The following is a 57148-nucleotide window of genomic DNA, read 5'->3' as shown; positions in this document are numbered from 1 at the left end:
GGAGTTTACAGGGGCTAAACAAGCGATCGCAGACATCAACGCCAAAGGCGGCGTGAAGGGCGACAAACTGGTTGGTGTCGAATATGACGACGCATGTGATCCGAAACAAGCGGTCGCCGTTGCCAACAAAGTGATCAACGACGGTATCCGTTACGTGATTGGCCACCTGTGTTCATCCTCAACACAGCCGGCTTCAGACATCTACGAAGACGAAGGCGTTCTGATGATTACGCCAGCCGCGACCAACGCAGACCTGACCACCCGCGGTTACAAAATGGTGATGCGTACCACCGGTCTGGACTCCGATCAGGGCCCGACCGCCGCAAATTACATCCTCAACACCATCAAACCAAAACGTATTGCGGTTGTGCATGACAAACAACAATACGGCGAAGGCCTGGCCCGTTCCGTACAGGACGCGCTGAAAAAAGGCGGCGGCAACGTCGTACTGTTTGAAGGTATCACCGCAGGCGACAAAGATTTCTCAACGCTGGTTGCACGTCTGAAGAAAGACAACGTGGACTTCGTCTATTTCGGCGGTTACTACCCGGAAATGGGCCAGATCCTGCGTCAGTCCAAACAGGCTGGTCTGAATGCGAAATTCATGGGGCCGGAAGGCGTGGGCAACTCCTCACTGTCTAACATTGCCGGTGATGCGTCCGAAGGTATGTTCGTGACCCTGCCAAAACGTTATGACCAGGTTCCGGCTAACCAGCCAATCGTTGATTCCCTGAAAGCGAAGAAACTGGATCCAACCGGTCCGTTCGTCTGGACCACCTACGCTGCATTGCAGGCGCTGACCACCGGTATGGAACGTAGCGGCAGCATGGAACCGGCAGACATTGCTAAAAACCTGAAATCAGCTTCCGTGGACACCGTAATGGGCCCGCTGAGCTGGGATGAGAAGGGCGATCTGAAAGGATTCGAATTCGGTATCTTCGAGTGGCATAAAGACGGTACGTCTACCCCTATCAAATAAAAACCGCAACAAAGTGGTCCTCCGCTCCCTCCCCTGCGAAGGGGAGGGTTGGGGTGGGGTATTAATGGCAACTCAATCGTTTGCATAACCCCCTCCCGGCCTCCCCCTTCGCAGGGGGAGGAGTAGCACAAGTCATCAAACCCTTGATTAATAAGGATAGGGTATGTCAGAGCAGTTCCTCTATTTCATTCAGCAGATGTTCAACGGTGTGACGTTGGGCAGCACTTATGCGCTGATCGCCATTGGTTACACCATGGTTTACGGCATTATCGGCATGATCAACTTCGCCCACGGCGAGGTGTATATGATCGGCAGTTATGTCTCCTTTATCGTGATTGCCGCCCTGATGATGATGGGTATCGATGCCAGCTGGTTGCTGATCGGTGCCGGATTTATCGCGGCGATTGTGATTTCCAGTGCGTACGGCTGGAGTATTGAACGCGTGGCGTATAAGCCTGTGCGTAACTCCAAACGTCTTATTGCACTGATTTCTGCCATCGGGATGTCAATTTTTCTTCAAAACTACGTCAGCCTCACGCAAGGCTCACGCGATCTGGCGTTACCAAGCCTGGTCACCGGCCAGTGGAAACTCGGCGAAGCGAACGGCTTTGCGGCGACCATCAGCACCATGCAACTGATTATCTGGGTCGTGACCTTTATCGCGATGCTGGCGCTCACGCTGTTCATCCGTTATTCCCGCATGGGGCGCGCGTGCCGTGCCTGCGCCGAAGACCTCAAAATGGCCAGCCTGCTGGGGATCAGTACTGACCGCGTGATCTCCCTGACTTTCGTGATCGGCGCATTAATGGCGGCGGTGGCGGGCGTTCTGCTCGGGCAATTCTATGGCGTGATTAACCCGTACATCGGCTTTATGGCCGGGATGAAAGCCTTTACCGCCGCGGTTCTGGGTGGCATCGGCAGCATTCCGGGCGCGATGATCGGCGGCCTGATTCTGGGCGTGGCCGAAGCGCTGACGTCGGCGTATCTGAGCACGGAATACAAAGATGTGGTGTCCTTTGCACTGCTGATTGTGGTCTTGCTGGTGCTGCCAACCGGTATTCTGGGTCGTCCGGAGGTGGAAAAAGTATGAAGCGCCTGAATCTGTTAAACGCGCTGGTTTCCGCTTTCGTTCTGCTGGTTCTGGCTGCGTTCATTATGGGGCTGCAACTGAGCCTGGATGGCACCAAACTGGTGGTGAACGGCGCGGGCGAAGTTCGCTGGATGTGGATTGCGATTGGCTGTGCGATTGTTTTCGTGTTTCAGCTGTTCCGTCCGCTGGTGAGCAGTGGCCTGAAAAAAGTCTCCGGGCCGGGCTGGGTGTTGCCCAGTTTTGACGGCTCAACGCCGAAACAAAAATTGCTGGCGCTGGTGCTGATTATTGCCGCCATCGCTTGGCCGTTTATCGTCTCGCGCGGCACGGTGGATATCGCCACGCTGACGCTCATCTACATCATGCTGGGTCTTGGCCTGAACGTGGTGGTCGGATTGTCGGGTTTGTTAGTGCTGGGTTACGGCGGTTTTTACGCTATCGGCGCTTACACCTATGCGCTGCTCAACCACTATTACGGCATCGGTTTTTGGGAAGCGTTACCGCTGGCGGGGCTGGTTTCTGCGGCGTTTGGTTTCCTGCTCGGGTTCCCTGTTCTGCGGTTGCGGGGCGACTATCTGGCGATTGTGACCCTCGGGTTTGGCGAAATCGTCCGTATTTTGTTGCTCAACAATACCGAACTGACCGGCGGGCCGAACGGCATCAGCCAGATCCCCAAACCGACGCTGTTCGGGCTGGAATTCAGCCGGACACCGCGCGACGGCGGCTGGGATACCTTCAGCAACTTCTTCAATGTGACCTACGATCCGAGCGACAGGATTATTTTCCTGTACATGGTGGCGCTGCTGCTGGTGCTGGTGACGCTTTTCATCATCAACCGCCTGCTGCGTATGCCGCTGGGCCGCGCGTGGGAAGCGCTGCGTGAAGACGAAATTGCCTGCCGTTCACTGGGGCTGAATCCGACCCGCATCAAACTGACCGCGTTCACCATCAGCGCCGCGTTTGCCGGTTTTGCCGGTACGCTGTTCGCCGCGCGTCAGGGGTTTGTCAGCCCGGAATCCTTCACCTTTGCGGAATCCGCTTTCGTGCTGGCCATCGTGGTGCTCGGGGGAATGGGCTCGCAGTTTGCGGTTATTCTGGCGGCCATTTTACTGGTGGTTTCCCGCGAACTCATGCGTGACCTCAACGAATACAGCATGTTGCTGCTCGGTGCCTTAATGGTGCTGATGATGATCTGGCGTCCGCAGGGCTTGCTGCCGATGAAACGTCCGCAGCTGAAACTCAAATTGTCTAAAAAACAAATCGCCGATCAGGGGGAACAGGCATGAGCACGCAACCTCTGTTAGCCGTTGAAGGTTTGATGATGCGTTTTGGCGGCCTGCTGGCGGTCAACAACGTGGCGCTGAACCTCAATCAGGGCGAAATTGTTTCCCTTATCGGCCCGAACGGGGCCGGTAAAACCACGGTATTTAACTGCCTGACCGGTTTCTACAAGCCGAGCGGCGGCACCATCAAGCTGCGCGATCAGCATCTTGAAGGCCTGCCGGGGCAGAAAATTGCCCGTATGGGCGTGGTGCGAACCTTCCAGCACGTCCGCTTGTTCCGCGAAATGACGGTGATTGAAAACCTGCTGGTCGCGCAACATCAGCATCTGAAAAGTGGCGTTCTGGCCGGTCTGCTTAAAACGCCGGGATTCCGTCGTGCAGAAGCCGAAGCGCTGGATCGCGCCGCCGACTGGCTCGAACGCGTGGGCTTACTCGAACTGGCGAACCGTCAGGCCGGTAATCTGGCGTACGGCCAGCAACGCCGTCTGGAAATCGTCCGCTGTATGGTGACGCGGCCGGAAATCCTGATGCTCGATGAACCCGCGGCCGGTCTGAATCCGCGTGAAACCGAAGAGCTGAACCAGCTGATTGCCGAACTGCGTAACCAGCACAACGTCTCGGTCCTGCTGATTGAACATGACATGAAACTGGTGATGGGCATTTCCGACCGTATCTACGTGGTGAATCAGGGTACGCCGCTGGCGCAGGGCACACCGGCTGAAATTCGTAATAATCCTGACGTGATCCGTGCCTATTTAGGCGAAGGTTAATGGGCGAAGGCTAAGAGGCAGAACAAGATGTTGTCATTTAATCAGGTATCCGCCCATTACGGCAAAATCCAGGCGCTGCATGAAGTCAGCCTGAGCATTAACAAAGGGGAAATCGTCACGCTGATCGGCGCGAACGGCGCGGGGAAAACCACGCTGCTCGGCAGTTTATGTGGCGAACCGCGGGCGTCGCACGGCGCGATTATTTTCGAAGGCCAGGACATCACCCAATGGCAGACCGCCAAAATCATGCGTGGCGATATCGCGATTGTGCCGGAAGGCCGTCGCGTATTTTCGCGGATGACGGTGGAAGAGAATCTGGCGATGGGCGGTTTCTTTGCGACGCGCGATCAGTATCAGTCACGTCTGGAACGCGTGTATACGCTGTTCCCGCGTCTGAAGGAGCGCCGTCTGCAACGCTCCGGCACCATGTCCGGCGGCGAGCAACAGATGCTGGCGATTGGCCGTGCGCTGATGAGCCAGCCGCGTTTACTGCTGCTCGACGAGCCGTCGCTCGGTCTGGCGCCGATCATCATCCAGCAGATTTTTGACACTATCCAGCAACTGCGCGAAGAAGGGATGACCATCTTCCTGGTCGAGCAAAACGCCAATCAGGCGCTGAAACTCGCCGATCGCGGTTATGTGCTGGAGAACGGTCATGTGGTGCTGGAAGACACCGGCGCGGCATTACTGGCGAACGAAGCGGTGCGTGCGGCCTATCTCGGCGCATAAATCCGCTTTGGATTTCGAAAATCTGTGATAAATCTAGTAAACCGCACGGCAAGCGCTTTGCGGTTTTTATTTTGCCTATAAATTAACATCTCTCACATTCTAATAACTTTGCACATCTTCAGGAAGATTTCATGAACACAGAAGGTTTACTCGCCGCCCGTATGGTCAGGCTTAAAAGTTCAGCCATCCGGGAGCTGCTGAAACACAGCAAAATGGAAGGCGTTATTTCACTGGCGGGTGGTATTCCTTCTTCGGCGCTGTTTGATTTTGACGGTCTGCGTCAGGCGACGCAGCAGGCGATCACGGAACAGCCGGAGCACGCATTCCAGTATGGCCTGACCGAAGGCAGTTATACGCTGCGTGAGCGTATTGCTGAGCTTTGTCAGGAACGCGGCGTGGTGGCAAAACCCGATGATATCGTGGTGACCGCCGGTTCCCAGCAGGCGCTGGATCTGGTGATGCGCGCGGTAGTGAATCCGGACGATATTTTTGTGGTAGAGCGCCCGACCTATCTGGCCGCACTGCAAACGCTGGAACTGGCCGAGGCGAATATCCTTTCCGTCGGCACCGACGGCGACGGCATGATTGTCGATGAGCTGGCCGAACTGCTGAAAACCCGCAAAATTAAAGGCGTGTATCTGGTGCCGACGTTCGGCAACCCGAGCGGCGTGACCCTGAGCCGCGCGCGTCGTGAACAGCTGGTTCAGCTGGCGGCGAAACATGAATTCCTGATTGTGGAAGATGATCCGTACGGTGAACTGCGTTTCACCGACGAACGCCAGCCAACGCTGTTTGAGCTCTCGAAAGCGCTGTTTGGCCATGCCGACAACATCATTTACACCTCAACGTTCTCCAAAATCCTGGCACCGGGCCTGCGTCTGGGCTGGGTGATTATGCCTGACTGGCTGTTGCACAAAGTCGCCATCATCAAGCAGGCAGCCGATTTGCACGCCAGCGCGCTGTCACAGTCGATTGCAGAATGCTATCTCGGTCTGGGGCGTTTGCCTGCGCAAATCGAAACGATCCGTGCCGCGTACAAAAAGAAATGTCAGATTCTGGCGGAGCTGCTGGAACGCGAACTGGGCGACGTGCTGACGTTTGAATACCCGAAAGGCGGCATGTTCCTGTGGGCGCGTTTCCGCGAGCCGCGTAACTGCGCTGAGTGGATGAAAAAGACGCTGGAGCAGGGCGTGGTGTTTGTGCCGGGCGAGTTCTTCTATGCCGATAATCCGGATCACTCGACCTTCCGTTTGTCGTTCGCCACCGCGACCGAAGAGCAGATGCACGAGGCCGTTGCCCGCCTGAAACGCGCGCTGTAAAACCCCCGGATTTCCCTTCTTTATAAGGCGCATCGCTCACCCGATGCGCCTTCTTTTTTGCCATCTGTTCGTCACCTGCACTTCATGCTGCTGTAACGTTAATGTCATTTAACTGTTATTTATCTGTAATTTAGCCGTGTCATGTTACCTCCGCATAAAAACGTTTCTCAATACCCCATTTATCTCTGCCCCTTTTACACCAGCAGAATTCAGGAGACAGGCATGTTCATCAATCTCAAAAAAACGGTCATCGGCACCGCGCTGACGCTGGCTTTCAGCGCCAACGCTTTTGCTGTAACAGAAATTCCTTTCTGGCATTCCATGGACGGCGAATTAGGTAAAGAAGTGAACTCGCTGGCCGACCGTTTTAACCAGACGCACCCCGATGTCAAAATCGTGCCTGTCTACAAAGGTAAATACGACGAAAGCCTGGCTGCCGGTATTGCGGCATACCGCACCGGTAATGCGCCTGCTATTTTGCAGGTTTACGAAGTGGGCACCGCGACCATGATGGCGAGCAAAGCCATCAAACCGGTCTACGAAGTGTTCAGCGATGCCGGCATTAAAGAAGACGTTTCCCAGTTTGTGCCGACCGTCTCCGGCTACTACTCCGATTCCAAAGGCCGCCTGTTATCGCAGCCTTTCAACAGCTCCACGCCGGTGTTGTATTACAACAAAGATGCCTTTAAGAAAGCCGGCCTGAACCCGGATCAGCCGCCAAAAACCTGGCAGGACATGGCGGTTTACACCCAGAAACTGCGCGAAGCGGGCATGAAATGTGGCTATGCCAGCGGCTGGCAGGGTTGGATCCAGATTGAAAACTTCAGCGCCTGGCACAGCCTGCCGATCGCGACCAAAAATAACGGTTTCGATGGCACTGATGCGGTTCTGGAATTCAACAAACCAGAGCAAATCAAACACATCCAGATGCTCGAAGACATGAACAAAAAAGGTGATTTCACCTATTTTGGTCGCAAAGACGAATCCACCGCCAAGTTCTATAACGGCGATTGCGCGATGACCACCGCCTCTTCCGGTTCTCTGGCCGATATCCGTCAGTATTCCAAATTCAACTACGGCGTAGGCATGATGCCTTACGACGCAGACATCAAAGGCGCGCCACAAAATGCCATCATCGGCGGTGCAAGCCTGTGGGTGATGAACGGTAAAGACAAAGACACCTACAAAGGCGTTGCCGAATTCCTGCAATTCCTGACCACGCCGGAAATCGCTGCTGAATGGCACCAGAAAACCGGTTATCTGCCGGTGACAACGGCCGCGTATGAGCTGACCAAAAAAGAAGGCTTCTACGAGAAGAACCCGGGTTCTGACGTTGCCACCCGCCAGATGCTGAACAAACCGCCATTGCCGTTCACCAAAGGTCTGCGTCTGGGCAACATGCCACAGATTCGTACCATCGTGGACGAAGAACTGGAAAGCGTCTGGAGCGGCAAGAAGACAGCTAAAGAAGCGTTAGATACAGCGGTACAGCGCGGGAATTTATTACTGCGTCGCTTCGAAGCCTCTACCAAGTAATTTTCTTGCTCCTCCCCCTGCGAAGGGGGAGGTCGGGAGGGGGTTTAGCAAACGACTGAGTTGTCATTAATACCCCACCCCAACCCTCCCCTTGCAAAGGGGGAGGGAGCAAAACAGCCTCCCCCTTTGCAAGGGGAGGAGCTAAACCCGTCACCGTATCAACGAGTAAACCATTATGAGTTCACACCGTCCCGGTTTTGGTTGCAGCTGGCTGCCTTACGCACTGGTATTGCCGCAACTGCTGATCACCGCGATATTCTTCCTGTGGCCTGCGGGGCAGGCGCTGTGGTATTCGGTGCAGACACTGGATCCGTTCGGGCTTTCCAGCACTTTTGCGGGCATGACGAACTTCACGCAGCTGTTTCAGGATCCGTACTATCTCGACTCCTTCTACACCACGCTGAAATTCAGCTTTATGGTGGCCTTTTTCGGGCTGGTGCTGTCGCTGTTTTTCGCCGCGCTGGTCGATCACGTTATTCGCGGCAGCCGGATTTATCAGACGCTGATGATCCTGCCGTACGCCGTTGCACCCGCCGTGGCTGCCGTATTATGGATGTTCCTGTTCAGCCCCGGCCTTGGCCTGATTTCGCATTTCCTCGGTTCTATCGGTTACAACTGGAACCACGCGCAAAACAGCGGTCAGGCGATGTTCCTGGTCGTGCTCGCGTCGGTCTGGAAGCAAATCAGCTACAACTTCCTGTTCTTTCTGGCGGCGTTGCAGTCGATCCCGAAATCGCTGGTGGAAGCGGCCGCCATCGACGGCGCAGGCCCGGTGCGACGTTTCTTCAATCTGGTGTTACCGCTGATTTCGCCGGTCAGTTTCTTCCTGCTGGTGGTGAATCTGGTGTACGCCTTCTTTGATACCTTCCCGGTGATTGACGCCGCGACAGGCGGTGGCCCGGTTCAGGCAACAACGACCCTGATTTACAAAGTCTACCGCGAAGGTTTCTCCGGTCTGGACTTATCCAGTTCCGCCGCGCAGTCCGTCATTCTGATGATGCTGGTGATCGGCCTGACGTTCATTCAGTTCCGCTTTGTCGAGCGTAAGGTGCGTTACCAATGATTGAAAACCGCAGAGGGCTGGATATTTTCAGCCACCTCATGTTGCTGCTCGGCGTGCTGGTGATTTTGTTCCCGCTGTACGTCGCGTTTGTGGCGGCGTCGCTGGATAACAAACAAATTTTCGACGTGCCGATGACGCTGATCCCCGGCGGCCATTTGTGGGAAAACATCAGCACCATCTGGACGCAGGGCGCAGGCAACAACAGCCCGGCGTTTGGCCGCCTGCTGATCAACAGCTTTATTATGGCGATGGTGATTACTGTTGGGAAAATATCGGTCTCGATGCTTTCGGCTTACGCGATTGTCTATTTCCGTTTCCCGCTGCGTAACCTGTTCTTCTGGCTGATTTTCATGACGCTGATGCTGCCGGTGGAAGTGCGTATCTTCCCGACCGTTCAGGTGATCGCCAATCTGCATATGCTCGACAGCTACACCGGCCTGACGTTGCCGCTGATGGCGTCGGCAACGGCGACGTTTCTGTTCCGCCAGTTCTTCATGACCCTGCCGGATGAGCTGCTCGAAGCGGCGCGTATCGATGGCGCGGGCGCGATGCGCTTCTTCTGGGACATCGTGCTGCCGCTGTCCAAAACCAACCTGGCCGCGCTGTTCGTCATCACCTTTATCTATGGCTGGAACCAATATCTGTGGCCGATTCTGATCACCAGCGATGCCTCGATGGGCACGGCGGTGGCGGGGATTAAAAGCATGATCTCCTCAGGCGACGGCTCGACCCAATGGAATCAGGTGATGGCAGCCATGATCCTGACCTTATTGCCACCGCTGGCGGTGGTGCTCCTGATGCAGCGCTGGTTTGTGCGCGGTCTGGTAGACAGTGAGAAGTAAACCGAAATGGCAAATTTGAAATTACAGGCAGTGACCAAGTCTTACGACGGCAAAAACCAGATTATCCAGAGCATTGATCTGGACGTGGCCGACGGCGAATTCATCGTGATGGTCGGGCCTTCCGGCTGCGGGAAATCCACGCTGCTGCGCATGGTGGCGGGGCTTGAGCGCACGACGTCCGGCGATATCTACATTAACGACCAGCGCGTCACCGATCTGGAACCGAAAGATCGCGGCATTGCGATGGTGTTCCAGAACTACGCGCTGTATCCGCACATGAGCGTGTTCGACAACATGGCGTACGGCCTGAAAATTCGCGGTTTCGGCAAGGCGCAGATCCACGCGCGTGTGGAAGAAGCGGCGCGAATTCTCGAACTCGGCCCGTTGCTGAAACGCAAACCGCGCGAGCTTTCCGGCGGCCAGCGTCAGCGCGTCGCGATGGGGCGCGCCATTGTGCGGGAACCGGCAGTTTTCCTGTTCGATGAACCGCTTTCTAACCTCGATGCCAAACTGCGCGTGCAGATGCGCCTCGAATTACAGGATTTGCACCGCCGTCTGCGCACCACCAGTTTGTACGTCACGCACGATCAGGTTGAGGCGATGACGCTGGCAGAACGCGTTATCGTGATGAACAAAGGTATCGCCGAGCAGATTGGCACGCCGTCGGAAGTTTATCGCCGTCCGGCCAGCCTGTTTGTCGCCAGTTTTATCGGCTCTCCGGCCATGAACTTACTGCCCGGCCAGCTGACCACCGACGGCACGTCGCTGGTGATGGAAGGCGGTTTTGAGCTTCCGCTGCCGGTTCCGCGCCCGGAATGGGGCGGCCGCGAACTGACGGTCGGTATTCGTCCTGAACATATTCAGCTGACGGACGACACGCAAAACGGCATTCCGATGGTGCTTAATACGCTGGAATTGCTGGGCGCAGATAATCTGGCGCACGGCAAACTGGCGGGCAGCGGCGTTGTGGTGCGCTTATCGCATGAAGTATTTCCCACCGCAGGTTCGCTGTTGCGCTTGGTTTTCCCGGCGAAAGCGTTACACTTTTTCGATACCAACAGCGGATTACGGATGGAATGAACATGAAAGCCTGGCCTTATCCTCGCATTGTGGCGCACCGCGGCGGCGGTGCTCTGGCACCGGAAAACACGCTGGCGGCTATCGACGTGGGCGCGAAATACGGTCATACGATGATCGAATTTGACGCCAAGCTGGCGCAGGGTGGGGAAATTTTCTTACTGCACGACGATACGCTGAACCGCACCAGTAATGGCTGGGGCGTGGCAGGGGAATTGCCGTGGGAAAAACTCGAACGTCTCGACGCCGGTGACTGGTATGGCGCAGAGTTCAAAGGAGAAAAACTCCCGCTGCTGTCGCAGGTCGCCGAACGTTGTGCGCGCCATAACATGATGGCAAATATTGAAATTAAACCGACGACCGGGCTGGATGAAAAAACCGGAACCGACATCGCGCTGGCTGCCCGTGAATTGTGGAAAAACCAGGCCGTGCCGCCGCTGCTTTCTTCCTTTGAATTCGATGCACTGGTCGCCGCCAAAAAAGCCGCCCCGGAGCTTCCGCGCGGTCTCCTGATCGACTCATGGCATGAAAACTGGAAAGCCCTGACCGACGAACTCGAATGCGCGTCGCTGCATCTCAATCACAAACTGCTCAATGAAGAGCGCGTAAAAGCGATCAAAGCCGCCGGGCTGCATATTCTGGTGTATACCGTGAATAACCCGGACCGTGCCCGCGAGTTACTGCGCTGGGGCGTGGATTGCATCTGTACGGATAAGATTGATGTGATCGGGCCGGATTTTGAGTAAAGATTTTAAGTAAGCTGATGCTGCTAACAATTAAGGCGCGATAATCGCGCCTTAATTGTTTTCCGAAACAGAATAATCAGTGTTTCAGCAGACGCGGCAACTGGTTATCCAGCTCCAGCAGACAGGAATCCATATATTTCCCGGTAGTTTTGGTGACCAGCGCATAGTTGTTTGCACGCCAGTCGGCCAGAGGTGCTGCCACTACCGGCGGCGTACATTCCGCTATTACCCAGGCGGAGAACATATTCGCGTCTTCCGGTTTTTTGTAGAACTTAACGGTATAACGTAATTCGTAATCTGAATTGGCCGATGAAAGGTCTTTATAAACCAGCAGCCATTGTGCTGCGACAATATTCAGATTGTTTTTATACTGATAGCCGTTACCATTTTTTTCTAACCAGCGGGCAATAAGCGGCTTGGCTCTTGGTGTCAGATAAGCTGATGTCGGTTCCGGCAGGGCATCAATTTTAGTCCCTTTCAGATTTTCCTTACTGAACGTGTTTACCGCGATACCACCTGAAAGCACTGATGTCAGTACGTTAAGCCCGACGCCTGCGGCAGTATAAGCGGGCGTTACTTCACGCAAAACGACGTCAGGCGCGCGGTTATTATTTAAATCAGCCGAGGCGAAACCAGAATATAACCCGATGCTGCTGCCATTGGCGGCAGTGATTTTTTCTGTTTTAGGGGTGGAACAGGCGGATAATAATAAACTGGCAGTAACGACGGCAATCCCTGTTGAAGCTTTCATCTGATAATTTCCCTTTTTATTTTATAAATCACTGTCAAAGAATTTTAAATTGATATTTCGCTTATTGAGAATAAGACACAAGGATACATAACCCTGCGTTTTAGTGGCAGAGCTTATTTTTCCTTATCGGCCAGATAAACTAAAAACCTTAATAATAATTTTGATCAGAAGGGGATAATAAATTTCAGATCGTGATAGACGCAAAGTGAAATAATTTATTGAGGTAATGAAATTTGTGGGAATATTTTCTGAGTGGAAAGAGAGGCACCGCGTGCCTCTGCCGGTATTAAAAATTAAGGCGTCTGATTTAACTTCTGATTCAGCGTCTGGTTATTTTGCTGGATCTGCAACCGCTGCTGGTTGCTCTGAATCTGGGATTTCAGTTTGAGTTGCTGCTGTTGCTGGCTGCTGCGCAAATCCTGTTCCTGCTGACGCTTTTGCATCTGCTGATTAACCTGCTGTTGTTGCTGCATCCGTTGTTGTGACGGATTGGTCAGCAGCGGATCGTTAGGATTAGGCACCTTCTCGGCTGCGCTGGCGGCCTGTACGGCGAACAACAGCGGCAGGGCGGCGATGATTCCATGCATGAATTTCATTTGGTTATTCTCCATTTCCGGTCATTCCTTAAGTGTATGCCATCACACCAACGGGTGTGAGATTTCACGGCACGAATCCCTCAAAGCGTGGGGATGCTCTCGTTTGCTCTATAATTGACCATATGTAAACCACCTTCACGCGCCGCGGTTATCCGCATTCCGCTACAATCGTGCATCTCTTACATTTTAGGGCTCAACTGCCGTGCCTTTACTTATTATCACCACTATTTTGTGGGCCTTTTCGTTCAGCCTGATCGGGGTTTATCTGGCCGGACAGGTCGACAGCGTCTTTGCCGTGCTGGTCCGTTTGGGGCTGGCGGCACTGGTATTCCTGCCGTTCCTGCGCTGGAAAGGCCATCAGCTCACCACCATTTTGCTGTATATGGCGGTCGGCGCGATGCAGCTTGGCATCATGTATCTCATCAGCTTTGAAGCGTATCTGTACCTGTCGGTGCCGGAGTTCCTGCTGTTTACGGTGATGACGCCGCTGTACGTGACGCTGATTTATGACCTGATCAGCGGGCGCAAAATCCGCATTGGCTACGCGCTGAGCGCGCTGCTGGCGGTGGCCGGTGCGGCGATTATCCGTTACGACCACATCAGCGAACATTTCATCATCGGCCTGTTGCTGGTGCAGGCGGCGAACATCTGCTTTGCCATCGGTCAGGTAGGATATAAACGCCTGATGGAAACCCGCCCGATGCCGCAACACACGGCGTTTTCGTGGTTCTATATCGGTGCGCTGATGTGCGCCGTCGTGGCCTGGTTCCTGTGGGGAAATCCGCAAAAACTGCCGACCACGGATCTGCAATGGGGCATTCTGGTGTGGCTGGGGATTGGCGCGTCGGGGATCGGGTATTTCATGTGGAACTACGGGGCCACGCAGGTGGACGCCGGAACGCTGGGGATTATGAACAACTTCCACGTCCCGGCCGGGCTGCTGGTCAATCTGGCGATCTGGCAACAGCAGCCTCACTGGCCGAGTTTTATTATCGGCGCTGCGGTGATTATGTCCTCACTGTGGGTACACCGGCGTTGGGTCGTGCCGCGTCGCGAACAAACGGCAGATGATCGCACGCGTGCTGCCGCGCCGAACGAATAAACGCTTCGGTGACGGGCTGACGCTGCTCGCCGTCGCGCACGGCGGCGAACAGACGGCTCCATAAACCTTCGCCCAGGGTCTTAGTCACGACGAGGCCCTGGCGCTCAAAACTCTCCACGACCCAGTGAGGCAACGCCGCAATTCCCATTCTTGCCGACACCATCTGAATCAACAACAACGTGTTATCGACGCTTTTCAGCGACGGGCTGACGCCTGCCGGTTGCAGAAAATGCCGCCAGATATCCAGACGCTGACGCTGTACCGGATAAATCATCAGGGTTTCCGTACTCAGATCTTCCGGCGTAATCACGGTTTTAGCCGCCAGCGGATGATCCGGTGCCAGCACCAGACGGACTTCGTAATCGAACATCGGGGAATAGTGCAAACCGCTGCGCGGCAGAATATCGGAGGTCAGCACAATATCCAGCTCGCCCTGTTGCAGCGCCGGTTGCGGGTCAAACGTCACGCCGGATTTGAAATCCATCACCACATGCGGCCAGCTCTGGTGGAAGTTATCCAGCGCGGGCGTCAGCCACTGAATACAGCTGTGGCATTCAATCGCGATGCGCAGTGAAGTCTGGTGCGGCTCATTGCACGCCTGCAACGCCTGCTGGATTTGCGGCAGCACCTGTTCTGCCAGATTCAGCATGATTTCGCCCTGTGGCGTAAACCGCAGCGGCTGGCTTTTCCGCACGAACAACCTGAAACCCAGCCGTTGCTCAAGGTCGCTGAACTGGTGCGACAGGGCCGATTGTGTCTGATGAAGCTGCGAGGCGGCGGCGGCCAGTGACCCGGTGTTGCGCAGTGCTTGCAACGTTCGCAGGTGTTTCAGTTCGATCATGAGAGTCCTTCACTGTGACATGAATAATTTGCGCTTGTGGAATATACAGTACCTGCGGATTATGGATGTGTAAACATCTGGACGGCTAAACAGGAATTAAAAAGATGACGATACTGAATCACACTCTGGGTTTTCCACGCGTTGGTCTGCGTCGTGAACTTAAAAAAGCACAAGAAAGCTACTGGGCAGGTCACTCCACTCAGGAAGAACTGCTGGCAACCGGACGTGAACTGCGCGCCCGTCACTGGAAACAACAAGCTGAAGCAGGCGTGGATCAGGTACCGGTGGGCGATTTCGCCTGGTACGATCACGTACTGACCACCAGCCTCCTGCTGGGCAATGTGCCAGCACGTCACCAGAATGCCGACGGTTCTGTCGATCTCGATACCTTATTCCGTCTTGGCCGTGGCCGCGCACCGACCGGTAAACCGGCTGCCGCTGCGGAGATGACCAAATGGTTTAACACCAACTATCACTACATGGTGCCGGAGTTTGTGAAAGGCCAGAAATTCAAACTGACCTGGACACAGCTGCTGGAAGAAGTGGATGAAGCACTGGCGCTCGGCCACAAAGTGAAACCTGTCCTGCTCGGGCCGCTGACTTACCTCTGGCTCGGCAAAGTGAAAGGCGAGCAATTTGACCGCCTTTCACTGCTCAACGACATTCTGCCTGTTTACCAGCAGGTGCTGGCTGAACTGGCCAAACGCGATATCGAATGGGTGCAGATTGATGAACCTGCGCTGGTTCTGGAATTACCTCAGGAATGGCTGGATGCGTACAAACCGGCTTACACCGCGCTGCAACAAAGCAAAATCAAACTGCTGCTGACGACTTATTTCGACAGCGTCGGCCACAACCTCGACACGATCCGCCAGTTGCCGGTTCAGGGACTGCACATTGATGCTGTTGCCGGTCGCGACGACCTGCAAACCGTCATTAACGCGCTGCCAAAAGACTGGCTGATTTCTCTGGGCGTGATTAATGGCCGTAACGTCTGGCGTGCGGATCTGAGCACCTGGTTTGACCGCCTCAAGCCGCTGATTGAGGGCCGCAATGTCTGGATCGGCAGCTCATGTTCACTGCTGCACAGCCCGATCGACTTAAGCGTTGAAAGCCGTCTGGATGAAGAAGTGAAAAGCTGGTTCGCCTTTGCCCTGCAAAAATGTGCCGAGCTGTCACTGCTGACCTCGGCACTGAACAACCCGACCGCAGAAGCACAGCAAAAACTGGCGGAATACAGCGCGCCAATCCGCGCCCGCCGCGAATCTGCACGCGTTCATAACGCAGCCGTCGGCAAACGTGTTGCTGCGATTACGGCGGCGGACATTGAACGTCCAAACGTTTACACGAAGCGTGCCGTTGCGCAGCGTGCCCGCTTTAATCTGCCTGCATGGCCGACGACCACAATCGGTTCATTCCCGCAAACCACCGAAATTCGTGGTCTGCGTCTGGACTTTAAACAGGGCCGTCTGGACAACAACAAATATCGTACCGGCATCAGCGAGCACATCCGCCAGGCGATTAAAGAACAGGAACGCCTGGATATCGACGTACTGGTTCACGGCGAAGCTGAACGTAACGACATGGTGGAATATTTCGGTGAGCATCTGGACGGTTTTGTGTTCACGCAAAACGGCTGGGTACAGAGCTACGGTTCCCGCTGCGTCAAACCGCCGGTTATCATCGGCGACGTCAGCCGTCCGGAAGCTATCACCGTTGAGTGGGCGAAATACGCACAGTCGCTGACCGAAAAACCGGTGAAAGGCATGCTGACTGGCCCGCTGACCATTCTCTGCTGGTCGTTCCCGCGTGAAGATGTCAGCCGTGAAACCATCGCGAAGCAAATCGGGCTGGCGCTGCGCGACGAAGTGGAAGACCTGGAAAAAGCCGGTATTGGCATCATCCAGATTGACGAGCCGGCACTCCGCGAAGGTCTGCCGCTGCGCCGCTCAGAATGGAATGCTTACCTGCGCTGGGCTGTCGATGCTTTCAAACTGAACGCCGCGATTGCCAGCGATGACACGCAGATCCACACCCACATGTGTTACTGCGAATTCAACGACATCATGGATTCCATTGCCGCGCTGGATGCCGACGTGATCACCATCGAAACCTCACGTTCCGATATGGATCTGCTGGAGTCATTCAAAGACTTCGAGTATCCGAACGAAATCGGGCCGGGCGTTTACGACATTCACTCACCGAACGTGCCAAGTGTGGAATGGATTGAAGACCTGCTGCGCAAAGCGGCGGACCGTATCCCGGCAGAACGCCTGTGGGTAAACCCGGACTGTGGCCTGAAAACCCGTGGCTGGCCGGAAACCCGCGAATCGCTGGAAAACATGGTGAAAGCCGCCAAACGTCTGCGCGCAGAGAACCTCTGATTACGTTGTGTTGTTGCTGAAACGTTTTGGGGCACTCAGGTGCCCCTTTTTTTTATTTCCCTCACTGAAATATGGGGTATTGCTTTTGTCTGTTGGTCTGATGTCATAGGCTGAATGACGTCTCCCTTTCTTAATTATTGCGTCAATACTCGTTAAGCAGAGGAATTTTCCTCTGGTCCGACACACACGCAATTTCTAAGTTATGGGAGTCATTATAATGAACATACTCATTGTTGATCCGTTGCCGCTGTTTATACAGGGATTGACGGCTGGTCTTAAAAATACAATGCCGGACATCTCTGTTAATGGCGTCAATCAATGTGAAAATATTTGGGAGATACTTTCGGCGACCCCTATTTCCGTAATACTGATTGACGGAGGAATGGAGAATAGTTCACAGCTCATCTTGCTGGATGATATTGCTGCCCGATATCCCCATATCCGTATCATCGTGATGTTAATGAAGGTAAGAAAAGACTCGCTACGGCGCTTCCTCGAGCATCATGCTGTTGCAGTCGTTTCAAAAGAGGCGTCAATGGAGACTATTTTCCAGGTAATAAAAACGGCATGCTGCGGAATGGTCTGTATTCCGCACAGTGAAAGTGTGTGGGATATGGATAGCGAACAGGCATTATTAACGAGATTAAGCGATCGTCAGCGGGAAGTGTTAAGGCTTATTGCAGCCGGAGAATCAAATAAACAAATTAGTCGTCTTCTTAATATTAGTGCCGGAACAGTAAAATCCCATCTTGAATCTATTTATCGTCGCCTTAATGTGAAAAACAGAACACAGGCTGCGATGATGATGTCATCCGACGAGTAATTTTTTTGAAAAAACCGTTTCAATAAGTAAATAGAATCCGCCATCAGGCGTTTATTTTTCACCAGGGATTATTCATCTTCAGTGTGGCTGAAAAGGATCAGACGTTACTGCCGCAACGTCTGATAAGTTAATCAGGATTTAGTTTTGGTGGTTGTTCTCTTCCTGCCTGCTGGCGCCACAGCGGGAACCGATGTTTTCCTCACCCGCGTTTTCCTCGATTTATCGGCCTTCGCTGCCCGGTCTTGTTCCAAAGGCGTACCCAGCTTTCGCTTATCGCGCAGAACCAGCCAAAAATAGTGGGTGGCGACCATCGAAATCCCCATATCCTTTAAAGCCCAAAACGGAATTTCATTGGCATAAAGCTGCGTGCCATAAAGCAGGTAAGGCAAATTCAGTGCGCCTTGTGCGGCAAAACCCAGCGCGGCAGTAATCAGGCCAACGCGGTACCAAACTGACATCAGCAGGATACGTTCATTGAGTGCGCAGAAGAAAATCATCACAGCTGTCATCATATCGAGGAGGGTTAGCAGGAAAAATCCCGGCCATTCTAAATGACTCATCCTATTCTCCTCGTGATGGTTTGCTGGTGGTGGTTCTTCTGCGCGTCGATTTTGTTGTCGAAATTGCTGGCGGAGATCCTTTGGCGCGAAGCCCGCGAGCCACTCGCTTCAGCTCTCCTGCGACTTCGAGAATATCGCTGTCTTCCCGGCGGTTGAAAAAATTTGCCAGCCAGGCAATCACTCCGACACTGATCACACCCAGTCCATAGCCTAATCCCATGGCATTATCAGCCTGATCAAAGTTCATCCCCAGCCAGCGCGATACCAGACCGCCGAGGGTAAATGTGGCCGCGACACTGATGCTGCAAATGATAAGTCCGGCGGAAAAACGTCCGTGCTGATGCAATTTTTTTGGCTGCCAGAAGAAAGAAATACTCAGTCCGCCAAACAAACCGGAAAAGGCAGCCAGGATCTGGCTGATAAGAAAACTTTGTGAGGATTCAAGCATGACGGCTGCCATAGTGAACTCCTTAGAAAGACAGTGCCACCGGAGTGGCACTGAAGAAGAATGAAGCGCGGTTCAGAAACAGATTACAATTCCTGAGAAGTCATACTGCACGCCGTTGAGTGTCACCCGGTTCCCGACTGGCTGGTTTACGGCCCCGTGGAAATTTGATGCAGGGTCGTAGGCGTAAAAACCTTGTGCGTTCCGCCCGAGCGCAATCCAGTGATTGCCATCGAGCACCAGCGCCAGGTAATAACCTGCGGCCTGAACCAGAGCCTGAAGGTTGGCGGTGCTGCTTATAACCGCTGCTGTGCTACCAATCCGCGTGGTTTCCGGCCCAATTAAAGGATGCATGGCGACGGGCATTAACGGTTTATTCACCATAACCTGCACCTGATCGTTAAACCCACGAGCGATACCGACACGAACGAGACTTGAAGGTAACGAGCGCGGTGCCGGCGGGGCAAAAATTAGCGGATAGCCGGGAGGAAGAGGATTCTGTCTTGCAATAATATCGTTATATACCGTGGCACCGGTGGGTGTATTGACGGGCAGTCCCTGATTACGGGCATTGACTAATGCCGCCAGAGAAAATGCGCCACAAGAATCGCTGCCTGCCGGTTGCTGAAGCGTAAAAGTTTCAAACATGGTGATACCTCTCAACGAATATAAATGAGTAATGGACCTTCAGGTGTGATATTTATCGTTCAATGCTGTTTAAATACAGGCTTTAATAATAACTCTGGATGTGTTTTCGTTGGTGCTTAAATAACGCTCCTGTCTTTGAGGTGAATAAATAAGACGTTTTGCACTGCGTAATCCACGGACGGATTCCAGATCCGCGCTGTACCATTTTTCGCCACTTTTCTGCTCCGGGATCTGAACACTGTCTCCGCCAATCTCTTTCTTATTGAGTACCCAGACTTTCCAAAGAGAATCCTGCGAATTTCCGCTCCAGCCCTGTTTTTTGGCATAGTCCGTGGTGACATATTGCACGGGCAAAACGTCATCCTTATTTAATGTCCGTAATAATTTTACCAGGCTGGCTTCATCATTGATGGTCTTGTTATTATCCGTTTCCAGTTGCTGATTGGCATCATGAACAGCGATATCACACTTTATTTTATCGACGGCATTCGCCGTTGATGTCAGTAAAGCCAAAAAAGATAAAAAAACCAGTTGCGGGAATAATCCCGATAAATAACTTCGGCGAATTGTCATAATGTTTATTTCCTGTATTCATGAATGTTCGGGAATATAAAATGAAAGGCGGTGAACACGTTATTCCGGCTGGCTGATGAATAACGCGCGCTCTGCCGTACGACGCCGGATTAATCCGGCAACCTGTTTCCCACCCGCTTTATCCCAACGCAGGAATTCATTAGCCGCATCCTGATACTGACGCGCATTCAGCACTCTCAGTAATGTTGAGCTTTTCAAATTGCCGATGCCAAGATTGAAGGTGAAAGAGACCAGCGCATCAAACTGATTCTGCGTGAGCGGAACAATGACGTACTGATTCACTGCTTTCTCACTGATACCCAGATCCTGACGCAAAAGCGCGTCAGCCTGCGCTTCCGGGATTGCAGCAGAAAAAGATTCATCCGGCAGGATAAGATGCCCATAACCGATGGTCCATTTACCGACAACATCCTGATATTTTTCCAGACGCAGTCCCTCGAAAGTTTTGATCAGCGCAACCCCTTTTGCGCCGGTAGATAAACGTGGCTCACTCATCAGCAGATACCTCTGTCGTGTTAGGTTTCGGGATAACCCGGTTGGTGTATTCATCAATCAGGCGCATGACACTTTCGGGTGGTTCGAGCACGGTAAACTGCATCTCGATATCCACATGACGGCTGTCACGGCCTTCCTGATTTTTGCTGGCAGGCGAGAGACTTACGTGAAAACGACTGACGTTTTCTTCGCCACCTTCAATGGGCAACTGTTCAACGCCATCGGTACGGATGGTCAGATGAACCTTCATTTTTTCCAGCATCAGCCCACGCGGCGTGGAGAGTGCGACTAAAGGCAGCTCGAAATGATGCTTGTCGTCAATCTGCATAATCATCGTGCGCGGTACGACTGAACCGTCATCAAGATGTTCAAAATACGGATCCAGCGCCTGCATATATTGATGTGCAATCAGCTGGTTGGCTGCGCTAGCCGCTTGTTGCATACCGCGGGTAACTTCTTCAAGCGATACCGGCATCAGCCCTCCCGGTGACGGTGGAGGCGGCGTGCCTGAATTCCCCGGAGGAGGAACCGCTCCGCCCGACGATGTTTCGCCAGTAGTTTTCCCGCCCCGTAGCCAGCTTTTTAAAGACATAACCTGCTCCTGATTAAAAAGGCCCCGCGCTGGCGGCCTTCGGATTAGACGTTGTCAGACACCGGCATGATCAGGCTGGTGCTTTTTCCGGGGTTTTATCCGCGGATGTTGCTGTTGGTGTGAAAGCATCCAGCTCTTTTTTGTTCGCTTCGGCTGGCAGAACGGCAGGTTTAGTCGCGGCATCCGTCAGGAAGTCGATCACGCGCATCAGTGCTTCCGGCGGTTGCTGGCGTTTGATCTGCGTGTGGATGCTGTATTTGGCGCGGGTATCGGATTTACGGGTTTGTTCGGCTTTATGTGAAACACGCCCGGAGACTTTTACTTTGACCGGCCCCCAGCCCAAAGTGGCTTCGAAAGAGCCTTCGGCGTCATCGCTGCTGGAGCTGGATTCGCTTTGAGTCACTTCAAGTTCGAAGTCAATCGTACCTTCTTCAATACAAATAATCGGATGGGTGATGGCCGCCAGCAGAGGAATGCGCATGGTCTTTTTGACCACCCCCTGGATGACGCCAGCCTGATCGACAACCGTTTCGTCGTAGTCAAACTGAACGGCCTCTGCCTTGCCATCTTTAATACAAACCGAAAGCAGGAAGTCGGCATAAGCTTTACTGGCCTGAACCTGCGCTTTGATCATGGCCTGCAACGGCCCGCCAATCATGTTTTCCAGTGGCAGGGCATTGATGACGGAACCAATAAATTGTGAATCCATAATGTTTACTCCTGTTGGATAAGTGCGATACGAGGTGCGGACCCGCAGACAAAGAGTAGGGCGACGTGTGCCATGAAAATATCCGTTGGCTGGCTGGAAACGGGAGATAAATGGCCGGTAGGGGGATCTGCCATCCGCCTCATTCGCACTTTGTTACGTCTCTTTCAGCCCCCGTAATACGGCGGCTGTAGTGCTATCCGGGTGAAGTAATGCAGCTGATATCCACGAAGGGCGCGGTTCTCCGCTAGGCTTAAAGCCTGTTTCACGGATTTATTCCTTCATCTGAACAGGGAGAGAACATGAACCGATTTACAGATAAAGTGGTTGTCGTGACCGGCGCGGGTTCTGGCATGGGCGCGGCATCGGCGCGACGTTTTTCTTCGGAAGGCGCGATTGTCGTGCTGGTGGGGAGAACAAAAGAGAAACTGGAGAAAGTCGCCAAAACGCTGAGCAGCACGCAGTATTACATTCATCTGGCGGACGTTTCTTCCGCGCAGGATGTCGAGCGGATGGCGGCGGTGATCGAAGACAAATTCGGGCGTGTTGATGTGCTAGTTAACGGCGCTGGCGTGGTTGTACAAGGTAAAGCGACCGAAGCGAGTCTGGATGACTGGCAGAAAATTATCGCCATTGATCTGAGCGGCGTCTTTTACTGCACGCGTTTCTTCATGCCTGCGTTGATCAAAAGTAAGGGAAATATCGTCAACATTTCCTCGGTTTCCGGTACCGGCGGCGACTGGGGAATGAGTTTCTATAATGCGGCAAAAGGCGGCGTGACGAACTTTACCCGCTCGATTGCGATGGACCACGGTAAAGACGGCGTGCGTGTTAACGCGGTGTGCCCGTCACTGACCTTTACGGAGATGGCGGCCGGAATTAAAGACAACAAGCCGTTGCTGGCTAAATTTGCCGAACGAATTCCACTGGGACGGGGTGCGGAACCGGAAGAAATCGCAGATGTGATTGCCTTTCTTGCCAGCCACGACGCCCGTTTCGTGACCGGCGTAAACCTGCCGGTTGATGGCGGTTTGTCGGCGTCCAACGGACAGCCTCCGCAGGCATAAGCTGATATTTCCGGCCCGCTGCTTCACCGGCAGGCCGGATTTCCCGGTACTCCTCCCAAATTTGTGACTTCCTTTTCTGTCTGCGCCGCAGGTTAGTTATGATGACGTGATTCCGCTGACAGGTAACCTGAACATGACGCACCCTCTTTTTTCCGTTTTATCTCCGGTACTTGAGCAACCCGAAGGCGTCCGGCAGGTCTTTTTTGCCGGTGCCCAGCATCCGGTGCCGGAGCTGGCGTATCAGGTAGGTTTTCCGCGTCTGGAGCTCATCCTTGAAGGGGATCAGAGGATGGAATGGGAAAATGAGCAGGGCGTGAGTCAGGTTGTCCGGATGCAGGCGGGAGATGCGTTATTCGTGCCCGCAAAAGGCTGGAACAGTCCGCAGTGGCAAACGCCGGTTCGCACGCTGAGCCTGTTATTTGGCAAACAGCAGCTGGGTTTCAGCCTGCTCGGCTGGGACGGCAAGCAGTTTGATTCACGTGAAAAAGGCAATACCGGCAGGCGCGGGCCGCGCGTGGGCGCTTTTATGTTGCAGGCGCTCAATGAACTGGCTTGGCACCGGGCGGATCAGCGGACGGCGCGGTTCCTGGTAAAAGGATTACTGAGCCACGCGCTGGATTTATTCGGTTCATCGGCGCATACCGCATCACGCAGTCAGGCGCTTTTCGGCGCGATACGCCAGCATATCGAAGAGCATTACCGCGAACCGCTCACGCGGGATTCCGTCGCCAAGGCGTTTTATATTTCACCGAATTATCTGTCACATCTGTTTCAGAAAAGCGGCGGGATTGGGCTGAACGAATATCTGAACTATGTGCGGCTGGAGCAGGCAAAAAATCTGCTGAAAGGGTATGACATGAAAGTGAAAGAAGTCGCCCATGCCTGCGGATATATCGACAGCAACTATTTTTGCCGCCAGTTTAAGAAAAGCACCGAACGTTCCCCTTCCGAATATCGCCGCCAGTATCGCAGCCAGTTTAAGAGTCTGGAGCCGTAAACGCGCTGATGGCCAATATTATGCGAGAACGATGTGCGTACCCTGCGGAGATGCGGCGATCTTTTTCACTGCAGCCATGACTTTTTCCGGCGTGCGCAAAAAAGTGTGAATGCCTGTCTGTACGCAGCGGCTGTGAGTAAAGCGGTCACTGTTTTCCAGCTGGATCTCCGTAATAAGCAAAACGATATCCGCCTGAGCAATATCGCTATCCGAAAGCACGTTCTCGACACCCAGCGCGCCCTGCGTCTCCACTTTCACCTGCCATTTTTCCTGCAAGCACAGCTTTTCCAGGCGTTCTGCCGCCATATACGTGTGTGCGACACCGCTGATGCAGGCGGTGACTCCGACCAGTTTTAATGACATTTACCGCTCCCCATAGCTGGAAATTTTACCCGCCCATCGTCACGGTATACCCATCGCTTTCAGCCATTGCGCGCAATGGCGCAAGTGCGATGGCATCCGGCACCGGTGTTTTGTGCATCGAATAGGTTTTTCCTAATAACGGATATTTTGCTTCTCCGTATTTGTGGAAGGGTAACAGATGGATTTCATTTAAGTTGAAGGGTTTAAGGAAATCCAGGATCTGACGCAGGTTTTCCTGTGTCAGCGTATAGCCGGGGATCAGGGGAACGCGCGGAAGCACTTTCACATCGCGTTGGGTCAGTGCCTTAAAATTCTCAAGCACCCGGTGCTGATTCATGTTGAGCAGGGTGCGGGCCCGCGTGGCGTCCATGATTTTGAAATCAAATAAAACCTGATCGCAGTGATCAACCACCGAAAGCAAATGATCCCGAGGGACATCGCCTGCGGTTTCGATGGCCGTGTGGATCCCGAGGCCCTGTAATTCCTTCAACAACTCGCGGGCAAAAACCGGTTGCATCAGCACTTCGCCACCGGAAAGCGTGATGCCACCGCCGGATGAGCGGAAAAAAACTTCATCCTTGAGCAGCCGGGACATCAGCGCTGGCAGCGTAATGTCTTCGCCTACATATTCCAGTGCGCCGCTCGGGCACTCCTGCGGGTCTTGCAAGCAGGTCCGGCAGTTCAGGCATTTCGCCTGACGTTTGATGGTCTGGATCCGGGGCGACATGGATTCCGGGTTGGCGCACCACGGGCAGCGGTGCGGGCAACCTTTAAAGAAAACCATCGTGCGGATCCCCTGACCGTCATTGAGAGAAAAACGCTGAATATTAAAGATGCGTCCCGTCAGGGATTTTTCAGCAGTTTCACAAGCTCCGTTGACCGTGGGGATCCGCAGGTCAGAGCTGGTGCGCGGTGCGGCCGATAATGTCATCCTGAATCTCCTTTGACAGTTCGACAAAGAACGCGCTGTATCCGGCGACCCTGACCACTAATCCGGCGAAATCCTGCGGACGCCTTTGCGCTTCGCGAAGCTGTTCTGCATTCACCACGTTGAACTGAACATGCTGTAATTTCAGACGGGTGAAAGCACCGAGAAAATCAGCCAGCTTATTCAGACCCTGTAAACCTTCCAGCGTTGATGGCGTAAATTTCACGTTCAGCAGCGTGCCGTTTGAAAGCAGCGTGTTGTCGAGCTTGCTGACGGATTTCAGTACCGCGGTTGGCCCCTGATGATCTTGCCCGAGCATAGGCGACAGGCCGCCGTCGGCCAGTTGCTCGCCCGCAAAGCGCCCGTCCGGCGTCGCACCGACGACCGCGCCGAGCGGGACGTGAGCGGAAACGGTATAGGACCCCGGCGTAAACTGGCCACCGCGCGGGTTGCGGTACTGTTCGACTTCTTTGCAATAAAACCGCAGCAAGTCGGCGCTGATCAGGTCAACTTCATCGACGTCGTTGCCGTACTTCTCGAAGCGGTTGATCAGGCGGGCGCGGATCGCGCGGCCTTCTTCGCTGGCGAAATTCTCTTTCAGCGAGGCAAGCAGTTCATCAAAGCTCAGGCGTTGCTGATCAAACACCAGCCCTTTCAGCGCATGCAGTGAGTCACTGAGGTTTGCGATGCCTATGCCCTGAACGCCGGAAAAGTTATAGCGCGCGCCACCGGCAGTAATGTCTTTCCCGCTTTTCAGACAACCTTCAATGAAAGACGACAGCAACGGAACCGGTGCCCAGTCGCGGTGGCCGATATCGCAGATATTGCTGCCCTGCGCCATCAGTTTCACGTAGTGGCTGATTTTCTGGCGGATCTGTTCCACCAGCTCAGCATAGGTAATCGCAGAATTTCCTTCGTTCTCATGCAGCGTTAACTCCATGACTTTCAGCAGGTTGAACATCGCAATGTCATGCAACCCGTACGTTTTCCCTGGGATAGATAATTCGACGCAGCCGACGACCGCATAATCCCTGGCATCTTCGAGGCTCACGCCGCGGTTCAGGAAGGCCGGAACCACCACTTCATCGTTGAAGATTTGCGGAATGCCGGTGCCGAGACGGATAGTTTTGGCTGTTTTCAGCAGGAAAGGGCGGTCGATCAGCTCGTTCACCCGCACGCCGAGATTGGGCTGCGGCAGGCAGATGCTCTGATAGGCGTCCAGACACAGGAATGACAACACGTTGACCGCGCTGCGCCCCGTCTCGGTTAAACCGCCGAGTAAAATCGTATAACCCGTTGGGAAACCGGCGAAATATCGGGCACTCGACGTCGAACGTAACAGCACGATGTCATTGCATTTCACCCACAGGCTTTCCAGCAACTCTTTCAAAAACGCCGGCTGTTCGCCGTGTGAAAGAGAATGCTGATAGAACGGCAGCATGTACTGATCGAAGCGTCCGAGCGACAGCGAACTGGCGTTGGATTCGTACTGCAAAATAATATTCATGTACCAGAACAGCTGACAGGCCTGATAGAAATCCTGTGGTTTCTTACCGGAAATATGCGCGGAGATGGCGGCAATGCGTTCCAGTTCCTGCTTTCTCCCGACGTCTTCGCACGCACCGGCCATCTGCGTCGCCAGCGCGGCATAGCGCAGAATATGGCGCTGAGAGGCCTGTAAGAGAATCAGTGCCGCCTGATAAAACGTATTTTCCGGCTCCTGTTCAACGTGCTGTTGTAACTCAGACACCAGATCATCCAGCCCCGTATTCAGCAGACGCGGGTAATCAATAATGATATGCCCCTGGCCTTTGTCGGTCTGGTTGATGCTGAAAATCTGCGTTTGGGTCGCTGCCTTAACGTCTTCCGGCATTTGCTGATTAATGAAATCTTTCATTGAGCGGGATTCCCAGTAAGGGAAAAGCTGCTCGCGGTAAACCTGTTTATCCTGTTCTGAAATGTTGAAACGATCCTGAGGACGGCTGGCGAAAGCATCCAGTTCTTTCAGCAACCAGTAAGGATCCATTTCTGGTGAGACGATTCCCGCCCGCGGTTTTACCGTGCGATTACCGGCGATCAGTTCGTCTTCACGCAGGGTAATTTCAACGTTGTCCAGAATGTAAGCCGTCGCTTTAGCGCGACGCAGCAGCGTGCATTCGCCTTCGGTGCTGCGATGGCTTTCGGTATACAGCAGGGCACGTTCCAGCGAAATTTCACGCGGGCTGGCGAAGAGTGCGGCTTTCAGACGTTCGATGCGGGAAGTCATCTTATTCTCCTTGTGATTAATCCGTGGCCGCCGTGCTGGCGAGGTGTGCCGCGATTTTTTCCATAATGGCGTCAGCGCGTTTTACGGCGTCACTGATTGCCACGCGAACCACAACTTTGCCTTTAAAGCGTTCTTCAAATTTGATGCCGATGTCTTTGGTAAGGATCACCATGTCGGCGGCGGCGACATCCTCCACGGTCAGTTCATTTTCCAGTCCAATAGAACCCTGAGTTTCGACTTTGCATGCCCAGCCTTTGGCTTTGGCCGCGCGTTCAATCGCTTCGGCAGCCATATAGGTGTGAGCGACGCCGGACGGGCAGGCAGTGACAGCAATAATTTTGGTCATGATTTTCACCTTTGGTTTTACGTCTGAGGTCAGTTAATTTCGAAGTCCAGATCCAGGTCTGATTCCTGATGCTTTTTAGCCGACTGCTTTTTGGCAGCCAGATACTTCAGTACGTTGACGCACACGGCGGTCACCACCATGCCGACCAGCAGGGCCGCGATATAACCGAGTTTTCCCTCTACGACGGGCAGCACAATCAGCCCGCCCCAGCCGGCATAGCATTCGGCGCCCAGCAGCGCAGCGGTCACCGCCGCACAGGCGGAGCCCACCATAATGGAAGGAATAACGCGCAGCGGGTCGGCGGCGGCGAAAGGGATCGCGCCTTCAGTGACGCCGACGCATCCCATCAGCAGGGCGGCTTTTCCGGCTTCGCGTTCTTCAGTGGAATAGTATTTGCGGCCAATCAGTGTGGCGAAACCCAGCCCCAGCGGAGGTGTGGCGATCGCGACGGCGGCAATTGCGACGACGGTATAAACGCCCTGTGCCACGCAAATCAGCATAAAGGCGTAGGCGACTTTATTGACCGGCCCGCCCATATCGAAAGCCAGCATCAGCCCCATAATGATGGCGAGCACGACAATGCTGCCCTGCTGCATACCTTGCAACCAGTGGGTCAGCGAGGAAGTCAGCAGCCCGACCGGTTCCCCCAGCCCCCACATCATGATGCCCGCCGTCAGCAAGGTGCCGATAATCGGGATCACAAAGATCGGCATCACGGAACGCAGGATCTTCGGCACCGGGATCTTCTTCAGATAGAAAACGATGATCCCCCCGAGAAGACCGGCGATGATCGCGCCGAAGAAGCCCGCACCAAAAGAAGCGCCGACCCAGGCACCGATGGCTGAAGGCGCGAGCGCAGAGCGGTCGGAAATGGAATAACCGATGTAAGCCGCCAGGAAAGGCACCATCAGCGTCAGACCGGCCACACCAATATCAAACAGTTTTTTCAGATTCGGATCGGTCGCTGCGTCAGGCACGGCACCTTTGCCGTAAAGCATGACGGAGACCGCCAGCAGAATGCCGCCCGCAACCACAAAAGGGATCATATGGGATACGCCGGTCATCAGGTGCTGACGGGTATTTTTCAGAATATTGAGCAATTCTTTCATGGTGGGCTCCGGTGTCGGGCGAAAATAACGGAACGTCCTTTTCAGCAAAACCTCGGAAGCTGAAAGGATATTGATGACCACAATAGGCCGCCGTCATGGGCGCTAATAGTGGACAAATTTGTGTTTTACTGGACTTTTGTAAGCTCAGTTCAAAAATGCGAGCAGGTTCAAATAACCCGAGTCGGAGGGAGGTTTTTACGTCAGAACGCAGTGTGAGCTGCCTCGCAAAAAGCGACGGACATTACATTTGTCCAGTGTTTGTCATTTTTGTCTGGTAGCAAGTTGGCCCGCCAGACTCCTATCCTGCAATGAGCCGGTTTATCCGCCGGAATTTGGGATGAGGATTCAGAAATGACCAAGAAGTTGAGCTTCACCTGCGTACTGGTAAATGGTGTTCATGCCCGTCCGGCCAGCCATATTGAAACGCTGTGCAATGGATTTGATTCTTCTTTTCACTGGCACAATGCCCGTTCTGACCGTAAAGCCGATGGCAAAAGTGTTCTGTCGCTGATTGGCGCGGATATTTTGCTGGGTGATGAATGCCACGTCACCGTGGAAGGAGAAGATGAAGAAGCCGCCTTTGCCGCGCTGGCGCATTTTATTGAACACCAGTTTCCGCTGTGTGATGAAGCCCTGCCTGAACATGATGATCAGGCGGAGCGGGAACCTCTTCCTGAATCTCTGGCACATCTTTCCCCGCTGGTCTTTCGCGCCCGTTCGGTCAGTGAAGGCTGTGCGCTGGGGAAACTGGTCAGCCTTGCCCGCGTGAATCTGGCGACGCTGGCGGATTTACCCGAGACGCAAGGCACGGATAAAGAACAGAGTTTACTTTCTCACGGGCTGACAGGGCTGGAGAAGTCTATCGAACTTCAGCTGATGGCAGGGAATGGCACGGTGACCGCCGTGCTGGAGGCGCACCGTTCTTTGCTGCGTGATAACAGCCTGCGTGACGCGCTGCATAAGCATGTCATGGAAGGAAAAAGTTGCGCGCAAAGCATCGTGGAAACGGCTCAGCATTTCAGCGAACAGCTGGCGCAATCTTCCAGTGCCTATCTGCGTGAACGCGAACTGGACATTCGTGATGTCAGCTTCCAGCTGTTGCAGCAAATCTATGGCGAGGATTGTTTTGCGTCCCAGCAAAAACTGAGTGAAGCGAGCATTTGTCTGGCGGATGAACTGACGCCAAGCCAGTTTCTCGAACTTGATAAACAACACCTTAAAGGATTACTGCTCGGTAGCGGTGGCAGCACATCGCACACGGTGATCCTCGCGCGGTCTTTCAATATTCCCACGCTGGTTGGGGTCGATCCGCAGCCATTACAGGCATATCTGCGGCAGGATGTGCAGGTTGACGGCGATCTCGGGCTGGTGGCTTGTGCGCTCAGTGAGCCGGTAAGGCGCTATTACCGTCAGGAAGAACATGTCCGTCAGACATTGCGGCAGCAGCAGAGTGCCTATCTTGATAAACCGGGTCACACCGCCGACGGCGTGCGCCTGGAGGTCGCGGCGAATATCGCGCATTCGGTCGAAGCCGATGCGGCGTTCAGTAACGGTGCCGAAGCGGTAGGGCTGTTCCGGACGGAAATGCTTTATATGGATCGCGCGAGTGCGCCTTCTGAGGATGAGCTGTACAACATTTATTGTCAGGCAACGGAAGCGGCAAAAGGCAAAACCATTATTATCCGCACGATGGATATTGGCGGCGATAAACCGGTTAATTACCTGAATATTCCGGCTGAAAACAACCCTTTCCTGGGCTACCGCGCTGTCCGTATTTATCAGGAGTTCCTGCCTTTATTCCTCACGCAGTTGCGCTCTATTTTGCGTGCTTCCGCACACGGTCCGCTGAAAATCATGATCCCGATGATTTCCTCAATGGAAGAAATTTTATGGGTGAAAGACCGGCTGGCGGAGGCCAAACAGTCTCTGCGCAATGAACAGATTCCGTTTGATGAAAAAATCCCGTTCGGGATCATGCTGGAAGTCCCGTCGGTGATGTTCATCATCGATCAGTGCTGCGAAGAGATTGATTTCTTTAGCATTGGCAGCAATGACCTGACGCAATACCTGCTCGCCGTCGACCGCGATAACGCCAAAGTTACCCGCCATTACAACAGCCTGAATCCGGCATTCCTGCGTGGCCTTGACCACGTTGTACGCGAGGTGCATCGCCACGGGAAATGGATTGGCTTATGCGGCGAACTGGGCGCAAAAGGTTCCGTACTGCCGCTGCTGGTCGGCCTGGGGCTCGATGAAATCAGCATGAGTGCGCCGTCGGTGCCGGTGACGAAAGCGCGGCTGGCAAAACTCGACAGCCGGGAATGCCGTCAGTTGCTCAACCGTGCCATGCAGTGCCGCACGTCGCTTGAGGTTGAACATTTGCTGGCGCAGTTCCGTATGGCCGTGAACGATGCACCGCTGATCACCACAGAATGCGTGGCGCTCAATGCGGACTGGCGCAGCAAAGAGGAAGTGATTAAAGGCATGGTCGATAACCTGATGCTGGCCGGACGTTGTCGCTATCCGCGAAAACTGGCAGCAGACGTTTGGGCGCGGGAAGCCGTATTTTCGACCGGACTGGGTTTCGGTTTTGCTATCCCGCATACCAAATCAGAACATATCGAACAATCGACAATCAGCGTCGCGAAGTTGCCTGAACCGGTGCAGTGGGGCGATGAAGAAGCGCAGTTTGTCATTATGCTAACCCTCAATAAGCACGCGGCAGGTGACCAGCATATGCGGATTTTCTCAAAGCTGGCGCGCCGGATTATGCATGACAGTTTCCGGGATGCGCTGATGAATTCCACCACGGCAGCGCAGATTGAAACGCTACTGAAACAAGATCTTGAACTCTGACAGGAGAAGGTATGGAACTGTATCTGGATACCGCTGACATCAGCGCAGTAAAACGTTTATCCCGCATTTTGCCGTTACAGGGCGTGACTACAAACCCAAGCATTGTGGCAAAAGCCCGGACGTCATTATGGGAAGTCCTGCCCGAGCTGCGTGATGCTTTAGGCGGTGAAGGAAAACTGTTTGCGCAGGTGCTGGCAAATCAGGCAGAACAAATGGTTGAAGAAGCCGAATTGCTTCATGCACGCGTTCCGGGGCTGGTGGTAAAAGTTCCGGTCACGGCAGAAGGGCTGGCAGCTATCAAAATCCTGCGAACCCGAAAAATTCCGACGCTGGGAACCGCCGTGTATGGCGCAGGTCAGGGGCTGTTTTCGGCGCTGGCAGGAGCGGAATATGTTGCGCCGTACGTGAACCGTCTCGATGCGCAGGGCGGGGACGGGATTGAGATGGTGACGCAATTGCAGAAATTGCTGACTTTGCATGCGCCGCACGCCAAAGTGCTGGCCGCCAGCTTCAAAACGCCGCGTCAGGCGCTTGATTGTCTGCTGGCCGGATGCCAGTCCATAACAATTTCGGTGGACGTCGCCGAGCAGTTTGTCAGCGCACCGGCGGTTCAGGCGGCGGTAGTTAAATTCGAAGAAGACTGGCAGGGCGCATTCGGCCAGTTGTCGCTGCGTTAAATATGGCTGCGACTCTGCATCTGCAAGTAATCTAAATCTGCAAGTAAAAAGCCCGGCAGGAAAACCTGCCGGGCTTCTGATATTTGATGCCTTAATTACGCAGTTATTGCGATGACTTCACGCCATACTGTGCAAAGAAATCCAGCATACGCTGCCAGCCATCGTGAGCGGCTTCGGCGTTATAGCTCGGCCGATAATCGGCATGAAAAGCATGTCCGGCTTCAGGGTAAACGACGATTTCCGCGTTAGCATTGGCCGCGCGAATGGCCTGCCGCATGGTTTCGACTGTATCCAGCGGAATGCCGGTGTCCTGACCGCCGTACAAACCTAACACCGGCGCATCAAGCGCAGCCGCACGGTCAACCGGGTTGGTCGGGCTGGTCAGCGTTTTGTTGCCGACCAGTTTTCCGTACCACGCCACGCCCGCTTTCAGTTGCGGGTTATGCGCCGCATACAGCCAGGCGATCCGGCCACCCCAGCAGAAACCGGTAATCCCCAGTTTGGAAATATCCCCGCCGTGCTGCGATGCCCAGTGCGCGGTGTGGTCGAGATCGGAAAGTACCTGCTGATCCGGCACTTTGCTGACCAGTTTTTCGAACAGCTCGCTGATTTCGGTGTAATTGCGCGGATCGCCCTGACGGAAATACAGCTCAGGCGCGATTGCCAGATACCCTTGTTTTGCCAGACGGCGGCAGACATCCTGAATATGTTCGTGAACGCCAAAAATCTCCTGAACCACCAGAATGATCGGTAATTTTCCGGAGAAGTTTTCCGGCCGGGCGAGATAGGCCGGAAGGTCTTCACCCTGCGAAGGAATGGTCGTCTGACCCGCGTGAAGCCCGTCGGTGTCGGTATGAATAGTCGTGCTGGCAACCGGTGTTACGGCAGGGGCAAAGCTGGTCGGAGCCTGTTTCAGCGTCAGTAATTCTTCTTCTTTTTTCATCGTGGTCTCCATGCAAGTGTCCATACGGAAATCTGGCTCTATGGATTAAAACTATAGCCCGAAAGCGGGAACAGCAAGGCAGAACAGATGTTCTATAATTAAAAGTTATGCAGGAAATATGTCAGGGAAGAACCATAGAACGTCCGAATCTTTCATGAGGAGTCATGTTCAATGTCGAAATCACCGTCTAAAACGACCAAGAAAAGTGAGCCAAAACCGGTAAGCCGCGCCCCCGCCACGGGCAGTCAATCTTCTCAACCCGGCCTGGGCAATCTCGCGCCATCCGACAGTGCTTATCAGGCTTCACCGCAACCCACGCCGCCTGGCAAAGAACCGACCACCTCCGGCAGTGCCAAAAGCCCGGAGAACACTAACGCCAAACTCGATGCGCTGGAGCGACACCGAAAAAATGGTGAGAAGCAGCCTCTGACCACCAATCAGGGCACCAAAATTGCTGATGACCAGAACTCGCTGAAAGCCGGCAGCCGGGGGCCGACACTGCTGGAAGATTTCATCCTCCGCGAGAAAATCACCCATTTTGACCATGAGCGGATACCTGAACGTATCGTTCATGCGCGCGGTGCCGCCGCGCACGGTTATTTCCAGCCTTACCGCAGCCTGAAAGCGGTCACAAAAGCCAGTTTCCTCTCCGACCCGAAAAAGATAACGCCGGTCTTTGTGCGTTTCTCGACGGTGCAGGGCTCGAAAGGGTCAGCAGATACGGTTCGTGATATTCGCGGCTGGGCCACCAAGTTTTATACCGATGAAGGGATTTATGATCTGGTCGGCAATAACACGCCGGTCTTCTTCATTCAGGATGCCCATAAATTTCCTGATTTTGTCCACGCCGTAAAACCCGAGCCGCACAACGAAATTCCACAAGGTGCCAGCGCGCATGACTCTTTCTGGGACTATGTTTCCCTCCAGCCCGAAACGCTGCATAACGTTTTTTGGGCGATGTCTGACCGGGGCATTCCGCGCAGTTACCGCACGATGGAAGGTTTCGGGATCCACACTTTCCGCTTTGTGAATGCCAAAGGGAAAGCGACGTTTGTCCGTTTTCACTGGAAACCGCTGGCGGGTAAGGCTTCTCTGTTATGGGACGAGGCGCAGAAACTGGCAGGGAAAGATGCCGATTTCCACCGGCGCGATTTGTGGGAAGCCATCGAAGCCGGCGATTATCCCGAATATGAACTGGGCGTTCAGCTGATCCCGGAAGAGGACGAATTCAGGTTTGATTTCGATTTGCTTGACCCGACCAAGCTGATCCCTGAAAAACTGGTGCCGGTGGAGCTTGTCGGGAAAATGGTGCTTAACCGTAACCCGGACAACTATTTCGCGGAAACCGAGCAGGTCGCTTTCCACCCGGGACACGTTGTGCCCGGCATTGATTTTACAAATGACCCGCTGTTGCAGGGGCGTCTGTTCTCCTATACCGATACGCAAATCAGCCGTCTGGGCGGGCCGAATTTCCATGAAATCCCGATTAACCGGCCAACCTGTCCGTACCATAATTTTCAGCGCGACGGGATGCACCGACAGGATGTCGATACCAATCCGGCTAATTACGAGCCGAATTCCATCAACAATAACTGGCCGCGAGAAACGCCACCGGCTGCGTCCGGAGGCGGATTTGAAAGTTACCCTGAGCGTATTGATGCTGAAAAAATCCGGCAGCGAAGTGAATCATTTGCAGAATACTATGCGCATCCGCGGCTGTTCTGGCTGAGTCAGACGCCAGTAGAGCAGGACCATATCGCCGGGGCATTCTCCTTTGAGTTATCCAAAGTGGTACGGCCGTATATTCGCGAACGCGTGGTGGATTTGCTGGCGCACGTTGACCAGACTCTGGCGGCGATCGTCGCGAAAAATCTGGGCATTACACTTTCGGCGCAAACGAGAAAGGTTAAGCCTCCGAAACCGGTTAATGGCCTGGAAGCAGATCCGTCACTGAGTTTGTACGCCAGCGGAAAAGGGACGATAAAAGGGCGTCAGGTGGCGGTGCTGCTGGGCGAAGGCGTGAATGCTGCAGATGTGCTGGAAACTTTGCAGGCGCTTCAGGCAGCGGGCGTTCATCCCAAACTTCTGGCCAGCCATCTGGGAAATGTAATTGCCGATGATGGTTCGACATTGCCGGTAGATGCCACGTTTGCCGGTTCGCCGTCCATTACCGTGGACGCCGTTATTGTGCCTCACGGCCACATCGATGCTTTGCTGATGAACGGTGATTCCCGCCATTACGTGCTTGAAGCCTATAAACATCTGAAAGTTATCGGGCTGAGCGGAGACGCCCGTCGCTTTAAACCGCTGCTGGGGCTGACGGATGACGTACCGGAGGACGGGATTATCGAAGGCGAAAAGGCGGAAGGAAAATTACTGAAAGCGTTCCTGAAAGAAATGGCAAAACATCGCGTCTGGTCGCGCAGTGCGGCAGCCGGAGCCGTTCCGGCCTGAGTTGAATTTTAATCAGCCTCACCGGCAGGCGGCGTCATTCATCAGTGATATGGCAACGCCTGCTTTTATTTCTCCGTTCGGGAAAATACTTCATCCTGCAAAGCATCAGTCTGCTTAAAATTTCGGCGTAATACATTTAATTTGTGATTTATGTCACAAATTAAATGTATGCGTAATTCTTGTTGTTACATCATAGTGACTGCCGTCACGAAATAACGTCACAATGTTCAGTACAGTTGCCGGGTGTTCCTCCTGCCAATAAATGACCTTACTTACAGAGGAGTTTGTTATGTCTCAGCCTGAAGTTTTCCACCTTGGCCTGGCCAAAAAAGATTTAAACGGTGCCACGCTGGCGATTGTTCCCGGCGACCCTGAGCGCGTGGAGAAAATTGCCAAACTGATGGAGAACCCGGTGCGTCTGGCTTCTCATCGCGAATTTACCTCATGGCGTGCTGAGCTTGACGGCAAATCTGTGATCGTTTGTTCAACCGGTATCGGTGGCCCGTCTACGTCCATCGCGGTGGAAGAGCTGGCACAGCTGGGTATCCGGACTTTCCTGCGCGTGGGTACGACCGGCGCTATTCAGCCGCACATCAATGTGGGCGATGTTCTGGTCACGACGGCTGCTGTTCGCCTTGATGGTGCGAGCCTGCACTTTGCACCGATGGAATTCCCGGCTGTCGCTGATTTCGCCTGTACCACGGCGCTGGTCGCGGCGGCAGAATCTGTTGGCGCTGCAACGCACATCGGCGTAACCGCGTCTTCTGACACCTTCTATCCGGGTCAGGAACGTTACGACACCTTCTCTGGCCGTGTTGTTCGTCGCTTCAAAGAATCGATGAAAGAGTGGCAGGAAATGGGCGTGATGAACTACGAAATGGAATCCGCCACACTGCTGACCATGTGTGCAAGCCAGGGCCTGCGTGCAGGTATGGTTGCCGGTGTTATCGTAAACCGCACGCAGCAGGAAATTCCTGACGCGGAAACGATGAAAAAGACCGAAAGCCACGCGGTGAAAATCGTTGTAGAAGCCGCCCGTCGCCTGATCTAAAAAATACTATAACAAACACATCACATCTGTGGGCTGCCTCTGGCGGCCCATTTTTTTGCCCCGATAATCAGATCTGTTAAGGTCGTGTTAGTAAAGTGTCTGGAATAATTTATCAATCCGGCTATTTAACTGCTGATAAAGAACTGCGGATAAAAACCTGCTGACACAAAACCGCTGACAAAAGGAACTGCTTTTTGACTGTTCACGACCTTCTGGATTACACAACGACCTTTATCCGCGCGCATCAGGTATGGGCTGCGCCGATCGTGTTCTTCCTCGCTTTTGGCGAATCTCTGGCGTTTTTATCGCTGCTCCTTCCGGCCACTTTTATTCTGTTAGGGTTGGGTGCGCTGATTGGTGAAACCGGTATTCCGTTCTGGCCGATATGGGCGGCGGCGGCGGCCGGTGCATTCTTCGGCGACTGGCTTTCTTACTGGGTCGGCGCGCATTTTCAGGATCGCGTCGGGAATTTCTGGCCGTTCTCGCGCCATCCGCAAATGCTGGTTCGCGGGCATGCATTCTTCGAAAAATGGGGCATGCCGGGCGCATTTATCGGGCGTTTCTTTGGCCCGCTTCGCGCCGTAGTGCCGCTGGTTGCGGGGATTTGTGGCATGCCGCAGAAATATTTCCAGATTGCCAACGTAACCTCCGCACTGATGTGGGCATTCGGCATTCTCGCGCCGGGCGCTTTTGGTATCCAATGGCTGAGCCGCTGGTTCTGAATCCTGCGCTGTATCGCTGAAGTCTTCAAGAGGGGCGGGCGGGAGAAATTCCTTTTTGGAAGACGTCTCGCAAAGGCGTCATGCCCCTGAAAATAGACTGGACATCCATACAGGCTGCTATTACCGTGACCGCAAGTGATTTTAAGAAGGAATACGCGTGGATATCAGCATTTTGTACGCCCTGGGCGCAGGGATAATCGGCCTGTTAGTCGGCTGGCTGGTCGCCAGTTTGCGGCAACAGCAGCAGCAGGCAGAGTACGAAACACAGCGCCGGTTGCTGGAGCATTCGCTGGAGCAAGTGAAGGCGGAAAACGATGCGCACAAAAATGAGCGACAAGCCGTTCAGCAGCAAATGCGTGAAGCGGAACTTGAGCTGCGCAAATTGCACAGCGCGGCGGCAGCCAGCCAGGAAAAGTTGCAATTGCTGGCCCACTGGCAAAATGAATGCGAGCAACTGAATCAGGAATTACGCGCCCAGCGTGAGATTAACAGCGCTCAGGAAGCCGAGTTGCGCGAGGTTTCTACGCGGCTGGACGAAACGCGTATGGCGGCAGAAGACAAACAGCGCCTGCTGATCAACAGCGAACAGCGCCTGAGCAGCCAGTTTGAAAATCTGGCCAACCGTATTTTTGAACAAAATGGTCGCCGGGCCGACGAACAGAACAAGCAAAGCCTCGACAAACTTCTGCTGCCGTTGCGCGAGCAGCTTGATGGTTTCCGCCGTCAGGTGCAGGACAGTTTTGGTCAGGAAGCCCGTGAACGTCACACGCTGGCGCACGAAATCCGTAACCTGCAACAGCTGAACGTTGAGATGGCGCGCGAAGCGGTGAACCTCACCAAAGCGCTGAAAGGCGATAATAAAACGCAGGGGAACTGGGGCGAAGTGGTGCTCAGCCGCGTGCTGGAGGCGTCCGGCCTGCGCGAAGGTTACGAATATCAGACGCAGGTCAGCGTTCAGGTCGATACGAACAGCCGAATGCAGCCCGATGTGGTGGTGCGTCTGCCGCAGAATAAAGACGTAGTGATCGACGCGAAGATGACGCTGGTGGCTTACGAGCGTTACTTCAACAGTGAAGATGACAGCGAACGTGAAGCGGCGCTGAATGAGCATATCGCGTCTGTTCGCGGCCATATCCGCCTGCTGGGCCGTAAAGATTATCAGCAGCTTCCCGGTTTGCGCAGCCTTGATTACGTCCTGATGTTTATCCCCGTTGAGCCTGCTTTTTTACTGGCTATCGACCGGGAGCCAGAATTGATCAGCGAAGCACTGCGTCACAATATTATGCTTGTTAGCCCGACCACGCTGCTGGTGGCTTTGCGTACAATCAGTAATTTATGGCGCTATGAGCATCAGAGCCAGAACGCTAAACGCATTGCCGACCGCGCTGCCCGTTTGTATGACAAGTTGCGGTTGTTCGTGGATGACATGGAGTCGATGGGACAAAGCCTCGACAAAGCGCAGGGAAGTTATCGCTCAGCGATGAATAAACTCACGCAAGGCCGTGGTAATCTTATAGGGCAGGTTGAAAGTTTCCGTGCTCTGGGGGTCGAAGTTAAACGGCCTATCAGCCCGTCTCTGGCTGAGATAGCGAAAGCGGAAAATGAACCGGAAGATACCGCATCTCTGCCCGATACCTCTGATGCGGAAGAAGAACAGGCGCTGAACCCGCGTGAATAATTAAAGCTGGCAAAGGTTTCCACTGTGTCGGACTGATTCAATAAGTGAATCTTTGCAATATGTTGAATCACCATCGGTGATGGGGCTTTCTAACGGGTTCTGGTACACTTCTCCCCAAGAGTTTGACTGAAATAGCAGGCATAAATAATGGAAAAGCAGACGCAGGAAACCACCCATTTCGGTTTTCGTACAGTAGCCAAAGATGAGAAGCAGGAAATGGTGGCGGAAGTCTTCCATTCCGTTGCGGCAAAATATGATCTGATGAATGACCTGATGTCTTTCGGTATTCATCGCATCTGGAAACGTTTCACCATTGATTGCAGCGGTGTGCGTCAGGGCCAGCGTGTGTTGGATCTGGCTGGTGGCACCGGCGACCTGACCGCAAAATTCTCCCGTCTGGTGGGCGAAAAAGGCGAAGTTGTGCTGGCGGATATTAACGACTCCATGCTGAAGATGGGCCGCGAAAAGCTGCGTAATCTCGGCATCGTGGGTAACGTTAATTATGTTCAGGCCAACGCTGAAGCTCTGCCTTTCCCTGATAATTATTTCGACTGCATCACCATTTCTTTCGGTCTGCGTAACGTGACTGAAAAAGAAAAAGCGCTGCGTTCGATGTTCCGCGTGCTCAAGCCGGGTGGTCGTCTGTTGGTTCTGGAATTCTCCAAACCGGTTTTGAAACCGCTGAGCAAAGCTTACGACACTTATTCTTTCCATATTTTGCCGCGCATTGGCGAGCTGGTTGCGCAAGACGCTGAAAGCTATCGCTATCTGGCCGAATCCATCCGTATGCATCCTGATCAGGAAACTCTGAAAGGCATGATGGCGGACGCTGGTTTTGAAAATGTGACGTATCACAACCTGACCGGTGGCATTGTTGCGCTGCATCGGGGTTTCAAATTCTGATATGAGCATGCCGATGTTGTTGACTCCGTTACTGACTGCCGCCATTGAGACGCCGCTTAATTACCTGCTTTTCCGCGATCGCAGCATGAAGGCGGCGCGGACGCGTCTGGCAGGTAAAGTTTTACGTGTCGAATTGCAGGAACTGAGTGCTCCGCTGACGTTTGTGTTCAGCGAGCAAAAAATCGATGTTCTTGGACAGTGGGACGGTGCGGCGGATTGCACCGTTATCACACGGCTTTCTGTGCTCCATAAACTGCGCGATCGTCAGCAATTATCGCCGCTTATGCGCAGCGGTGAGCTGGTGGTCGAGGGTGATATTTCGGTTGTCCAGCAATGGACCGCTCTGCTCGATATGGCCGAATGGGATCCCGCAGAATTCCTGGCACCTTACGTCGGTGATATCGCGGCTCAGGGCCTGACTCAGGCCGTTCAGGGAAGTTTGCGTTTTCTGCAAAAAGGTCTGAAGCATCAGCAAAGCTATGTGGCTCAGACGCTGACCGAAGAGTGGAAGATGGCGCCGGGCCCGCTGGAAGTTGTCTGGTTTAGCGATGAAGTTTCTGCGCTGGAGCGCGAGCTGGATGCGCTGGATAAACGTATCGAAAAACTGGAGGGTAAACCGTGACGCCAAGGGAAATGCGACGTTTATATCTGATTATCCGCATGTTTCTGATCTATGGCCTTGACGAACTCATCCCTAAAATCCGCTTAACGCTGCCGCTGCGCATTGGTCGTTATCTTTTTTTCTGGTTGCCTAATCGTCATAAAGAAAAGCCGTTGGGCGAGCGCATGCGTATGGCGCTGGAAGAACTGGGGCCGGTATGGATCAAGTTCGGTCAGATGATGTCAACACGCCGCGACCTTTTCCCTCCTCAGATTGCCGATCAGCTTGCTTTACTTCAGGACCATGTTCCGCCTTTTGATGGTGCGAAAGCGCGTCAGCAAATTGAAGTGGCGCTCGGTGGTCCGGTGGAAACCTGGTTTGATGAGTTCGACCAGACGCCGCTGGCTTCGGCCTCGATTGCTCAGGTTCATACCGCCATTTTGAAAGAAAACGGTAAGCCGGTGGTTCTCAAAGTGATCCGCCCGGATATCTTGCCGACTATCGTGGCGGATATCCGTCTGATGTCGCGTCTGGCAGGCTGGTTACCGATTCTGTTGCCCGATGGCCGCCGTTTGCGCCCCCGTGAGGTGGTACGCGAATATGAAAAAACGCTGCTCGATGAACTGAATTTACTGCGCGAAGCGGCGAATGCTATTCAGCTGCGACGTAATTTCGAAGGCAGCCCGATGCTGTATGTGCCGGAGGTTTATCCGGATTACTGTAGCGAACGTCTGATGGTGATGGAGCGTATTTACGGTATCCCGGTTTCTGATATTGAAGCGCTGAAGAAACAGGGCACCAATATGAAACTGCTGGCCGAACGCGGCGTGCAGGTTTTCTTCACCCAGGTTTTCCGCGACAGTTTCTTCCATGCCGATATGCACCCTGGGAATATTTTCGTCAGCTACGAAACCCCTGAAGATCCTTGCTACATAGGCATTGATTGCGGCATAGTTGGTTCGCTCAACAAGGAAGACAAACGGTATCTCGCGGAGAATTTCATCGCTTTCTTTAACCGCGATTATCGTAAAGTGGCTGAATTACATGTCGATTCCGGCTGGGTTCCCCGCGATACCAACGTCGAAGAGTTCGAATTCGCTATCCGTACGGTTTGCGAACCGATTTTTGAGAAACCGCTGGCCGAAATTTCTTTCGGTAACGTGCTGTTGAATCTGTTTAATACGGCCCGCCGTTTTAATATGGAAGTTCAGCCTCAGCTCGTGCTGCTGCAAAAAACGTTGCTGTACGTAGAAGGTCTCGGACGTCAGCTTTATCCTCAACTTGATTTGTGGACCACGGCGAAACCTTTCCTCGAAAGTTGGGTGCGCGATCAGGTCGGGTTGCCGGCAATGATCCGTGCGCTGAAAGAGCGTGCGCCGTTCTGGCTGGAGAAAATGCCTGAGTTGCCGGATCTGGTTTACCAGAGCCTGCATCAGCATAAGTTGTTGCAATACAACATTGAGAAGCTTTCCTCCCAGATCCATAACCAGAGTTCCCGTCAGGGCCAGTCTCGTTATCTTCTGGGGATTGGTGCGACGCTGCTGCTGAGCGGAACTCTTTTACTGTTGGGCGATGTTAAGGTTTATCCGGCATGCCTGATGGCTGCGGGTGCAATTTCCTGGTTGATTGGATGGAAACGCGCCAGCTGAATACTTTGCGTTAACTTGAATGCCGTTTGCGAACGGCAATGAATGTCGTTCCTTCCTATTGAGGTGAAAATAATGGGTGGTATTAGTATTACAAAAATCCTGATTCTCGTTGTACTCGTGGTACTGCTGTTCGGTACTAAGAAACTGCGCGGTCTGGGTTCTGATCTGGGTGCTTCCATCAAAGGCTTTAAAAAAGCCATGAGCGATGATGAAGGCCAGAAAACTAACAAAGATGCTGACACTTCTGCTTCTGATGCTGATTTCATCGCTAAGTCTGTTGAAAGCAAGCCAGCAGCCAAGGCAGATGAAACCAAGAGCCAAAACAAAGAGCAGGTATAAGCCGTGTTCGATATTGGATTTAGTGAACTGCTGCTGGTATTGGTGATTGGCCTGGTAGTCCTTGGGCCGGAGCGTTTACCTGTAGCAGTAAGAACAGTAGCAGGCTGGATCCGCACACTGCGTGCCATGGCGGCCTCTGTTCAAAGCGAGCTTTCGCAGGAACTGAAACTTCAGGAATTGCAGGACAGCCTGAAAAAAGCTGAAGAAGCCGGCCTGAAGAATTTAACGCCAGAAATCAAAGCGTCTATGGATGAGCTGAAAGAAGCGGCAGAGTCTATGAAGCAGTCGATCAACTCAGGGCTGAACCCTGCGGAGAAAGCTGTCGAAAACGCCAAAGCTGAAGGCAACACCATCCACAACCCGGTTCTGGATGAAGCCGAAGCGCATCATGATGCAGGTATTTCTCCGGCCACGGCTGAGAAAGTCGCCTCCGCGCCTGTTTCCGCACCGCAAAGTGCCGTTGATGCTGCGCTGGCCTCCAATAAGACGGCGCATGCAGCAGCAGAACATGCTGAAACGCTGGCCGCTTCTGCGGAGCCTTCGGTAACAGAATCAACGGTTGCCGAGCCTTCTGTTGCCTCTGCGCCCGTGATGAAACCTGTCGCCGCTGAAGCCCCTGTTGCTGAACCCGCAGTACCGGTAAAACCGGTTTCATCAACTCAAACAACAGGTGAGCGTTAAACATGGCTGTTGAAGATACTCAACCACTTATCAGCCATCTTATTGAGCTGCGTAAGCGTCTGCTGAATGCCATTATCTGCATTATCGTGGTGTTCCTGGCACTGGTTTATTTTGCCAATGATATCTACCAGCTGGTCGCTTCTCCGCTGATCAAACAGATGCCGATGGGCGCGAGCATGATTGCGACTGACGTCGCATCGCCGTTCTTTACGCCCATCAAGCTGACGATGATTGTCTCGGTATTTCTTTCTGCGCCGTTTATTTTGTATCAGGTCTGGGCGTTTGTAGCGCCTGCGCTGTACAAACATGAACGTCGTCTGATGATGCCGCTGTTGTTCTCAAGCTCCGCGTTATTCTATCTCGGCGTGGCTTTTGCGTACTTTGTCGTCTTCCCGCTGGCATTTGCGTTCTTTGCGAAAACCGCGCCCGCTGGTGTTCAGATAGCCACCGACATCAACAACTATCTCGATTTCGTGATGGCGCTGTTTATGGCGTTTGGCGTGTCCTTCGAAGTGCCGATTGCGATTGTTTTACTGTGCTGGAGTGGCGTAACCACACCGGAAGATCTGAAGAAAAAGCGCCCCTATGTGTTAGTCGGCGCTTTCGTCGTCGGTATGTTGTTAACGCCGCCGGACGTTTTCTCTCAGACGCTGCTGGCCATTCCGATGTACCTGCTGTTTGAAATCGGCGTGTTCTTTGCCCGTTTCTATGTGGGTGGCCGTCGTCGTGCTGATGTCGATAGCGAAGCTGATCCGGATCAGCCTGCGTAATACATTCTTTGATGAAAAAAACCGCCCTGTTGGGCGGTTTCTGTTTTGGGACTCTTCATGTTTGAAATCGGTATTAACCTCACCAGTAATCAGTTTGATAAAGATCGTCCGCAGGTCGTCGAAAGAGCCAGAGCAGCCGGTCTGAGCGGTATGTTGATCACCGGCACGTCCGAGCAGGAAAGCGCTGAAGCGCAGAAGATGGCGATGGAACATCCGGATTTCTGCTGGTCGACGGCGGGCGTGCATCCGCATCAGGCGAGTGACTGGAACGAAGACGTTGAGCGCAGTATTCGCGATCTGGCCGCATTGCCTCAGGTTGTTGCGATCGGCGAATGCGGGCTGGATTTTAACCGTAACTTTTCTCCGGCAGACAGTCAGGAAGCGGCGTTTACCGCGCAGCTGTCGCTGGCGAAAGAGTTGCAGTTGCCGGTATTTTTGCACTGCCGTGATGCCGGAGAGCGGTTTGCCGCGTTGATCAAGCCCTGGCTGCCGGATCTGCCGGGCGGCGTCGTCCACTGTTTTACCGGTACGCGTGAAGAGCTGGAACTGTATCTGTCTCTCGGGTTATCGATTGGTATTACCGGCTGGGTGTGCGATGAACGTCGCGGGCTGGAACTGCGCGAAATGCTGCCGCTGATCCCCGCTGACCGGTTGATGCTGGAAACTGATGCGCCTTATCTCTTGCCGCGTGATATGGAAAATAAGCCGAAGAATCGCCGTAATGAACCGGCTTTCCTGCCGCATATTGTGAATCAGGTAGCGATGTGGCGGGGGGAAGATCCGCAATGGCTGGCGGGTATCACGGATGAGAATGCGCGTAAGCTTTTTGCGTTGCCCGTACTTTGAAATGAAGGCGTTTCAATAACTTCCTGAATTAAAAAAGCACCGGTAAACGGTGCTTTTTCATCGGGACGCCAGTGAACGTAAATCAGATTTTCTGGAAATGCGTATTTTCGATGCTCTGACGGACCGGCTGGTTTATCAGGTTCAGCATTAGCAGTGAACGCGCTTCGCCATCGGGTTCGGTATATATCGCTTCGATACCGGTGAAAATTCCGTCGGTAATCACGACATGGTCGCCTTCATACGGCGTCTCGGGGTCGCGGTATTCAACCGCAGGCGGTTCCATCAGCTGTTTGATAACGTCCGGCTGAACCGTCGCCAGTTTTGCACCGAAGCGGATGAAGTGACTGACGCCACGCGTCGCGTTGATCGTCGTGGTATGGATCCGCTCAGGGTCGAACTCGATGAACATATAATTCGGGAACATAGGTTCACTGACGGCCGTACGGCGTCCGCGCACCATTTTTTCCAGTGTGATCATCGGTGTCAGGCAGTTCACTTCCTGGCGCTCCAGATGTTCTTTCGCGCGAAGCAGCTGACCACGTTTGCAATAGAGTAAGTACCAGGATTCCATAGTTTCCCACATTAAAACGTTGAGCGGGGCAGCATACCAAAAGCCGCTCATGAGATACAGACAGTGCAAGTCAGTGCAGACGCTTGCTGATTGTCGGCCCGTTATCTTTTATTATCGAAGAAAAGCGCGGTCTTATCCCCTCTATTCGTCCTAAATTTATCAGGAGAAGTCTCATGGAGTTGTTCTTGCTGAGTAACGGTAAACTCTCAGGTGAATCCGAGTTACTGGGTTATGCAAAAGAGCGTATTCAGGCAATGTTGCAGGCGAAAAACATCCGTTCTGCTGTTTTGATTCCTTACGCTTTGATCCGCAGTGATTATGACGCCCGTGCGAAAGAGCTTTCGGACGCGCTGGGTATTAAAGTAGACAGCATTCATCACGCCGCCAGCCCTGCCCAGGCGATTGCCAGCGCAGAATGTATTTTGATCAGCGGCGGCAATACCTGGATGCTCAACCAGCTGCTGCATGAAAATGGCCTGATTGTGCCGATCCAGCTTGCTGTGCGTGAACGCAATGTGCCTTACATCGGCTGGAGCGCGGGTTGTAACGTAGCCACGCCAAGCATTCGCACCACCAATGATATGCCGGTTCGCAACTCCGTGGTTCTGCCTTCTCTGGGTCTCTTCCCGGTACAGATTAACCCGCACTATATCGACGCGCATTTAAGCGGTCATATGGGGGAAACGCGCGATGAGCGTATTGCTGAATTCTGTGCGGTTAATCCGTCGGAGTCCGTGCTGGCATTGCGTGAAGGCAGCCTGTTGCAGATTTCCGGCAAAAATCTGAGCTATTTCAGCGCGAAAGGGCAGGGTTTCAAAGTATTCCGCCACGGTCAGGAAACCCAGGAATATCAGGATACTCAGGCCATACAGCCGCTGGTGCCTTTTAACTGTCAGTAACGCTGTTGCTCAGCCACATTCGCATCGCCAGACCTGCAGCGTTTAAATCTGGCGGTTATACTGCTTTTTGTTATCAGTGTTTACCTGCTGATAACAAAAAGGCAGCAACAACACCGGAGAGGCTTTATAATGCCCTCCTTCAACCCGGCGACTCAGAATCAGCATGAAATACCGTGATTTACGTGACTTCCTCTCGTTACTTGAAAAGAGAGGCCAACTGAAACGCATCAGCCAGTCTGTTGACCCTTATCTGGAAATGACCGAAATTGCCGATCGCACTTTGCGGGCGGGTGGTCCGGCGTTGCTGTTTGAAAATCCGAAAGGTTATGACATGCCCGTGCTGTGCAATTTGTTCGGCACGCCGCAGCGTGTCGCGATGGGCATGGGGAAAGAAGACGTCAGCGCGCTGCGAGAAGTGGGTGAATTGCTGGCGTTTCTGAAAGAGCCTGAGCCTCCGCGGGGTTTTCGCGATTTATACGATAAGGCACCGAAGTTTAAACAGGTGCTGAATATGCCGACCAAAGTGCTGCATTCGGCACCTTGTCAGGAGCAGATTTGGGAAGGCGACGCGGTTGATATCACGAAGATCCCGGTGATGCAGTGCTGGCCGGAAGACGCCGCGCCGCTGATCACCTGGGGTCTTACCGTAACCCGTGGCCCGAACAAGCCGCGTCAGAATCTCGGCATTTATCGCCAGCAGGTTCTGGGCAAAAACAAAGTGATTATGCGCTGGTTATCCCATCGCGGTGGCGCGCTGGATTACCAGGAGTGGTGCCAGCAGAATCCGGGAAAACGCTTCCCGGTGAGCGTCGCGCTCGGCGCAGATCCGGCCACCATTCTTGGCGCGGTGACGCCGGTGCCGGACACGCTGTCTGAATATGCTTTCGCAGGTTTGCTGCGCGGCAATAAAACCGAAGTTGTGAAGTGTATTTCCAACGATTTGGAAGTCCCGGCCAGCGCCGAAATCGTGCTGGAAGGGTATATCGAACCGGGTGAAATGGCGCCCGAAGGCCCTTATGGCGACCATACCGGCTACTATAATGAAGTAGACAGTTTCCCTGTTTTCACGATTACGCACATGACGCAGCGTAAAGACGCCATTTATCACTCCACCTACACAGGCCGTCCGCCAGATGAACCTGCGGTGCTGGGTGTGGCGCTCAATGAAGTGTTTGTGCCAATTTTGAAGAAACAATTCCCGGAAATTGTTGATTTTTATCTGCCACCGGAGGGTTGCTCCTACCGTCTGGCGGTCGTTACCATGAAGAAGCAGTACGCCGGTCATGCGAAACGCGTCATGATGGGAGTCTGGTCTTTCCTGCGTCAGTTCATGTACACCAAGTTTGTGATTGTGTGTGATGACGACGTGAATGCCCGCGACTGGAATGACGTGATTTGGGCGATCACCACCCGGATGGATCCCGCGCGCGATACCGTGCTGGTGGAAAATACGCCGATAGATTATCTGGATTTTGCCTCTCCGGTTTCGGGCCTTGGCTCAAAAATGGGGATGGATGCGACCAACAAATGGCCGGGAGAAACGCAGCGTGAATGGGGACGCCCGATTGTGAAAGATCCGGACGTGACCGCGCGTATCGACGCCATCTGGGATGAACTCGCTATTCTTAATGATAAAGACGATGCGAAAAAATAATCGAATCTTTGTCCTACGCTTTGCTTTGATGACCCACAGAGGGAACGCATGACAATATTGAGCTGTAAAGTGACCTCGGTTGAGGCGATAACGGATACGGTTTACCGTGTCCGGCTGGTTCCGGAAGCGCCTTTTTCTTTCCGCGCGGGTCAGTATCTGATGGTGGTGATGGACGAGCGCGATAAGCGTCCGTTCTCTCTGGCCTCGACGCCTGCTGAAAACAACGTCATTGAGCTGCATATCGGCGCGTCTGAGCTGAATCTGTACGCGATGGCGGTGATGGATCGCATTCTGAAAGAACAGGCGATTACCGTGGATATTCCGCACGGCGACGCCTGGCTGCGTGAAGAAGGCGAGCGTCCGCTGGTGCTGATTGCAGGCGGAACCGGGTTCTCGTATGTCCGTTCCATTCTGATTACGGCGCTCGAACAACAGCCTCACCGTGATATCTCCATTTACTGGGGGGGCCGCGAGCTGAAGCACTTGTATGATCTGGGCGAGCTTGAAGCAATGAGCATCAACCACCCGAATCTGAAAGTGATCCCGGTTGTCGAACAGCCGGAAGAGGGCTGGCAGGGCAGAAGCGGGACGGTGCTGAGCGCCGTTCTGCAAGATTTCTCTTCACTGGCGGAGCACGATATTTATATCGCCGGTCGTTTTGAAATGGCAAAAATTGCCCGTGAGCGTTTTGTTGCGGAACGCGGTGCGCTGGAAGACCGTTTGTTTGGGGATGCCTTCTCTTTCATCTGATCTGAAGATGGATCGTTGAGAAAAAGCCCGCCCCTGACAGGCGGGAAAACGGCAACTAAAACGGGAAGAACAAGATTTTAAAAAGCGGGCATTTAGCCCGCTTTTTCTTTTTTACAGACTGACGTCAGATGCGTTCGAAGACGGTGGCGATACCCTGACCTAAACCGATACACATGGTGGCGACGCCAAACTGCACATCGCGACGTTCCATCAGGTTCAGCAAAGTCGTGGAAATACGCGAACCGGAGCAACCGAGCGGATGTCCGAGCGCGATTGCGCCGCCGTTCAGGTTGACGCGTTCTTCCATCGTTTCGAGCAACCCCAGGTCTTTTACGCACGGCAGCGCCTGCGCGGCAAAGGCTTCGTTGAGTTCGAACAGGCCGATGTCCTGCACGCTAAGACCGGCGCGTTTCAACGCCAGACGCGTCGCCGGAACCGGGCCGTAACCCATAATAGAAGGGTCACAACCGGTCACAGCCATCGCACGGATCCGCGCGCGGGCTTTCAGACCTAAGGATTTCGCGTGGGATTCACTCATCAGCAACATAGCTGATGCGCCGTCGGATAACGCCGAAGACGTCCCCGCTGTTACGGTGCCGTTGACCGGATCAAAGGCCGGACGCAATGCCGCGAGTGTGGCGACGGTGGTTTCCGGGCGGATAACTTCGTCAAAATCATAACGGGTCAGCACGCCTTCTGCGTTGTGGCCTTCGGTCGCAACGATTTCATTGGCAAAATGCCCGGCAAGTGTTGCAGCGTGTGCCCGCTGATGGGAACGCGCAGCAAACTCATCCTGCATCTCGCGGCTGATCTGGTGCATTTTCGCCAGCATTTCGGCGGTCAGCCCCATCATGCCTGCGGCTTTCGCCACGGTTTTGCTCAGGCCCGGATGGAAATCCACGCCGTGGCTCATCGGGACGTGGCCCATATGTTCCACGCCACCGATCAGGCTGACCTGCGCATCGCCGACCATAATGGCGCGCGCCGCGTCGTGCAAAGCCTGCATGGAGGAACCACACAGGCGGTTCACCGTGGTGGCCGGCACGCTGTGCGGAATTTCAGCCAGCAGGGCGGCGTTGCGGGCAATATTGAAGCCCTGTTCCAGCGTCTGCTGCACGCAGCCCCAGTAAATATCATCAATCGATTTGGCATCAACGGACGGATTGCGCACCAGAAGGGCACGCATCAGATGTGCCGATAAATCTTCAGCCCTGACCTGGCGGAATGCGCCGCCTTTCGAACGGCCCATTGGTGTACGGACTGCGTCAACAATGACTACGTTTTCCATGATTTCGGTCCTTATGCCTGATTGCCGGTGCTGAGGGTTTCCAGCGGAGCCGCAACCGGATAATAACTTTCATTTGCCTGTGCTTTGGCGCGTAACCCTTCCGGCGCCTGATACATCGGGCCGAGATGTGCATATTGTTCGGTCAGTTTCAGGTACGCGGCGGTGCCGAGCGTATCCAGATAACGGAACGGTCCACCGTGGAGCGGAGGGAATCCGAGGCCGTAAACCAGTGCCATATCGGCTTCTGCCGGGCTGGCGATAATGCCTTCTTCCAGACAGCGAACCACTTCGTTAATCATCGGGATCATCATGCGGGCAATGATGTCCTGCGGTGAGAAGTCGGAATGCGCAGGTTTCAGGTTTTCAGCTAACAGGCTGATCGCCTGATCGTCGACGTCTTTACGTGGCTTGCCTTTGCTGTCCTGGCTGTAACGGTAGAAGCCCAGCTGGTTTTTCTGACCAAAGCGGCGGTTGTCGAATAAGACGTCCACGGCATCACGGTAATTGCGCGCCATGCGCTGCGGGAAACCGGCGGCCATCACAGCCTGCGCATGGTGAGCGGTATCGATGCCCACAACATCCAGCAAATAGGCCGGGCCCATCGGCCAGCCAAACTGTTTTTCCATCACTTTGTCGATCTGGCGGAAATCCGCGCCGTCTCGCAGCAGCAGGCTGAAGCCCGATAAATACGGGAACAGCACGCGGTTTACAAAGAATCCCGGGCAGTCGTTAACCACGATCGGTGTTTTGCCCATCGCCAGCGCGTAAGAGACGATGCGTGAAATTGTTTTGTCCGAGGTTTTCTCACCACGAACGATTTCCACCAGCGGCATCCGGTGAACCGGGTTGAAGAAGTGCATGCCGCAGAAGTTTTCCGGGCGTTTCAGCGTAGAGGCCAGCTGGTCGATCGGAATGGTTGAGGTGTTGGACGCCAGCACGGTGTCGGCGCTCAGCAGGGATTCCGCTTCAGCCAGTACGGCGGCTTTCACTTTTGGATTTTCCACGACCGCTTCGACCACCACTTTGGCGCGTTCGATGCCGTTGTAATCCAGCGTCGGATGGATTATCGACAGCACTTTAGCCATCTTCATACCGTCCAGCTTGCCGCGTTCCAGCTGTTTATTCAGCAGCTTAGCCGCTTCATTCATGCCGAGCGTCAGGGACTGTTCGCTGATGTCTTTCATCACGACCGGCACACCTTTCAGCGCAGACTGATAAGCGATACCGCCGCCCATAATCCCCGCGCCGAGAACGGCAGCCTGCGCCGGTTTTTCACTGTCTTGCGCCAGTTTTTTGGCTTTGCCTTTCACGAACTGATCGTTAAGGAAAATGCTGACCAGCGCGCGCGCTTCTTTTGATTGCGCGAGAGGAACAAAGCTGGCGGTTTCCAGCTTAAGTGCTTCGTCACGGCCAAGGCGCGCCGCGGCTTCGATCGTTTTCACCGCGGTCATCGGTGCCGGGTAATGTTTCCCGGCATTTTGCATAACCATGCTTTTCGCCACGCTGAAGCTCATCGCCGCTTCAATCTGGCTGAGTTTCAGAGGCTGACGTTTCGGTTCGCGGCGGCTCTGCCATTCCAGTTTCCCGGCGATGGCCTGTTGCAGCATGCTGATACCGGCATCGCGCAGTTTCTCTGCATCAACGACCGCATCAACCAGCCCGGTTTTCAGGGCATCTTTGCCGCTGATATTTTTGCCTGCGGCGATAATTTCCAGCGCGCTATCTGTACCAATCAGGCGCGGAAGGCGCACCGAGCCGCCAAAGCCCGGCATAATGCCTAAGCTGGTTTCCGGCAAACCGATGCGCGCGTCAGCCGTGCTGATACGGAAATCGGTGGCCAGTACGCATTCGCAGCCTCCGCCCAGCGCATACCCGCTGATGGCAGAAAGCGTCGGAACCGGTAAATCTTCCAGGCGGTTGAAAATGCTGTTGGCGAAATTCAGCCACTCGTGCAGTTTTTCCGCCGGTGCGTTAAACAGAGATAAAAACTCGGTGATATCCGCACCTACAATAAAAGCGGATTTCGCTGAACTGAGCAGCAAACCTTTCAGGTCAGACTGTTTTTCCAGTACCGCAATGGCTTCGCCGAGGCTGGCGACCGTTTGGGTATCGAGCTTGTTCACCGAGCCCGGAGCGTCAAACACCAGCTCAGCAATACCGCCATCGAGCCAGTGCAGATGTAATGTTTCGCCTTGGTAGAGCATGTGTCTCTCCTGAATCATCTGGGATGATCTGGTATGACCAGATGCTTTCGAGTGTGGTTTTTATGTTAATAATTTGCAAATGAGATGTGTTTTATTTGCAGGCAAGATCACAAACCTTCCGGGACTATGGTCGCGGTGAGGCTGTGGTAAGATGCTGCATCGTCTTTCCGGTGAAAAAAGGACAGTTGGATGGAATCGCTTACTACGCTTTATAAAGAACATATCGCCACGCTGCAGGCGCGTGCCCGTGAAATTCTGCAACGTTCTCAGCTTAATGCGTTACTCATTCACTCCGGTGAACTGATAACGACCTTCCTTGATGATCACAGTTATCCCTTCAAAGTTAACCCGCAATTCAAAGCCTGGGTGCCGGTCACTAAAGTGCCGAACTGCTGGCTGTGGGTGGATGGCGTTAATGCGCCGAAGCTGTGGTTCTATTCGCCGGTGGATTACTGGCACAGCCATGAGCCACTGCCTGAGAGTTTCTGGACCAAAGAAATTTCGCTGACGCCGCTGGCAAATGCGGACGATATTAAAGGCCAGTTGCCGGTGGATCTGAAGCGCGTGGGCTATATCGGCTCCAGCCAGGATCGTGCCATCAGCATGGGCGTTCCGGCGTCGAACGTGAACCCGAAAGCGGTGCTGGATTATCTGCATTATCATCGCGCCTACAAAACTGATTACGAGCTGGCCTGTATGCGTGAAGCGCAGAAAGTGGCCGTAAGCGGCCACCGTGCTGCGAAAGAAGCGTTTCTGTCGGGGATGAGTGAGTTTGATATCAATCTCGCGTATCTCACCGCGACCGGTCACCGCGATACCGATGTGCCTTACGACAACATCGTGGCGCTCAATGAACACGCTTCCGTGCTGCATTACACCACGCTTGATAACCAGCCTCCGGCCGAAATGCGCAGTTTCCTGCTTGATGCAGGCGCAGAATATAACGGTTATGCCGCTGACCTGACGCGTACCTATGCCGGAAAACCTGACAGCGATTTCGGTGCACTGGTTAAAGATCTGAACACCGAACAACTGGCGTTAATTGATTCGATTAAATCCGGTGTGCGCTATACCGACTATCATGTTCAGATGCACCATCGCATCGCCAAACTGCTGAAAGCGCACAAGCTGGTGGTCGATATCAGCGAAGACGCGATGGTTGAACAGAACCTGACCGGGCCTTTCTTGCCTCATGGTCTGGGGCATCCGCTGGGGTTGCAGGTTCATGATGTTGCCGGTTTTATGCAAGATGATCAGGGCACGCATCTGGCCGCGCCTTCGCAATATCCTTATCTGCGTTGTACGCGTGTGATTGAGCCGCGAATGGTTCTGACCATCGAACCGGGCCTGTATTTCATTGATTCGCTGCTGACGCCTTGGCGCGAAGGGCAATTCAGTAAACACTTTGCCTGGGATCGTATTAATGCAATGAAGCCATTTGGCGGGATCCGTATCGAAGACAATATTGTCATCCATGACAATCGTATCGAGAACATGACCCGTGATCTGAAGCTGGCCTGATGCAGCCGTATTCCGTCCCCGCTGAACCGGTCAGTTACAGCGAAGAAATAAAGAAGAGCCGTTTCATCACCTTACTGGCAAGAACGGAAGGCGTTGAGGCGGCGAAGGCTTTTGTTCAGGACGCCAGAAATCAACATCCGGCAGCGCGTCATCACTGCTGGGCATTTGTAGCTGGCGCGCCGAACGATTCTCAGCAACTGGGCTTTTCAGATGATGGTGAACCTGCAGGCACAGCGGGAAAACCTATCCTCAGTCAGCTGATGGGAAGCGGGGTCGGAGAAATAACCGCCGTCGTTGTGCGTTATTACGGCGGCATTATGTTGGGCACCGGCGGGCTGGTGAAAGCCTACGGCGGCGGTGTCCAGCAGGCATTAAAGCTGCTCGTTGTGCAGCAAAAAGTCCCGCTGGCGGAGTACGCGGTGCAGTGTGATTACAGCCAGTTACAGCTGGTGGAAACGCTGCTCTCGCAGGTTGGCGGGCATATTTTACGCAGTGAATACGGGGCTTCGGTCGATCTCGTTCTGGCTTTGCCTGCCGCACAGGCGCAGGCCGCAATCAGTCAGCTTTTCGATATCAGCCGTGGCGCGCTCATCTTGCGTCCGGTTTCTTAAATTTTTCTATGGTTAATTCGCTGAGGAACGCACCAGCATGCATTTTCGTGCCATAACACGCATCGTCGGGGTGCTCGTCATCCTCTTCTCCGGAACGATGATTATTCCCGGCCTGGTCGCTTTAATTTACCGCGATGGCGCGGGCCGTGCGTTCAGCCAGACCTTCTTTGTCGCTCTGGCCATTGGGTTATTCCTCTGGCTGCCCAACCGTAAGCAAAAAAGCGAGCTGAAGCCGCGCGAAGGTTTCCTGATTGTCGTGCTCTTCTGGACGGTGCTGGGCAGCGTCGGGGCATTGCCTTTTCTGTTTTCAGAGCGTCCGAATCTGTCGCTCACCGACGCTTTCTTTGAATCTTTCTCCGGGCTGACCACCACGGGCGCGACCACGCTGGTCGGGCTGGATTCATTACCTAAGGCCATTTTGTTCTACCGGCAGATGCTGCAATGGTTTGGCGGTATGGGGATCATTGTGCTCGCCGTGGCGATTTTGCCGATATTGGGCGTCGGCGGAATGCAGCTGTATCGGGCCGAAATGCCCGGCCCGCTGAAAGACAACAAGATGCGCCCGCGTATTGCCGAAACGGCAAAAACGCTGTGGCTTATTTATGTGCTGCTGACTATCGCCTGTGCGCTTTCACTGTGGGGCGCAGGGATGTCAGTTTTCGATGCCATCGGGCATAGCTTTTCAACTATCGCTATCGGTGGTTTTTCGACGCACGACGCCAGTATCGGCTATTTCCACAGTGGCACCATTAATACGATTGTCGCCGTTTTCCTGCTGATCTCCGGTTGTAACTATGGCCTGCACTTTGCGGTGCTGAGCGGACGCAACCTGAAAGTCTACTGGCGTGACCCGGAATTCCGGATGTTCATCGGCGTGCAATTTACGCTGGTAGTGATCTGTACGTTTATCCTGTGGATACATAATACCTACGGCTCAGGGCTGGAAACGCTGAATCAGGCGTTCTTCCAGGTGGTGTCGATGGCAACGACGGCAGGTTATACCACTGACAGTATTTCGAAGTGGCCGCTGTTCCTGCCTCTTCTATTATTGTGTTCTGCGTTTATTGGGGGCTGTGCGGGTTCGACCGGCGGCGGCCTGAAGGTTATCCGTATCCTGCTGCTTTATTTACAAGGCACGAGGGAACTGAAAAGACTGGTTCACCCGAATGCGGTTTACACCATCAAGCTGGGTAACCGTGCATTGCCGGAACGTATTATCGAAGCCGTATGGGGTTTCTTCTCGGCCTACGCGCTGGTGTTTATTGTCAGCATGCTGGCAATAGTGGCGACGGGCGTGGATAACTTTTCCGCTTTTGCAGCGGTCACGGCCACGCTCAATAACCTGGGGCCAGGGCTGGGCGTCGTGGCGGATAACTTCGCATCCATGAATTCCGTGGCGAAATGGATCCTGATTGTCACGATGCTCTTTGGCCGCCTTGAGGTCTTCACATTATTAGTGCTGTTCACGCCGACATTCTGGCGCGAATGAGTTTTTGAAAGGGAATAAGAATGAAAGCGTTGATCCTCTACTCAAGCCGTGACGGCCAGACTCATGCCATCGCTTCCTTTATAGCAAATGAGCTGAAAGAGAAGTGCAACTGTGATGTTGTCGATCTGGCTCACGCGGGACACGTTGATTTAAAGCATTACGACCAGGTCATGATCGGCGCGTCCATTCGCTACGGTCATTTTAATGCTGTGCTGGATAAGTTCGTTAAAACGCATTCGGAAACGCTGAACCAAATGCCTTCTGCATTTTTCGGCGTGAACCTGACAGCCCGTAAGCCGGAGAAGAGAACGCCGCAGACGAATGCCTATGTGCGTAAGTTTCTGCTGACGTCACCGTGGGAGCCGGCGATCTGCGGTGTCTTCGCCGGAGCATTACGTTATCCGCGTTATCGCTGGTTCGATAAGGTAATGATCAAACTGATTATGCGAATGACTGGCGGTGAAACGGACACCAGTAAAGAAGTGGAATACACCGACTGGCAGCAGGTGGCTAAATTCGCTAAAGATTTTGGGCAGATATCGTATAAAAAATCGCACTAATGCGGGCTTAGTAAACGTTTAGACCAAAAAGAAAGCATTCGGAAAGTTTTTTGAAATTAAGGGTTGCGGCCTTCTGAGAACTCCCTATAATGCGCCTCCACTGACCGGGAACAACGACTCCTCTTACGAGAACCAAGTCGCTCAGTCAGGAAGAATCAACCCGGTGAAAACACCGCATCTTGTAAAAGAAAATGGTTGACTCTTCAGTGGGAAGGAGTAATATGTGCCTCCCGCGTTGCTGGGTTAAGTCTCGCAACGAACGCTCTTTAACAATTTATCAGACAATCTGTGTGGGCACTCACAAGACGATATCAGCCACCTCGGTGGCAAAAAATATCAAGTCTTAGAGTGACCAAGCAGTAATTCATTTAGTTGAATTATTAC

55 protein-coding genes (1 of these 55 cut by a window edge) are annotated in these 57148 nt (G+C 53.7%); 36 read left to right on the top strand and 19 right to left on the bottom strand.

The annotated features are described in order from the left end of the window. The 11 genes from IV433_RS22645 to ugpQ form a co-directional block, all read left to right on the top strand. On the top strand, positions 1–979 hold the 3' portion of the coding sequence (locus tag IV433_RS22645) for a branched-chain amino acid ABC transporter substrate-binding protein (protein ID WP_101079415.1). It extends 134 nt beyond the left edge of the window; only the last 979 of its 1113 coding nucleotides appear in the window; its start codon lies off the left edge, out of view; the stop codon is at positions 977–979. Between the two features lie 163 nt (positions 980–1142). Continuing rightward, positions 1143–2069: a high-affinity branched-chain amino acid ABC transporter permease LivH gene (gene livH, locus IV433_RS22640; protein WP_195816051.1), complete on the top strand. Its 927-nt coding sequence runs from the start codon at positions 1143–1145 to the stop codon at positions 2067–2069. Continuing rightward, entirely contained in the window at positions 2066–3355 is a 1290-nt protein-coding gene (locus IV433_RS22635) for a high-affinity branched-chain amino acid ABC transporter permease LivM (RefSeq protein WP_195816050.1), read from the top strand. Before livH ends, IV433_RS22635 begins: the two co-directional genes overlap by 4 nt. Further along, complete coding sequence (livG, locus tag IV433_RS22630; RefSeq protein WP_195816049.1) at positions 3352–4122, top strand: high-affinity branched-chain amino acid ABC transporter ATP-binding protein LivG; 771 nt, start codon at positions 3352–3354, stop codon at positions 4120–4122. Before IV433_RS22635 ends, livG begins: the two co-directional genes overlap by 4 nt. A gap of 27 nt (positions 4123–4149) precedes the next feature. Next, positions 4150–4851, top strand: a complete 702-nt coding sequence (gene livF, locus IV433_RS22625; RefSeq protein ID WP_195816048.1) for a high-affinity branched-chain amino acid ABC transporter ATP-binding protein LivF — start codon at positions 4150–4152, stop codon at positions 4849–4851. Positions 4852–4982: 131 nt separating this feature from the next. Then, entirely contained in the window at positions 4983–6170 is a 1188-nt protein-coding gene (locus tag IV433_RS22620; protein ID WP_195816047.1) for an aminotransferase-like domain-containing protein, read from the top strand. A gap of 222 nt (positions 6171–6392) precedes the next feature. Further along, positions 6393–7706, top strand: coding sequence for a sn-glycerol-3-phosphate ABC transporter substrate-binding protein UgpB (gene ugpB / locus IV433_RS22615; RefSeq protein ID WP_195816046.1), 1314 nt, complete (start codon positions 6393–6395; stop codon positions 7704–7706). A 175-nt stretch (positions 7707–7881) separates the two neighbouring features. Then, entirely contained in the window at positions 7882–8769 is an 888-nt protein-coding gene (gene ugpA / locus IV433_RS22610) for a sn-glycerol-3-phosphate ABC transporter permease UgpA (protein ID WP_104924085.1), read from the top strand. Continuing rightward, positions 8766–9611 (top strand): sn-glycerol-3-phosphate ABC transporter permease UgpE, encoded by an 846-nt coding sequence (gene ugpE, locus IV433_RS22605; protein ID WP_104924086.1) that lies wholly within the window; start codon positions 8766–8768, stop codon positions 9609–9611. The genes ugpA and ugpE overlap by 4 nt, the downstream gene beginning before the upstream one ends. 6 nt (positions 9612–9617) lie before the next feature. Next, on the top strand, positions 9618–10691 hold the full coding sequence (locus IV433_RS22600) for a sn-glycerol-3-phosphate import ATP-binding protein UgpC (RefSeq protein WP_195816045.1): 1074 nt from the start codon (positions 9618–9620) through the stop codon (positions 10689–10691). A gap of 2 nt (positions 10692–10693) precedes the next feature. Beyond that, complete coding sequence (gene ugpQ, locus IV433_RS22595) at positions 10694–11434, top strand: glycerophosphodiester phosphodiesterase (protein WP_195816044.1); 741 nt, start codon at positions 10694–10696, stop codon at positions 11432–11434. 76 nt (positions 11435–11510) lie between these two features. Here ugpQ and IV433_RS22590 read toward each other — a convergent pair whose 3' ends face one another. Both IV433_RS22590 and IV433_RS22585 read right to left on the bottom strand, forming a co-directional pair. After that, positions 11511–12185, bottom strand: coding sequence for a hypothetical protein (locus IV433_RS22590; protein ID WP_195816043.1), 675 nt, complete (start codon positions 12183–12185; stop codon positions 11511–11513). Positions 12186–12478: 293 nt separating this feature from the next. Next, positions 12479–12796, bottom strand: a complete 318-nt coding sequence (locus IV433_RS22585; protein ID WP_229893670.1) for a DUF2756 domain-containing protein — start codon at positions 12794–12796, stop codon at positions 12479–12481. 187 nt (positions 12797–12983) lie between these two features. Between IV433_RS22585 and IV433_RS22580 the strand changes: the two genes are divergently transcribed. After that, positions 12984–13883, top strand: a complete 900-nt coding sequence (locus tag IV433_RS22580) for a carboxylate/amino acid/amine transporter (protein ID WP_101079403.1) — start codon at positions 12984–12986, stop codon at positions 13881–13883. On the opposite strand, the gene metR is transcribed toward IV433_RS22580, so the two are convergent. After that, positions 13789–14724 carry an HTH-type transcriptional regulator MetR gene (gene metR, locus IV433_RS22575; protein WP_195816042.1) on the bottom strand — a complete coding sequence of 312 codons (936 nt, stop codon included), beginning with the start codon at positions 14722–14724 and terminating at the stop codon, positions 13789–13791. The genes IV433_RS22580 and metR overlap by 95 nt on opposite strands. 104 nt (positions 14725–14828) lie before the next feature. On the opposite strand from metR, the gene metE reads away from it, so the two are divergent. Next, positions 14829–17108 (top strand): 5-methyltetrahydropteroyltriglutamate--homocysteine S-methyltransferase, encoded by a 2280-nt coding sequence (gene metE / locus IV433_RS22570; protein WP_195816041.1) that lies wholly within the window; start codon positions 14829–14831, stop codon positions 17106–17108. 217 nt (positions 17109–17325) lie between these two features. Continuing rightward, positions 17326–17931, top strand: coding sequence for a response regulator transcription factor (locus tag IV433_RS22565; RefSeq protein ID WP_195816040.1), 606 nt, complete (start codon positions 17326–17328; stop codon positions 17929–17931). Positions 17932–18062: 131 nt separating this feature from the next. Here the strand turns inward: IV433_RS22565 and IV433_RS22560 are convergent, their stop codons facing one another. The 7 genes from IV433_RS22560 to IV433_RS22530 all read right to left on the bottom strand — a co-directional run bounded on the left by IV433_RS22560 (position 18063) and on the right by IV433_RS22530 (position 21974). Next, positions 18063–18491, bottom strand: a complete 429-nt coding sequence (locus tag IV433_RS22560; protein WP_195816039.1) for a hypothetical protein — start codon at positions 18489–18491, stop codon at positions 18063–18065. A 1-nt stretch (position 18492) separates the two neighbouring features. Next, complete coding sequence (locus IV433_RS22555; protein ID WP_195816038.1) at positions 18493–18951, bottom strand: hypothetical protein; 459 nt, start codon at positions 18949–18951, stop codon at positions 18493–18495. Positions 18952–19011: 60 nt separating this feature from the next. Beyond that, on the bottom strand, positions 19012–19584 hold the full coding sequence (locus IV433_RS22550) for a hypothetical protein (RefSeq protein WP_195816037.1): 573 nt from the start codon (positions 19582–19584) through the stop codon (positions 19012–19014). 69 nt (positions 19585–19653) lie between these two features. Then, positions 19654–20157, bottom strand: a complete 504-nt coding sequence (locus IV433_RS22545) for a ribonuclease domain-containing protein (protein WP_195816036.1) — start codon at positions 20155–20157, stop codon at positions 19654–19656. Positions 20158–20217: 60 nt separating this feature from the next. Beyond that, positions 20218–20673: a lysozyme gene (locus IV433_RS22540; RefSeq protein ID WP_195816035.1), complete on the bottom strand. Its 456-nt coding sequence runs from the start codon at positions 20671–20673 to the stop codon at positions 20218–20220. After that, positions 20666–21265, bottom strand: coding sequence for a DUF2589 domain-containing protein (locus tag IV433_RS22535; RefSeq protein ID WP_195816034.1), 600 nt, complete (start codon positions 21263–21265; stop codon positions 20666–20668). The genes IV433_RS22540 and IV433_RS22535 overlap by 8 nt, the downstream gene beginning before the upstream one ends. 70 nt (positions 21266–21335) lie before the next feature. Continuing rightward, positions 21336–21974 (bottom strand): DUF2589 domain-containing protein, encoded by a 639-nt coding sequence (locus IV433_RS22530; RefSeq protein WP_195816033.1) that lies wholly within the window; start codon positions 21972–21974, stop codon positions 21336–21338. Positions 21975–22273: 299 nt separating this feature from the next. Here IV433_RS22530 and IV433_RS22525 point away from each other — a divergent pair, with 299 nt between their 5' ends. After that, the gene (locus IV433_RS22525; protein ID WP_101079400.1) at positions 22274–23038 is read left to right on the top strand and encodes an SDR family NAD(P)-dependent oxidoreductase; all 765 of its coding nucleotides are present in this window, start codon (positions 22274–22276) and stop codon (positions 23036–23038) included. A gap of 133 nt (positions 23039–23171) precedes the next feature. Then, positions 23172–24035, top strand: a complete 864-nt coding sequence (locus IV433_RS22520; protein ID WP_195816032.1) for an AraC family transcriptional regulator — start codon at positions 23172–23174, stop codon at positions 24033–24035. 18 nt (positions 24036–24053) lie between these two features. Here the strand turns inward: IV433_RS22520 and IV433_RS22515 are convergent, their stop codons facing one another. The 5 genes from IV433_RS22515 to IV433_RS22495 are packed head-to-tail and all read right to left on the bottom strand — an operon-like array spanning position 24054 to position 29047. Then, positions 24054–24398 carry a PTS fructose-like transporter subunit IIB gene (locus IV433_RS22515; RefSeq protein ID WP_195816031.1) on the bottom strand — a complete coding sequence of 115 codons (345 nt, stop codon included), beginning with the start codon at positions 24396–24398 and terminating at the stop codon, positions 24054–24056. A gap of 25 nt (positions 24399–24423) precedes the next feature. Beyond that, entirely contained in the window at positions 24424–25329 is a 906-nt protein-coding gene (locus tag IV433_RS22510; RefSeq protein ID WP_195816030.1) for a [formate-C-acetyltransferase]-activating enzyme, read from the bottom strand. Then, positions 25295–27592, bottom strand: coding sequence for a formate C-acetyltransferase (locus IV433_RS22505; RefSeq protein ID WP_195816029.1), 2298 nt, complete (start codon positions 27590–27592; stop codon positions 25295–25297). The genes IV433_RS22510 and IV433_RS22505 overlap by 35 nt, the downstream gene beginning before the upstream one ends. 16 nt (positions 27593–27608) lie before the next feature. After that, entirely contained in the window at positions 27609–27938 is a 330-nt protein-coding gene (locus tag IV433_RS22500; RefSeq protein WP_195816028.1) for a PTS fructose-like transporter subunit IIB, read from the bottom strand. A 29-nt stretch (positions 27939–27967) separates the two neighbouring features. Further along, complete coding sequence (locus IV433_RS22495; protein WP_195816027.1) at positions 27968–29047, bottom strand: PTS fructose transporter subunit EIIC; 1080 nt, start codon at positions 29045–29047, stop codon at positions 27968–27970. Positions 29048–29398: 351 nt separating this feature from the next. On the opposite strand from IV433_RS22495, the gene ptsP reads away from it, so the two are divergent. Beyond that, positions 29399–31903 (top strand): phosphoenolpyruvate--protein phosphotransferase, encoded by a 2505-nt coding sequence (gene ptsP / locus IV433_RS22490; RefSeq protein WP_195816026.1) that lies wholly within the window; start codon positions 29399–29401, stop codon positions 31901–31903. A gap of 11 nt (positions 31904–31914) precedes the next feature. Then, positions 31915–32580: a fructose-6-phosphate aldolase gene (fsa, locus tag IV433_RS22485; RefSeq protein WP_195816025.1), complete on the top strand. Its 666-nt coding sequence runs from the start codon at positions 31915–31917 to the stop codon at positions 32578–32580. 103 nt (positions 32581–32683) lie between these two features. On the opposite strand, the gene IV433_RS22480 is transcribed toward fsa, so the two are convergent. Beyond that, entirely contained in the window at positions 32684–33523 is an 840-nt protein-coding gene (locus tag IV433_RS22480; RefSeq protein ID WP_195816024.1) for a dienelactone hydrolase family protein, read from the bottom strand. 171 nt (positions 33524–33694) lie between these two features. Here IV433_RS22480 and katE point away from each other — a divergent pair, with 171 nt between their 5' ends. The 11 genes from katE to tatD all read left to right on the top strand — a co-directional run bounded on the left by katE (position 33695) and on the right by tatD (position 45217). Beyond that, on the top strand, positions 33695–35977 hold the full coding sequence (katE, locus tag IV433_RS22475) for a catalase HPII (protein WP_195816023.1): 2283 nt from the start codon (positions 33695–33697) through the stop codon (positions 35975–35977). Positions 35978–36266: 289 nt separating this feature from the next. Continuing rightward, positions 36267–37028 (top strand): uridine phosphorylase, encoded by a 762-nt coding sequence (gene udp, locus IV433_RS22470; RefSeq protein WP_101079380.1) that lies wholly within the window; start codon positions 36267–36269, stop codon positions 37026–37028. A 194-nt stretch (positions 37029–37222) separates the two neighbouring features. Beyond that, positions 37223–37750 (top strand): DedA family protein, encoded by a 528-nt coding sequence (locus IV433_RS22465; protein ID WP_195816022.1) that lies wholly within the window; start codon positions 37223–37225, stop codon positions 37748–37750. Positions 37751–37907: 157 nt separating this feature from the next. Further along, the gene (rmuC, locus tag IV433_RS22460; protein ID WP_101079376.1) at positions 37908–39428 is read left to right on the top strand and encodes a DNA recombination protein RmuC; all 1521 of its coding nucleotides are present in this window, start codon (positions 37908–37910) and stop codon (positions 39426–39428) included. A gap of 147 nt (positions 39429–39575) precedes the next feature. Beyond that, positions 39576–40331 (top strand): bifunctional demethylmenaquinone methyltransferase/2-methoxy-6-polyprenyl-1,4-benzoquinol methylase UbiE, encoded by a 756-nt coding sequence (ubiE, locus tag IV433_RS22455; protein WP_101079375.1) that lies wholly within the window; start codon positions 39576–39578, stop codon positions 40329–40331. Positions 40332–40344: 13 nt separating this feature from the next. After that, entirely contained in the window at positions 40345–40953 is a 609-nt protein-coding gene (gene ubiJ / locus IV433_RS22450; protein ID WP_195816021.1) for a ubiquinone biosynthesis protein UbiJ, read from the top strand. After that, positions 40950–42581 carry a ubiquinone biosynthesis regulatory protein kinase UbiB gene (ubiB, locus tag IV433_RS22445; RefSeq protein WP_195816020.1) on the top strand — a complete coding sequence of 544 codons (1632 nt, stop codon included), beginning with the start codon at positions 40950–40952 and terminating at the stop codon, positions 42579–42581. Before ubiJ ends, ubiB begins: the two co-directional genes overlap by 4 nt. Positions 42582–42653: 72 nt before the next feature. After that, positions 42654–42920, top strand: a complete 267-nt coding sequence (gene tatA / locus IV433_RS22440) for a Sec-independent protein translocase subunit TatA (protein ID WP_101079372.1) — start codon at positions 42654–42656, stop codon at positions 42918–42920. Positions 42921–42923: 3 nt separating this feature from the next. Next, positions 42924–43601 carry a Sec-independent protein translocase protein TatB gene (gene tatB / locus IV433_RS22435; RefSeq protein ID WP_195816019.1) on the top strand — a complete coding sequence of 226 codons (678 nt, stop codon included), beginning with the start codon at positions 42924–42926 and terminating at the stop codon, positions 43599–43601. A 2-nt stretch (positions 43602–43603) separates the two neighbouring features. Then, positions 43604–44371 (top strand): Sec-independent protein translocase subunit TatC, encoded by a 768-nt coding sequence (tatC, locus tag IV433_RS22430; RefSeq protein ID WP_152324827.1) that lies wholly within the window; start codon positions 43604–43606, stop codon positions 44369–44371. Between the two features lie 57 nt (positions 44372–44428). Next, positions 44429–45217, top strand: coding sequence for a 3'-5' ssDNA/RNA exonuclease TatD (tatD, locus tag IV433_RS22425; RefSeq protein ID WP_195816018.1), 789 nt, complete (start codon positions 44429–44431; stop codon positions 45215–45217). 82 nt (positions 45218–45299) lie between these two features. Here tatD and rfaH read toward each other — a convergent pair whose 3' ends face one another. Continuing rightward, positions 45300–45788 (bottom strand): transcription/translation regulatory transformer protein RfaH, encoded by a 489-nt coding sequence (gene rfaH, locus IV433_RS22420; RefSeq protein ID WP_195816017.1) that lies wholly within the window; start codon positions 45786–45788, stop codon positions 45300–45302. A gap of 173 nt (positions 45789–45961) precedes the next feature. On the opposite strand from rfaH, the gene pepE reads away from it, so the two are divergent. The 3 genes from pepE (at position 45962) to fre (ending at position 49091) form a co-directional block, all read left to right on the top strand. Further along, on the top strand, positions 45962–46687 hold the full coding sequence (pepE, locus tag IV433_RS22415) for a dipeptidase PepE (protein WP_195816016.1): 726 nt from the start codon (positions 45962–45964) through the stop codon (positions 46685–46687). A 163-nt stretch (positions 46688–46850) separates the two neighbouring features. Next, a complete protein-coding gene (ubiD, locus tag IV433_RS22410) occupies positions 46851–48341 on the top strand; it encodes a 4-hydroxy-3-polyprenylbenzoate decarboxylase (RefSeq protein ID WP_101079366.1) in 1491 nt (496 codons plus the stop codon). A 48-nt stretch (positions 48342–48389) separates the two neighbouring features. Next, positions 48390–49091, top strand: coding sequence for an NAD(P)H-flavin reductase (gene fre, locus IV433_RS22405; RefSeq protein WP_101079365.1), 702 nt, complete (start codon positions 48390–48392; stop codon positions 49089–49091). Between the two features lie 124 nt (positions 49092–49215). Here the strand turns inward: fre and fadA are convergent, their stop codons facing one another. Both fadA and fadB read right to left on the bottom strand, forming a co-directional pair. Further along, a complete protein-coding gene (gene fadA, locus IV433_RS22400) occupies positions 49216–50379 on the bottom strand; it encodes an acetyl-CoA C-acyltransferase FadA (RefSeq protein ID WP_195816015.1) in 1164 nt (387 codons plus the stop codon). A gap of 11 nt (positions 50380–50390) precedes the next feature. Further along, complete coding sequence (fadB, locus tag IV433_RS22395; RefSeq protein ID WP_195816014.1) at positions 50391–52583, bottom strand: fatty acid oxidation complex subunit alpha FadB; 2193 nt, start codon at positions 52581–52583, stop codon at positions 50391–50393. A 189-nt stretch (positions 52584–52772) separates the two neighbouring features. Between fadB and pepQ the strand changes: the two genes are divergently transcribed. From pepQ to hemG, 4 genes are read left to right on the top strand one after another with little or no spacing between them, the layout of a single operon-like run. Beyond that, positions 52773–54104 carry a Xaa-Pro dipeptidase gene (pepQ, locus tag IV433_RS22390; RefSeq protein ID WP_195816013.1) on the top strand — a complete coding sequence of 444 codons (1332 nt, stop codon included), beginning with the start codon at positions 52773–52775 and terminating at the stop codon, positions 54102–54104. Next, positions 54104–54715 (top strand): IMPACT family protein, encoded by a 612-nt coding sequence (locus IV433_RS22385; RefSeq protein ID WP_101079361.1) that lies wholly within the window; start codon positions 54104–54106, stop codon positions 54713–54715. Before pepQ ends, IV433_RS22385 begins: the two co-directional genes overlap by 1 nt. A 37-nt stretch (positions 54716–54752) precedes the next feature. Further along, complete coding sequence (gene trkH, locus IV433_RS22380; RefSeq protein WP_101079360.1) at positions 54753–56204, top strand: Trk system potassium transporter TrkH; 1452 nt, start codon at positions 54753–54755, stop codon at positions 56202–56204. Between the two features lie 20 nt (positions 56205–56224). Continuing rightward, positions 56225–56764: a menaquinone-dependent protoporphyrinogen IX dehydrogenase gene (gene hemG / locus IV433_RS22375; RefSeq protein ID WP_195816012.1), complete on the top strand. Its 540-nt coding sequence runs from the start codon at positions 56225–56227 to the stop codon at positions 56762–56764. Positions 56765–57148 lie beyond the last annotated feature (384 nt).

This window comes from Rahnella laticis, assembly GCF_015644585.1.
In the GTDB taxonomy this organism is placed as follows: domain Bacteria; phylum Pseudomonadota; class Gammaproteobacteria; order Enterobacterales; family Enterobacteriaceae; genus Rahnella; species Rahnella laticis.
The sequence above is the reverse complement of the archived record's forward strand: the minus strand, read 5'-3'. Positions and strand labels throughout refer to the sequence as shown.

Bases quoted from the DNA above. Each gene is read 5' to 3' on its own strand.
- fre (WP_101079365.1), top strand. From the start codon at position 48,390: ATGACAATATTGAGCTGTAAAGTGACCTCGGTTGAGGCGATAACGGAT.
- IV433_RS22500 (WP_195816028.1), bottom strand. From the start codon at position 27,938: ATGACCAAAATTATTGCTGTCACTGCCTGCCCGTCCGGCGTCGCTCAC.
- IV433_RS22495 (WP_195816027.1), bottom strand. From the start codon at position 29,047: ATGAAAGAATTGCTCAATATTCTGAAAAATACCCGTCAGCACCTGATG.
- IV433_RS22515 (WP_195816031.1), bottom strand. From the start codon at position 24,398: ATGTCATTAAAACTGGTCGGAGTCACCGCCTGCATCAGCGGTGTCGCA.
- metR (WP_195816042.1), bottom strand. From the start codon at position 14,724: ATGATCGAACTGAAACACCTGCGAACGTTGCAAGCACTGCGCAACACC.
- katE (WP_195816023.1), top strand. From the start codon at position 33,695: ATGTCGAAATCACCGTCTAAAACGACCAAGAAAAGTGAGCCAAAACCG.
- IV433_RS22600 (WP_195816045.1), top strand. From the start codon at position 9,618: ATGGCAAATTTGAAATTACAGGCAGTGACCAAGTCTTACGACGGCAAA.
- IV433_RS22635 (WP_195816050.1), top strand. From the start codon at position 2,066: ATGAAGCGCCTGAATCTGTTAAACGCGCTGGTTTCCGCTTTCGTTCTG.
- ptsP (WP_195816026.1), top strand. From the start codon at position 29,399: ATGACCAAGAAGTTGAGCTTCACCTGCGTACTGGTAAATGGTGTTCAT.
- IV433_RS22590 (WP_195816043.1), bottom strand. From the start codon at position 12,185: ATGAAAGCTTCAACAGGGATTGCCGTCGTTACTGCCAGTTTATTATTA.
- IV433_RS22535 (WP_195816034.1), bottom strand. From the start codon at position 21,265: ATGTCTTTAAAAAGCTGGCTACGGGGCGGGAAAACTACTGGCGAAACA.
- ugpQ (WP_195816044.1), top strand. From the start codon at position 10,694: ATGAAAGCCTGGCCTTATCCTCGCATTGTGGCGCACCGCGGCGGCGGT.
- rfaH (WP_195816017.1), bottom strand. From the start codon at position 45,788: ATGGAATCCTGGTACTTACTCTATTGCAAACGTGGTCAGCTGCTTCGC.
- ubiD (WP_101079366.1), top strand. From the start codon at position 46,851: ATGAAATACCGTGATTTACGTGACTTCCTCTCGTTACTTGAAAAGAGA.
- fsa (WP_195816025.1), top strand. From the start codon at position 31,915: ATGGAACTGTATCTGGATACCGCTGACATCAGCGCAGTAAAACGTTTA.
- pepE (WP_195816016.1), top strand. From the start codon at position 45,962: ATGGAGTTGTTCTTGCTGAGTAACGGTAAACTCTCAGGTGAATCCGAG.
- trkH (WP_101079360.1), top strand. From the start codon at position 54,753: ATGCATTTTCGTGCCATAACACGCATCGTCGGGGTGCTCGTCATCCTC.
- IV433_RS22525 (WP_101079400.1), top strand. From the start codon at position 22,274: ATGAACCGATTTACAGATAAAGTGGTTGTCGTGACCGGCGCGGGTTCT.
- IV433_RS22510 (WP_195816030.1), bottom strand. From the start codon at position 25,329: ATGACATTATCGGCCGCACCGCGCACCAGCTCTGACCTGCGGATCCCC.
- IV433_RS22560 (WP_195816039.1), bottom strand. From the start codon at position 18,491: ATGAGTCATTTAGAATGGCCGGGATTTTTCCTGCTAACCCTCCTCGAT.
- IV433_RS22520 (WP_195816032.1), top strand. From the start codon at position 23,172: ATGACGCACCCTCTTTTTTCCGTTTTATCTCCGGTACTTGAGCAACCC.
- livG (WP_195816049.1), top strand. From the start codon at position 3,352: ATGAGCACGCAACCTCTGTTAGCCGTTGAAGGTTTGATGATGCGTTTT.
- metE (WP_195816041.1), top strand. From the start codon at position 14,829: ATGACGATACTGAATCACACTCTGGGTTTTCCACGCGTTGGTCTGCGT.
- IV433_RS22530 (WP_195816033.1), bottom strand. From the start codon at position 21,974: ATGGATTCACAATTTATTGGTTCCGTCATCAATGCCCTGCCACTGGAA.
- hemG (WP_195816012.1), top strand. From the start codon at position 56,225: ATGAAAGCGTTGATCCTCTACTCAAGCCGTGACGGCCAGACTCATGCC.
- IV433_RS22540 (WP_195816035.1), bottom strand. From the start codon at position 20,673: ATGAGTGAGCCACGTTTATCTACCGGCGCAAAAGGGGTTGCGCTGATC.
- ugpA (WP_104924085.1), top strand. From the start codon at position 7,882: ATGAGTTCACACCGTCCCGGTTTTGGTTGCAGCTGGCTGCCTTACGCA.
- IV433_RS22550 (WP_195816037.1), bottom strand. From the start codon at position 19,584: ATGTTTGAAACTTTTACGCTTCAGCAACCGGCAGGCAGCGATTCTTGT.
- ubiJ (WP_195816021.1), top strand. From the start codon at position 40,345: ATGTTGTTGACTCCGTTACTGACTGCCGCCATTGAGACGCCGCTTAAT.
- IV433_RS22545 (WP_195816036.1), bottom strand. From the start codon at position 20,157: ATGACAATTCGCCGAAGTTATTTATCGGGATTATTCCCGCAACTGGTT.
- udp (WP_101079380.1), top strand. From the start codon at position 36,267: ATGTCTCAGCCTGAAGTTTTCCACCTTGGCCTGGCCAAAAAAGATTTA.
- tatA (WP_101079372.1), top strand. From the start codon at position 42,654: ATGGGTGGTATTAGTATTACAAAAATCCTGATTCTCGTTGTACTCGTG.
- pepQ (WP_195816013.1), top strand. From the start codon at position 52,773: ATGGAATCGCTTACTACGCTTTATAAAGAACATATCGCCACGCTGCAG.
- IV433_RS22480 (WP_195816024.1), bottom strand. From the start codon at position 33,523: ATGAAAAAAGAAGAAGAATTACTGACGCTGAAACAGGCTCCGACCAGC.
- livH (WP_195816051.1), top strand. From the start codon at position 1,143: ATGTCAGAGCAGTTCCTCTATTTCATTCAGCAGATGTTCAACGGTGTG.
- IV433_RS22620 (WP_195816047.1), top strand. From the start codon at position 4,983: ATGAACACAGAAGGTTTACTCGCCGCCCGTATGGTCAGGCTTAAAAGT.
- fadA (WP_195816015.1), bottom strand. From the start codon at position 50,379: ATGGAAAACGTAGTCATTGTTGACGCAGTCCGTACACCAATGGGCCGT.
- IV433_RS22505 (WP_195816029.1), bottom strand. From the start codon at position 27,592: ATGACTTCCCGCATCGAACGTCTGAAAGCCGCACTCTTCGCCAGCCCG.
- ubiE (WP_101079375.1), top strand. From the start codon at position 39,576: ATGGAAAAGCAGACGCAGGAAACCACCCATTTCGGTTTTCGTACAGTA.
- IV433_RS22555 (WP_195816038.1), bottom strand. From the start codon at position 18,951: ATGGCAGCCGTCATGCTTGAATCCTCACAAAGTTTTCTTATCAGCCAG.
- ugpB (WP_195816046.1), top strand. From the start codon at position 6,393: ATGTTCATCAATCTCAAAAAAACGGTCATCGGCACCGCGCTGACGCTG.
- IV433_RS22565 (WP_195816040.1), top strand. From the start codon at position 17,326: ATGAACATACTCATTGTTGATCCGTTGCCGCTGTTTATACAGGGATTG.
- IV433_RS22385 (WP_101079361.1), top strand. From the start codon at position 54,104: ATGCAGCCGTATTCCGTCCCCGCTGAACCGGTCAGTTACAGCGAAGAA.
- fadB (WP_195816014.1), bottom strand. From the start codon at position 52,583: ATGCTCTACCAAGGCGAAACATTACATCTGCACTGGCTCGATGGCGGT.
- livF (WP_195816048.1), top strand. From the start codon at position 4,150: ATGTTGTCATTTAATCAGGTATCCGCCCATTACGGCAAAATCCAGGCG.
- ugpE (WP_104924086.1), top strand. From the start codon at position 8,766: ATGATTGAAAACCGCAGAGGGCTGGATATTTTCAGCCACCTCATGTTG.
- IV433_RS22585 (WP_229893670.1), bottom strand. From the start codon at position 12,796: ATGGAGAATAACCAAATGAAATTCATGCATGGAATCATCGCCGCCCTG.
- tatC (WP_152324827.1), top strand. From the start codon at position 43,604: ATGGCTGTTGAAGATACTCAACCACTTATCAGCCATCTTATTGAGCTG.
- tatD (WP_195816018.1), top strand. From the start codon at position 44,429: ATGTTTGAAATCGGTATTAACCTCACCAGTAATCAGTTTGATAAAGAT.